Source organism: Streptomyces roseirectus (assembly GCF_014489635.1).
Classification (GTDB): Bacteria; Actinomycetota; Actinomycetes; order Streptomycetales; family Streptomycetaceae; genus Streptomyces; species Streptomyces roseirectus.
On record NZ_CP060828.1, the window covers coordinates 4,241,555 to 4,299,225 of the forward strand.

Below are 57,671 nucleotides of genomic sequence, written 5' to 3' on the forward strand. Positions count from 1 at the left end.
CGCTCGACGACGTCGTCCGCGGCGGACGAGCCGAGCACCTGGAACTCGCCCCGGTTCGCGGCGGGCCAGTCGGCGTTGAAGTACCAGGTCTGGGTGACGAGTTTGTCCGTGCGGTCGGTGTGCGGGTCGATCCAGGCGCCCGCCGAGTAGCGGACGGCCCTGACCTCCATGCGGGCCCGGGAGACGTCCCTGCCGATCAGCTCGCCGACGGTCCTGCGGTACCCGGCGGACATCAGCGTCCGCACGAGGTCCCGCCACAGCGGCGTGAGCTGCCTGAACCCCGCCTCGACGGCCTCGTCGTCGGCCACCAGGGCGAGGTTGTCCGTGCGGTACCCCTTCTCCCCCGGCCGGCCGCTGGGGCGCTCCGTCCGGGTGAAGCCGGCGCCGGGGAACTCCTCGACGAGGCGGCCGAGTGCGGGTTCCCGCAGGGTGCCGCGCACGGCGCCCCAGACGAAGGGCGAGGTGTGAAGGGTGGCGCCGCGCAGGGCGTCCAGGTCGAGGGGGGTGGTGAGGGTGTTCAGGGTGTTCATGGGGGGGGTCCTTTCGGTTCCGTGAGGGGCTGCGCGGCGTCGGGTTCCGTGGGGGGAGCTACGCGGCCCGGGTTCCGCAGGGGGCTGCGCGGAGCCGGGTTCCGCAGGGGGGCTGCGTGAAGCCTGGTCCCGCAGGGGGGCTGCGTGAAGCCTGGTCCCGCAGGGGGGCTGCGTGAAGCCTGATCCCGCGAGGGGCCACGCGAAGCCTGATCCCGCGAGGGGCCACGCGAAGCCTGATCCCGCAGGGGGCTGCATGAAGCCTGATCCCGCGAGGAGCCGCGCGAAGCCTGATCCCGCAGGGGGCCACGCGAAGCCTGATCCCGTGAGGGGCCGCGCGGCCCGGTTCCGTGGGGAGCTACGCGGCGCCGCTGACGCCCGTCGGCGCGGCGTGGAAGTCCGGCAGCGCCGCCAGCCGTGCGCCCAACTCCTGCGCGACACGGTGCAGTTCACGGGCGAGCGCGGCCCGGTTCTCCTTGCCGGCGACGCTCACCGCGGACAGCGCCAGCACGACGCCCGTACCGGGCAGCCGCACGGGGCAGGCGAGGACGGTGCAGGCGTGCACGGCGTCGTCCAGCCGCACGACGGGGCCGCCTGTGGGGGCGAGGGCCCGGAGGGCGGGGTTTTCAGGGCCGGAGCCGGGGCCGGCGGTGGAGCCGTGATCGGCACCGGCGCCGGGTCCACGCCCGCGTCCGCGCCCGGGGCCGGAAGCGGGGCCCCGGCTGGGACCCGACCCGGCGCCGGAGCCGGAGCCGTGCCCCGGACCGGAACCGGCACGGTGCCCGAGACCATGGCCGGGACCGGCACTTGAGCCGACGCCCTGACCGGCACCGGCACCGGCACCCGCGCCCGCGCCCGGCCCATGACCGGAACCAGGGGCGATGCCAGGCCCGAAGCCGGCGCCCGTGCCCTGCGGCACCTGGGCCAGTACCCTCCGCGCCCCCAGGTCGACGATCTTCTCCCGCTCGTCGGACACCCTGGACGTGCCCACCCGCAGGAGATGGACGACGTCGCGCCCCCGGGCGACGGAGAGGCAGACCAGCGACGTGCCGGTGACCCGGCGCAGATGCTGGAGGTGGGGCTGGGCCAGGACGCGGATCTTCTGGTCGCGCTGGAGCCGGCCCCCGAGGACGAACATCTGCCGGCCGAGCACCAGCCCCCGCTGGCCGCGTTCGAGGAACCCGGAGTCCAGCAGTTCGGCGATGAGCCGGTGGGCGGTGGGCTTGGGCAGGTCGACGCGGCGGGCGAGTTCCGCGAGCGTGAGTTCCACGTCGTCCGTGCGGAACGCGCTGAGGATCGCGAGCCCCCGCGTCAGCATGGAGTCACGCTTGCGGCGGCCCCGCAGTTCGTCCGTCCGGTCGAGCCGTACGGTCCGCTCGGACTCGGAGCCGGTCACCGCACGCCCGCCTCTCGCCGCACCCGGGCAACAAGTGACACACAGGGATCGAACGGGATATCCACTGACGCGATGGTGACGTTTTTCGGCATGGGGGGACTCCTGGAATTTCGGCGGAGTTGAGGGGGGAACGCGAGCACCGGTGCGGGCGGCGAGCGAGACGTCCGGTTTGCCCGTGGCGTCTCCTTCTCTCACGAGTCTGCCGCCGCCCCACCCCCACCCGGAAGCCCGACGGAACGCCAGAACCGGCCAGGCCGTTTCCGTCCAGAACCACGAAAAACGGCCCCTCCCCCGGTGTGCCGGGAAGGGACCGCGGAGAAGGCGGGGCCGTCAGTTCACTCCGAGTGCCGGACGCTGGGCGCAGGTGAGTTGGAGGAGGAATTGGGAGACGGCGTTGGTGGCGTAGGCGCCGGAGGGGAGGATGAAGGAGACGGTGCATTTCCAGAGGTCGGGGAACATGTCGTCGGGGGCGACGTCGCGGATGGTGATGATGGTCTGGAGGGTGGTGGGGCGGCGGGAAGTGGTGCGGCGCAGGGTGCTGTTCGTCCAGCGCCATTTGTCGTACTCCAGCTCGGGGAGTTCGCCGAGGAGGCCGAGGAGGGGGCGGGTGGTGGTGGGGTAGGTGTAGCCGAGACCTTCGCGTTCGGTCTGGAGGACGTCGGGGCCGTGCTGTTCGAGGAGGCGGCCGAGGCGGTGGTTCCAGAGGTAGGAGGAGTGGGCGGTCCGGTAGAAGGCGGTGACGCGCTGGTCGAGGCCGGCGAAGAACTCGTCGGCGGGGCCGGTGTGCTGGAGGGCGAGGCCGCCTTCGTGGGAGCCGGAGGTGCGCAGGAGGGCGAAGGCCAGGTCGAGGTCGTCGTCCAGGAGGGCCTGGCCTATGAGGTGGGTGACCTTGGGGCCGCCCGCGACGCCGAAGCGCTGGGTGTCGTAGTAGTTGGCGAACAGGACGGGCGCCTCGCCGCGCGGCACCGACCTGAGCCGGTCCGCCTCGTCGGCCTCCAGGCCGCGCAGCGTCAACAGGAAGGCGTTGCCGAGGAGTTCGCCGATGCCCAGACGCCGGGGGCCCGAGCCCGCGCGGTCCAGGGCGAGCCAGCGGCCGGTGCCGGGGGTCCAGCGCCGGTTGAAGGCGTCGAGGAGGGCGGACGGCACCTCGGCGGCGACGGACAGGGTCTGCTCGGTGACGCCGTCCTCGTCCTTGAGGCCGGCGGCGGAGACCGCGTCGGCGGGGAGGGCGAGGTGGCGGGCGATCAGGTCCATCGCCTCGAAAGTGGTGAACCCCTTTTTACGGAGGTTCAGATAGGTGTGGCCGGGGTCTGCCGAGGGCCGCTGCGGAAGGGCCATGACCTCCCGTACGACGAAATCCTCGGGCACTGCTTTCACAACAGGGTTTCCCATGACGATTCCTCGTGGTCGGGCGGAAAGTCGACCGGCGAGACCGGTAAGCCGCGGAACCTGGGCGCGCAGCGTTCCCGCGCTCTTGTCGAGGGCTGGGAATAAGGGGTGTTCACGCCGATTCCAGGCGGCTTTCCGATCTCGCCGGTGTCTTTGACACTACCGTCGCCGTATACGGTCCGGCAGTGGCGATTCCGTGCGGTGAAACGGGGATCACTCGGGGCGGTGGAAAATCACCTGGGCCGAGAGCCGGACGGCGCCGGGATTTTCCGGGCGCGCGCTTTCCACGGCGTGCCAGGACGTCTCGCCGCGCACCAGGACGACGCTGGAGTTGTGGACCGGGGTGACGCGCCGGACCACGTCGTCCGGGTCCTGCGAGCCGAGGAGCAGCAGGTTGCCGCCCCAGGACTCCGACCAGGGCTCGTTGAAGTAGAAGACGTGGGTGACGAGCTTGCCCGGCTTGTCGACGTGCGGGTCGAGCCAGCAGTCCGGCGGGTAGCGCCAGAGGTTGACCTCGACGGGGCAGGGGTCCAGGGGCAGACCGGTCAGCGCGGCGAGGGCGGTGCGGTAGCGGGCGCCGGTCACCTCGCGGACGAACTCCTGCCACGGCGTGGGGAGTTCACCCACAGACTCGGCGGGCGCCGGGTGCAGCGGGCGCGTCCACATCGTGTACGTCTTCTCCGGATCCGCCCCGGTGACCTTCGTGAACCCGGACTCCGGGAACGTCTCGCGCAGCCGCGCGGCGGTCTGAGCCGGGAACGTCTCGGACAGGTGGTGGTAGGCGAACGGCACGGTCTCGCTGCGGGCGTCGGCCAGCAGCACCGGATCGTGGGTCAGCGGTGTCAACGGTCCTCCAGGGAAAGCGGGACGACGGCCCCGTCCGGGCCGCCGCAGGTGCACGGGGTCTGCTCCGGCGGCGGGCCGACGGCGCCGGCGCGGGCCCGCAGCAGCGCCGTCAGCTCACGCTGCGCCCGGCGTGCCGCGCGCCGCGACCGGCAGACGACGATCCGGCCGTCGTACCCGGCCAACAGCCGCCGCAGCTCGACGAGTTCACGGCGCCGGAAGCCGAGGACCTTGCGCAGCAGCGCAGTCAGGTCGCGCACGGGCGGGTCGCCGGCGCGCAGACGCCGGGGCAGGTACTCGCCGCCGCCACCGCCCCTGCCGCCGCCGCGCCGCAACCGGCGACTGCGCCGGACGACCTGCCAGGCGCAGACGAGGACCGGCAGGTCGAGCAGGACGACGATCTCGGCCCTGGCGAGGCGTTCGGGGACGGTGTCGAGGTGGTTGCCGTCCACGATCCACCGGTCCCCGTCCGCCAGTTCGGCGACCGTGCGCCGCCATTCGTCGGGCGGGGTGCGGCGCCAGCCGGGGTGCCAGTAGAGGTCGTCGAGGTGGAAGAGGGGGATCCCGGCGCCGGCGAGGCCGTGGCAGAACGTCGACTTGCCGCTGCCGGGGCTGCCGAGGACGGCGACCCGGCCGGCGAGCGGCGTCACGACCGGCTCCCCTCGGCGCGGGCCCCCTCGACGCAGGCCCTCTCGGCGAGCATGCGGCGTCATGACCGACTCCCCTCGACGCGCGGGCCCCCTCGGCAAGCACACGGCGTCATGACCGGCCCCCTTCGGCGCGGGCCCCCTCGGCGAGCACGTCGACGACCCGGCGCATGACGGGCCGGTCGGCCAGCGAGATCCGCAGGCACTCCCCCAGTCCCGGCACGCCGGTCAGCGCGCGCGTCCTGAACCCGGCGTCCAGCAGGGCCCGTTCGGCGCGCGCGGGCTCGTCCCGGGAGCCGGTGTGGAAGGTGACGAAGTTCCCGCCGGGCGGGAGCCGCCGCCAGCCGGGGCGGACCTCCTCGACGGCGTCGGCGAACTCGTCCCGGATGGCCCGCACGTCGTCCCACACCTCGGCGAACTCCGCCGTGCGCTCCAGGAGTTCGGACAGCAGCGCGAGGGCGGGGCCGGAGACGGTGCTGTCCGGGCGGTACGCGGCGAGGTGGCCCGCGATGTCCTCGCCCGCGAAGACGGCGGCGATCCTGGCGCCGGCCAGGGCGTGCGACTTGGAGTGCGACCGGACGACGACCAGGCGCGGGTGGTCCACGAGCAGCGGGGTGTGCGTCACGCCCGCGTAGGCGCCGTAGCACTCGTCGACGACCAGCAGATGCCCGTACCGCTCGCACACGTCCGCCAGGAACCCGACCTCCTCGGCCGGCACCGGCAGCCCCGACAGCCCCGCCGGGCTGGTCAACGCGACGACGGACGGCGGATGCGCGCGCACGGCGTCGAACAACTCGGCGTTGTCCAACCGAGGCGGCTGCCCCCGCAATTGCCGCACCGAAGTCACCGGCACCCCCCGCAACCGCGCGTAGTACTCCCACGCCTCGAACGCCGGCTCCGGCACGATCAACCGCCCCGCCGGCACCGCGAACGCGTCGACCAGCATCCCGATCGCACTGTCCGACCCCGCCGTGACCAAAACCCCCTCAACACCCACCCCATACCGAGCCCCCAACTTCCCCCGCACCTCGGCAAGCACCGGATACGACCGCGTATCAACCACCCCAACCGCCCGCAACGCCTCAGCCACCAGCCGATCAGCCAACGGATGCTGCAACTCACAACTCTTCAGATTGACCCCGGCGAACCGCCGCCGAGGCGGATGCGCGACGGCGAGCGCGGAGGCCCGCAGGGGAAAGCGAGGAACGAGCGGGGAGCCGACAGAGCCCAAGGCGGCACCGGACGAGGGCCCCCCGGCATCCGGCGCGGGCACCAGGAGACCGCGCCCGGCCGGCAAGGCACCGAGCGGGGCCGGCCCGGCACCAAGCGCGAGCGTCACGCTGCCGGGCGCGGCCGACGCGGTGCCGGACACGGGCGGCGCGGTGCCGGGCGCGGCCGACGCGGTGCCGGGCGCGGCCGGCGCGGTGCCGGGCGCGGCCGACGCGGTGCCGGGCGCGGCCGGCGCGGTGCCGGACACGGGCATCACGCTGCCGGACACGGGCATCACGCTGCCGGGCGCAGGCATCACGCTGCCAGACACGGCCGGCGCAGTGCCGGACACGGACGTCACGCTGCCGGGCGCAGGCATCACGCTGCCGGACACGGACGGTACGACATCCGGCGCGGGCATCACGGCACCCCGCGCGGGCGGCGCAGTACCGGGCGGGGCCGACGCAGCGGCCGGTACGGCGCCCTGTGCGGGGATCGCCGGATGCGGCGAGGCGGTCACGGTGTCCGGCGCGGCCGCCATCTGGTCCGGCGCGGACGCCATCGAGGCCGGCACTGCGCCACCCGCGCCAGGCACAGTCGTCACCTGGACCAGCGCGGACGCCATCGGGCCCGGCACGGGCGTCATCGGGGCCAGCGTGGGCGCCATCGGGCCCGGCGCGGATGTTATCGGGCCCGGCGCGGATGTTATCGGGACCGGCGCGGATGTTATCGGGACCGGCACTGCGCCACCCGCGCCCGGCACAGTCGTCACCTGGGCCAGCACGGGCGCCATCGGGCCCGGCGCGGATGTTATCGGGACCGGCACTGCGCCACCCGCGCCCGGCACAGTCGTCACCTGGGCCAGCACGGGCGCCATCGGGCCCGGCGTGGGCGTCATCGGGGCCAGCGTGGGCGCCATCGGGCCCGGCGCGGATGTTATCGGGACCGGCACTGCGCCACCCGCGCCCGGCACAGTCGTCGCCTGGGCCAGCACGGACGTCATCGGGCCCGGCGCGGCCGCCATCGAGGCCGGCACTGCGCCACCCGCGCCCGGCACGGTCGTCACCTGGGCCGGCACGGGCGCCATCGGGCCCGGCACGGCCGCCATCGAGGCCGGCGCGGCCGCCATCGGGCCCGGTACCGCTCCCGTCGTCGTCACCGACACCGGCGTCCCCGCCCGCCCCGCGCCCGTCTCACGCCGCGTCATGGGTCGCGTACTGCGGGATCGCCTCGTAGACCGTCGTGAGTCGGTCCTCGGGGCCGAACATGAAGCGGTACCACTCGGGGGCGAGGGGGTCGCCGGGGGTGGAGAGGAGTTGGCGGTTGTAGCGGCTGATCTGGAGGGGGGTGAGGTCGGCGGGGATGCCGTGGTAGGGGGTGTACATGGTGGGGCGGACGCGCGCGCCGGTGCTGCGGGCGACGTCGAGGGTGCGGGCGACGCCGGCGGGGGTGGTGCCGGGGAGGCCGACGATGACGAAGGCGTTCAGCTCGATGCCCGCGCGCTCGCACCAGCGGGCCAGCGTGCGGAACTTCTCGTCCTCGATCTGCTTGGCCCGCGGCAGGGTGCCCTGGCTGTCGGGTTCGAGGGTTTCGAGGCCGACGGAGATACGGACGCAGCCCGAGGCGCCCATCAGCGTGACGAGTTCTTCACTGAGGTGGTGAATGGTGGTCGCGCATTTCCAGCGCGGTTTCAGCTCGCTCCGCTGGAAGCGCACGCACAGTTCCTGCACCCAGCGCCGGTTGAGCGTGAAGGTCGGCGCGTAGAAGGCGACGTATTCGAAAGGCTGCCGGGAAAAAGCGTCCTCGATGTATTGGACGGTTCGGTCCACCGAGAGCCGGCGTTCCTTGAGCCCGAATATCGACGGCACTTCGCAGAAGTCGCAGCCGACGGGGCAGCCGCGCGCGGCCGGCACGACGAGTTCGCGGCGGAAGGGGATCCCGCAGAACTTGTGGTCGTCGCGCGCGTAGAGCCGGTCGTAGGCGGCGTAGGGGATCTCGTCGACGTCGGGCAGGCTCCACTCGTCGGCGCTCAGCGTGCCCCCGGGCTCGCTCGGGTCGTGCCACTCCCCCGCCGCCCGCACGGCGACCCCGGGCAGCGCGCCCTCGGGCCAGCGCCCCTCGGCGACGGCGTCGACGACGTGCGCGACCCCGCACTCGTAGTCCCCGGACCGGACGATCGCGTCCAGGTCGTAGCGCTGGAAGTACCCGGGGTTCATGCTGCTCAGCCGGCCGAACGTGACCAGCCGGCTGCGCGGCGACAGCTCCCTGGCGTAGGCGATGAACCGCTCCAGACCGTCCACGGCGTCGAAGTCGTTCATCACGGCGACGACGTCGTAGTCACCCTGGAACAGCAGATCGCCGACCGCCTTCCAGTTCATGTTGAGCACCCCGGCGTCGCGCACGTCGACCCGGGTCACCCGGGGGTCGCGCCGGAGGTGTCCCGCCGTCATGAACGCGGGCGTGTGATGGCCGGCGTTGAAGTAACTGGGGACATGAGGCGGCCAGATGACCAGTACCTTCATGGATTCACTCCTGCCTCGAACCTTTCCCTGGATGCTGAGGCGGATCGGGGCCGCGCGGAATCCGGGGTTTCTCCCGGCGGAACGCGTTTTACCGACCTTTCACTGAGCAGCTTTCGCGAAGAAGAGCGTTCCGCCGGGTGAAACCCTTTCCGGCCGTAAATGCGTATTCGCCCTAGGGTGCCCAGGACTCTGTGATTCCCGCAGCAGGAAAGGACCCCCTCATGCGCAGTGCAGCGTCTGTGATCACGGCCCCGCGCGAGGCCGAGGCGGCGACCGACAGCTGGGAGCTCTCCCGGACGCGGACGCCGTCGCCGGTGCGCGTGGGCGTCTCCGGGTTCAAGCACCTCCTCGTCCCGGCGCTGGCCGCCGCGTGCCTCGCGGACCGGCCCTGGGTGATCTCCAACGTGCCGGACATCGCCGACACCCGGGTGCTGACCGCGCTGCTCGGCGGGGCCGGGGCCGCCGTCATGCACGACCACCGCGCGGGCACGCTCCGCGTCCTCGCCGGGGAGCTGCGGCAGCACCGGATCCCGGACGAGCTGTCGGCGCAGGTGCACGGCGGTGTCTACCTGCTGCCGGCGCTGCTCGCCGCGACCGGCCGGGTCGTGTCGGGGCGGCACGGCGGCTGCCGGATCGGCGGGGGCTCGGCGGGCGAGCGCCCGCTGTCCCACGTCGCCGCCGTGATGGAGCGCTTCGGCGCCCGCACCGACCTCTCGGACGGCGGTTTCAGCGCGTCCGCGCCGCTGTCGGGGCTGCGCGGCGCCGTCGTCGACCTCGCCGACTTCGCCGTCCGGGAGCCGTTGACCGGCACCCTCACCGGGCCCTACTACTCCGGGGCGACGAAGACGGCGCTGCTGCTCGGCGCGGTCGCGCGCGGCACGACCGTGCTGCGCGAGCCGTACCCGAAGGCGGACGTGGTGGAGCTGGCGCGCGCGCTCGGCTCGGCCGGGGTGCCGGTGCGGTTCGGGGACGGCGAGATCGAGATCGAGGGGCGCGGCGGGCCGGTCGGCGGCACCGAGCTGCGGCTGCCGTCCGACCTGATGGAGGTGGTCACGATGATCGCCCTGTCGGTGTGCCTCGACACGGAGTCGCGGGTGCGGGTGGACCGGCCGGACGCGGTGCGGGCGGGGCTGGTGCCGGAGCTGGCGGTGCTGAACGCGATGGGGGTCCCGCTGGACTGGGAGGGGGACACGCTGCGGGTCGGGCGGGTGTCGCGGCTGACGCCCGTGGACGTCGTCGCCGCCTCCCACCTCGTCTACAGCGACGCCCTCGCGCTGCTGGTGCCGATGCTGCTGCGGGCGTCGGGGCCGTCCGTGGTGACCGACCTGGTGTGGGGGTCGCGGTTCGGGTACGCGCCGGGGCTGCGGGCGCTGGGCGCCGACCTCACCGTCACCGGGTCCCGGATGACCGTGCGGCCGAGCACGCTGGGCCGCGCGGCCGGGGAGCTGCACGGGGGTGACCTGCGGGCCGTGATGTCGCTGGTGATCGGGGCGCTGACGGCCGGCGGGCGGCACGTCGTGCACGGGGTGGGGCATCTGGCGCGCGGGTACGAGAACCTGCCGGCGAAGCTGCGGGCGTTCGGCGCGGACGTGCGGGGGTGAGCGCAGGACGTGTTCCGGGCCGTGGAACGGCCCCTGGCCGCACGGGAGTTGGTCCGCAGGATGAAACGTGGCCGCTTCGGGCCGGGCGGCGGGCGCCGGGCCGTGTGGGAACCGCGAAAGGAAGGCCCCTGTGACGGGAGAACCGCGTACGAACCTGCTCGACGATCCGGTGGTGCCGGTGGTGTCCCCGCCCGGTGAGGTGTTCACGCTGTCGCGGTGGTTCGCGCGGCTGTCCGTCGAGAGCGCGCTGCCGGAGCTGAACGCGTTCCTCACGGCGCTGCTCGGGCCGTACTTCGTGCCGGCCGCCGGCGCGGATCCCGACGCGGTGACCGTGTCCGTGCGGTGCGTGCCGGAGCTGCCCGGCACCCGGGGTGACCTGGAGGCCGTGCCGCGCAGTCCGCAGCTGTGGCTCGACGAGGACGGGCCCCGGATGGTCGTCCTGGAGCATCTGAGCGACACGATGGTGACGCTGCGGGACATGGAGGAGGACAGCGATCCCGTCCTGATCAGCGTGCACCGCGGTGAGCGGGCCGTGCGGCTGGACATCGCCGAGGACACGCCCCGGGCGCGGCGCGGGGTCGTGCGGCTGGTGGCGTTCCTGCTCAGCGCGCAGCTGCACTCCGGCGGGGTGCCGGTGCTGCACGGGTCCGCCGTCGCCCGTGACGGCAAGGCCGTCGCCGTCTTCGGGGCCAGCAGTTCGGGGAAGTCGACGCTCGCGTTCCTCGCGTCCACGCTGGCCGGCTGGGACTTCGTCTCCGACGACACGCTGCTCGCCTGGGAGACGTCGCCCGGCGGGCCGCTCGCGCTCAGCGGGGCGCCTCGGCGGCTCGGGATCGGGGTCGGGGCGCTCGTCGGGCATCCCGCGCGGGAGCGGTTCGAGACGCATCCGCTGCGCCGCTACGGCGACTCCCCCCTCGGCTCCCTGCCGACGCCGTCCACCCACTCCTGGTCGCGGGAGGGGCGGGTGCGGATCTACTGCGACATCGACGAGTTCACCGCGATCACCGGAACGCGGTGCGCCCAGCACGCCGAACCGGCCGGGATCGTCCTCCCCGTCGCCGATCCCCACATGTCCGGGTGGACGGTGGAGGCCGACACCTCCGGCACGGCGGCGCCCGAACTTGAGCCGACCAGTGGGCGGGGCCTGCGGTACTTCGTCGACTACCTCGGGATCCTCGCGCCCCGCCCCTTCGACGCGCAGGCGCGGGCGCGGGTCCTGGAAGGCGTACGCCAACTGCCCCGCGTCCGCGTGCGCTACGGCCCCGACGTCAACAAGGACTTCCCCCGCTTCTGGGACGAGGTCACGGGGGCGCTGGGGCTGGGCGCCGGCGTGGGAGAGGGGGCGTCGTGTTGATCTGGAACGTGGAGTCCGAGGCCGTCGGGGTCAACTTCCGGGAGGTGCGGGCGCAGGGGCTGCGCGGTGGACGGCTGTTCCGCTGCGGGCATGTGACCTCGTGCACGGAACAGGACGCGGCCGTCCTGCGCGACCGGTACGGCATCCGGACGGTCGTCGACCTGCGCAGCGCGCGGGAGGTCGCGGCGTACGGTCCGCCCCAGGCCCTCCTCGACGCCGGTCTGCGCTGGGTCCAGGCACCGCTGACCGGCTACTCCGGCGCCGCCGTCGCCGCGCCCCGGCCCACCAGCGCGGACGTCGTCCGCTACTACCACGGCATCCTCACGGACGCGTACGACGCGTGCTGGCCGGGCCTCTTCGACGCCCTCGCCTCAGCCTGTGCCGAACCCTTCCTGATCTGCTGCCACTTCGGCAAGGACCGCACCGGCCTCGCCGTCGCCTCCCTCCTCGACCTCCTCGGCTGCCCACCCGACGACATCGCCCTCGACTACGCCGAAAGCGCCCGCGACCTCGTCGCCCAGGTCGACCGCTTCCAGGACAAGTGGCTCCGCCGTGGTCACACCCGCGACGACTATCTCCACCGCGTCCAGGTCCGCGCCGAAACCATGCGCACCCTCCTGTCGGAAGTCCGCGACCGCCACGGCGGCCTCCAGCCGTTCCTCAGCCGGCGGGGGGTCTCCCCTACGGCGCTGGCAACGCTGCGGACGGAACTTTCGGTGCCGGAGGTGTGAATGGGGGGTGAGGTATGAACGGGGGCTGAGGGGCGGCCGCGATCAGCCGACCCGCGCGAGGAGTTCGGCCGTGACCGGCCGGTCGGAGCGGGGCAGCCTCCGGGAGCGGATGGTCGCCGAAGACGGGCGGCCGCCCGGGGTGGGTGGTCCGGGGTGGGCGGTCGGTCGGCGGGCGGGTGCCCGGTGGGCCGGGGTGCGGGGCCGCTGGGGATCCTGGGGCGCTCTGCCGGGACTGGGGTTGCGCGGGCCGGGGCACCGGGCGGCGTGGGGTGGTCGCCGGTCGGCGTGGGGTGGTCGCCGGGCCGGGCGGTAGCCGGAGGCGGATGGTCGCCGGAGACGGGCAGCCTCCCGGAGGCAGGGCTCGCCGGAGCGGGCAGTCGCCTGGGGGCGGACGGTCTCCGGGAGCGGGCGAGCGCCGGAGCCAGGCGGGCGCCGAAGGCGGGCAGGCACCGGGAGTGGGCGCCGGAGCCAGACGGGCACCAAAAGCGAGCAGACACCGGGAGTGGGCGCCGGAGCCAGACGGGCACCAAAAGCGGGCCGGGCAGCCTCCCGGAGGCAGGGCTCACCGGAACGGGCAGTCGCCCGGGGGCGGACGGTCTCCGGGAGCGGGCGAGCGCCGGAACCAGGCGGGCACCGAAGACGGGCAGACACCGGGAGTGGGCGCCGGAGCCAAGCGGGCACCAAAAGCGGGCCGGGCAGCCTCCCGGAGGCAGGGCTCACCGGAACGGGCAGTCGCCCGGGGGCGGACGGTCTCCGGGAGCGGGCGAGCGCCGGAACCAGGCGGGCACCGAAGGCGGGCAGACACCGGGGCGGATGGTCGCCGAAGGCGGGCAGTCTCCCGAGGCGGGCGGTCGCCCGGGGGCGGATGGTTCGGGCTGAGCGATCGGTCGACAGGGTGGTACCAGGTGGGCCGGGGTGCGGGGCCGCTGGGGATCCTGGGGTGCTCTGCCGGGACTGGGGTTGTGCGGGCCGGGGCACCGGGCGGCGTGGGCCGTTGGGGCGGGCCCGGCCGGGCCGGTGGGGCTGTTCGGTGAGGGTGGGCGCGGTGGGCCTGGCGGTGGGGAGGCCGGCCGTGTGTGGGTGGCCACGCCGCGGGGCTCGCGGGCCGGGACGCCGGTCCGTGGGGGTTGGTCGCGGCGGGCGCCGTGGGGTGGTGGGCCGTTGGGTCGGCCTCGGCCGGATCGGTGGGGCTGTTCTGTGAGGGTGGGGGCGGGGCTGGGGAGGCCGGGTGTGTGGGGCTGGCCGTGCCGTGGGGGCTCGGGGGCCGGTGTTTGGGTCTGTGGGGGTGGGGCGTCGGTGGGGGGTGGGCGCGGGCAGGGGGTCAGCGGAGGGGGCCCGTGGGTTGGGTTGTTCGGGTGGGGAGGGGGCGTTTGAGGAGGGGGGGTAATGGGGGGAGGGGGTCCAGGGGGGAGCGGTGGGGCGGGGAGGGGTGGAGGAGGAGGTGGATGAGGCCGACCAGGCGGTAGGACTCCGGTGCGCTGGGGGCGGGGAGGACGTCCACCAGGCCGGCCACCACCAGGTCGTCCAGGACTTCCATGCCGGCGCCCGGCGGGCAGCCCAGGAGGGCGTCGACCACCGTGGGGGAGAAGGGGCGGTCGCCCCAGCGGGCCAGGCGTTGGAGCAGCACGCGGGCGGTGGGGCGCAGGTCGTCGTAGTCGGCCTGGAGCGCGGCCCGGACGTCGGGTTCGGCGGTGGAGAGCTGGTCCAGGAGGGTCGCGTCGTCCTTGAGGGACTTCAGGTGCAGGGACAGGGGCCACTGGGAACGCCGGTTCAGCCGGCAGGCCAGCGCGGTCAGGGCCAGCGGCAGCCCCGCGCAGCGCTCCGCGAGCCGGCGGGCCGCCTCCGGTTCCGCGGCGATCCGGGCCGCGCCCACCAGCCGCGCGAGGTAGCTGACGGAGGCGTCCGTGTCGAGGTGGCCCAGCCTGATCCGGCGGGCCACCGGCTGCGCGCCCCACGGTTCCCTGCTGACCAGGATGACCGCGCTGTCGGTGCCGTCCGTCAGCAGCGGGGACACCTGCCGGAAGTCCTGCGCGTCGTCGAGGACCACCAGCACCCGGCGTTCCCGCAGCAACTCCCGGTACCGCGCCGAGCGTTCCTCCGCCGTCGGCGGCACCTCGGCCGACGGGACACCGAGGGCCCGCAGGAACGTCGCGAGGACGGTGTGGGGGTCCACCGGCGTACCGTCCGCACGGCGCATGTCGTGGTACAGCCGGCCGTCCGGATAGTCGGCGGCGAGCCTGGCCGCCGCGGCGACAACGAACGCCGTCTTCCCGATACCACGCGGCCCGGAGACAGAGACGAGCACGGGACCGGGCCGGACGCCGGGCTCGGCGAGGTCGGCGAGGTCAGAGAGGTCGGGATGGACGGGGGCCGCGAACGCGGGGCCCGGACCAGCGGGGGCCGGGTAGGCAGAGGCCGGACCAGCGGGGGCCGGATACGCGGAAGCCGTGAACGCCGGGCCCGGACCAGCGGGGTTCGGGTAGGCGGAAGCCGGACCAGCGGGGGCCGGGTAGGCAGAGGCCGGACCAGCGGGGATCGGATACGCGGAAGCCGTGAACGCCGGGCCCGGACCAGCGGGGTTCGGGTAGGCGGAAGCCGGACCAGCGGGGGCCGGATACGCGGAAGCCGGACCAGCGGAGGCCGGGTAGGCGGAAGCCGGACCAGCGGAGGCCGGGTAGGCGGAGGCCGGACCAGCGGGGGGTGCGGACGTCGGGCCCGGAGCGGTGGGGTTCGCGTACGTGGGGGCCGCGCCCGGCGTGCCCGCGCGCGAGGTGCCCTCGCCCGGAGCCGTCGTCCCCGGCGCGCCCGCAGGCGACATTCCCGTCGTCCCCGGCGCACCCGCAGGCGACGTCCCTACCCCCGGCACGCCCGTACGCGACACCCCCGTCCCGCCCGAACCCGCAGGACTCGTCCCCGGCGTGCCCGCGCGCGACATCCCCGCCCCGCCCAAGCCCCCCGGACTCGTCCCCGGCACGCCCGCGCGCGGCGCCCCCGGCATGCCCGTCCCCACCGGACCCGTCCCGCCCGTACCCGTCGTCTCCGCCCCCGGCGCCCCCGTCCGCGCCTCGCGCAGGACCCTTCGCAGCGCGCGGAATTCCTCCGTGCGGCCGTCGAGGTGGCAGGTACCCGGTGCGGGGAGGAGTTCGCGGCCGAGGGTGGGGGGGCGCAGGGTGCCGTGGGTGTCGGAGGAGGAAGGGGAGTCGAGGGGGCGGGGTTCTTCCGGCCCGCGGCCTTCGCCCGCCGGGTAACTCATGTCTTGCAGAATCGTTTCATGCAGGTGTCTCAACTCGGGGTCGGGCTCCAGCCCGAGCCGGTCGCGGTATTCGCGCAGCGCCTCCCGGTAGACGGCGAGCGCGTCGGCCCGCCGCCCCAGCCGCTGGAGCGCCTTCATGTTGAGCGCCACGAGCCGCCCGTGCAGCGGGTGTTCGGCGACGAGCGCGGCGATCTCGTCGACGACGTCCGCCGCCTGCCCGAGGTCGAGCTGCGCGTCGAGACAGACCTCGAGGACGTGCAGCCGGCGCTGCGCGAGCTGGCGCGCGACGGACTGGACGACCTCGCTGCCGACGTCCGCCAGCGGCTCGCCGGTGAAGAGGCCGAGCGCGCGGCGCGCACGGGCGACCCCCTCGGCGGTCGCGTCGGGCGTCGCGCGGCGGCGGATCGCGCGCAGGGCCTCGGAGACCTCGCGTTCGAAGACGGGCAGGTCCACCTCGTCCGGTTCGGTGACGAGCTGGTAGCCGGGGCGTGAGGTGACGATCCGTCCGGAGAGCCCCGCCGCGTCGAACGCCCGGCGCAGGCGCGAGATGCAGATCTGGATCTGGGTCCGCGCGGTGGACGGCGCGTCGTAGTCCCAGACCGCGTCCGCCAGCCGCTCCACGGAGAGCACCTTGTTGGCGTTGAGGATCAGCTGCGCGGCGACGACGCGCTCGCGCCCGGCGGGGAGCCGGATCGGTCCTGCCGGACCGGTCAGCCGGAGCGGTCCGAGAACTCGAAAGACAGGTTCCAACGCTCCGCCTCTGTCCGACGGCAGCTCCGTCAAGGCCCTTGACCCATTCTCAACTCGCCCTGGCCGCAGTCTACTCCCACCACACAGGTGCTTGAAATGTTCAGTATTCCCAAGCAAATCCCGGATGTCACGGTCGAGTTGCGCTATCCGGAAAACCCGGGTCCGCTCCCGGTTTGTGGACGCGCCGGGGTGAGCCCGCACGGCGTCACCCCGGCGTATCCGGTCATCACCCGCTACAGCCAGCCCAGTTGGGCGGCCTTGACCCCCGCCTCGAACCGGCTGCGGGCACCCAGGCGCTCCATGATCGCGGCCATCGTCCGCCGGGCCGTGCGCGCCGAGATGAAGAGTTTCGAGGCGGCCGACTCGTCGGTGTGCCCCTGTGCGATGAGCACCAGCAAAGCCTTCTCCTGCGCGGAGAGGCCGTCACCGTCGGGCCTGCGGTCGCTGCCGAACGGCGTGGCGACGTCCCAGACCTGTTCGAAGAGGGCGACCAGCGAGGCGACCATGCCCGGCTCGGTCAGGTACATCGCCCCCTTGCGGCTGTCCTCGGGGTCGATCGGCACCAGCGCGGCGCCGCGGTCCACCAGCACCATCCGGGGCGGCAGCGCGTCGACCGTGCGGAACTCACTGCCCCGGTCGGTCAGCCAGCGGGCGTACGCCAGCGTCCCCTCGTGCCCGCGCACGGAGTCCAGTCCGACGGTGCGTATCGTGACCCCGCGGGCCATGACCCGGGCGTCGTTCTCCCGCGCGGCCTCCAGCGCCGCCACGGACTGGGCACCGCCCGGCATGAACGTCTCCACGGTCCACCTGGCCTCCTGCGAGAACCGCTCCAGGCGCTGCTGGACGGCGTCGATCCCGTCCAGGCGCTGCACGCCCTCGGTCGCGGCGGAGGCGACGCTGGTGTCACGGTCGGCGAGCATCCTCAGCACCATCGACTGGCTCGCCGAGATCTGCTGCTGCCGTGCGAGCAGTTGCTCGTGCTCGCGCGCCAGGAGGTTCTGCAGCCCGACCACGGGGTCCACGGCGACGAGGCGGTCCGGCTCGGCGTGCGAGCGGCGCACCATGCGCAGGTCGAGCAGGACCTCCAGCGCGTCGCGGACCTGGGCGACGGGGAGCTGCAGGTGTTCCGCCAGCTCCGGGGCGTCCAGGGCGGGCGCCTCCAGCGCCGCGCTGTAGACGATCTCCTGCACCTGATCGAGCCCGGCCAGCCCGAACACGGCCTTCATACCCGCTCCACCTCTGCCTCCGCCCGCCGAGAGAACCGTCCCGTGCGCGCCCCGGGTCCGGGGCGTCGGGTTAATAAGCCTGCCGATGCGGAAAACGGCACATCGGCGAACGCCAATGGCTCGCCTCCGTGCCGCACGTCGCGCGGGAAACACATCATCGAACACGACCTCCATCCCCCGTCCAGGGCGGTATCCCAAGGGTCCGCCACACCGTCGGGGCGAAGGAAACACCTCGCCCGCCCTTCACACAAAGGGGCCGGACTTTCGGTCCGCTATCGCTTCCCTATCCCCCCTCTGGTCCGGACTGCCACGCGCCCGCGCGAGGGAGTGCGAGGCAGTGCACCTTCCCTCGGCTTTACCTTCTTGACCATCCCTTGACCAAGGGGTGCCGCCGGGCGCCGGGCCGACCGGACCCCGGACCAGGCATCCGAGGCGTGCGGCCGCCCGGCGCCGACGGCGGGCGGGGTGGCTGGATTTGACCGTACCCGGCCGCCCGTGGCCGTTCGCGGCCACCGCTGGCCCAAAGCGGCCGGGCCGCTTTTCCCGCTTCTGCCGGGTGGTGCGGATCCCCAGAATCGAAAACGAAGCGAGGGACGCGGCGACGCGGACAGCGAAAAGGCGAAACGGCGCCCCTCACTTCCGCCGGGTAATAACGCGGGCCGCTCTTTCCGGGCCGCCGATCAATCCGGTGAGCAAATGAATTCCCCCCACCATTTCACCGCAATTCTTCTGGAGGTCCCCCCATGTCTCGTACCCTTCGTTTCCACGGAATTCTCGTCGCCGCCGTTCTCTCCCTGACCGGCTTCGCCCTGCACGCCGAGCAGCCGGCCGCGCAGCAGGCGTCGACCGTCCAGGCCGCGGGCGGCGACGGCCTCATCTGGGACTGACCCCGGCCCCTCACCCCTCCAGCGACGCCTGAACCGTCCGTCACGCCCGTGCCGGACGGTTCAGGCGTCGCTGGGGCCCGGTTCCCAGCCGGTCTCCTGGGCCCAGACGGCGGCCTCGCGCAGCGTCGCCCAGATGAACGGGCTCTTGCCCTCGGTGTACGCCTCGGCGTCGTGGCGGTGGCGGGCCGCCAGCTCGCGTTTCGCCTCCGCGTAGCGCCGGGCCGTCTCGGGACGGGCGCGCAGGAAGTCCCGGAAGACCAGGTTGAGTTGTTCGTCGAGGCTGCCCGCGCGGCGTACGTGGATGTGGATGCGGCGGGTGTCTTCCGGCTCGCGGAAATACCGTTTCGACCGGTCGGGATTGTCCCTGCGGTAACGGAAGCCGAGCGCTTCCAGCGGGGTGCGGAAGTCGTCGTCCGGGGTGAGGGCGGGGACCGAGATCTGTACGTCGATCACCGGTTTCGCGGCGAGGCCCGGGACCGAGGTGGAGCCGATGTGGTCGATACGGAGGGCGTCGGGGAGGGCGGGGCGCAGGCGGGCGGCGAGAGCGGTGAACTCCGTTGGCCAGGCGGGGTCGTAGGGGACGATCTCGATGACGCGGGGTGCTGCGGCGGACGCGTTCCGGACACCCGGCGCTTGCGGTGCCTCTTCCGTCACGCCACCCTGCCCAGCTCGCGCTTGTAGCGCGGCGTGAACTCCACCTGCGTCGAGTAGACGCTGCGGACCCCGCCCCACTCGTGCCACAGGAAGTTGAGGTCGACGGAGGCGACGAGGCGCAGGCCGAGGTCGAGTTCGTCCCGGCGGTGGAGTTCGACGTACGCGAGGTCCGGGTGGTCCGGGCCGGCCGGCCAGACGAGGTCGATGCCGTCGACGCGCTTGAGGTGGTCGCCGAGGGTCACCTCGCGGCCGTCGTCCCAGATCTCCCAGTACCCCTGGTACTTCTCCGGCGCGTCCTTCTCGTCGAAGTGCAGGGACGGGTTGATGCGGGCCACCCCGCCGGGCGCGAGCAGCCGGTTGCACTCCTTCAGGAACGCCGCCTTGTCGTCGTACAGGTACATCGACGCCTGGCTGTAGACGAAGTCGAAGGAGCCGTCCGGGAACGGGAGCGGCTTCGAGGCGTCGCAGAAGGTGATCCGCGGCAGGGTGACGTCCGCCAGGCCGGCCTCCGTGAAGATGCCCCGCTCCACCGCCTCCGTCCGCATCCGCCGTTCGTCGCCGTCGATCGGCGAGTAGTTGAAGCCGTGCACCTCGACGGCGTCGCCGAACGCGCGGACGAGTTCCATCATCGCGACGCCGTAGCCGCAGCCCGCCTCCAGCAGCCGGGCCTTCCCCCGCTGCTCGATCCGCTCGGCGACGGCCGTCTCGAAGTCGCCGAGATACTTCTGGGCGTGGGCCAGGCCCCGGTCCCTCGTCATCTGCTGGTCCCCTCTCGGGCGTGGGTGTGTCGGCCGTCCGGCTCTCTCCGGCGACCTTAGCGGGGGGCTCCGCCGGTGTGACCGGGACATTTCGCCGCGCGGAACAGAGGGTTCTGCGAGGCCGTGGCCGACGGCAGGATCGGGACCTCGATACTGGCCGACGGCGATATTCGGAGGGCCGATGCGGACCCGTTGGAACCCACTCCCGCGCTTCGCCCTCCCCACCCGCTGCGACCTCTCCCCCTCCACCCACGCCCTCGTCAAACCCGACGGCGTCGCCCGCGGGCTCTCCCTCGTCGTGTTCTCCGCCCTGCGGGACGCCGGCCTGGACGTCGAGCCCGTCGGCTCCTTCCGGCTCCGTCCTCCCGACGCCGAACGCTGGCTCCCCGAGAAGACCGACGAACCCGACGGGGCGCTGACCCTCGCGTACCTCTGCGAGGGGCCCGTCGAGCTGCTGGCGGTCCGGGGGGACGACGCGATCCGGCGGACGCTGGCCGTGAAGCGGTGGCTGCGGGCCGAGTTGGGGTGCGGGGAGCGGCGGAACGTCGTGCACTGCCCGGAGACGGTGGGGGAACGGGATCATGAGCGGGTGGTGTTCGGGGGGTTGTTGGGGTGAGGGTGTTCAGGCCGCCGTCACGATCGTCACGGCCAGCATGACCGTCTGAGCCTGGGTGAGGGTCATCCCCGGGACGGTCCACACCGCCACCGACGTCAGCAGGAGCGCCGCCGGCAGCGGGAGTCTGCCCGGCACCGTGCGGATCGCCGTCCGGGTCGTCGCCGTCGCCACCGTGCCCGCGTGGCGGTCGTGGTGCGTCACCAGCAGGGGCATCAGGCGCCAGGCGGCCAGTTCCGGCCAGCCCTTCGGCTCCACGGCCGTGCGGACGATCCTTCTGATCGCGCGGGCGGCGTCGGCGGCGTCACCGGTCAGGGGCGGGCGGGTCGTCGGGGGGCGGTGCGGGAGGCAGAGGGGGAGCAGGGCCAGGGCGAGGACGGGGTGGACGGTCAGGACCGCCACGAGACGGACGGTCCTGTCCACGGCGAAGCCCGCCAGGCCCGCGCGCCAGGCGCTGCCCAGGCAGCAGAGGGCCAGGGCCAGCGCGAGGACGCCCACCGGATCGCCCGGCGAGGCATGCGACGTCCACCAGCCGAGGGAGGCGCCGGCGGCGGTCGTGACATAGGGGACGGCGGGGTGCGTCATGTGGGCTCCGGGGTGGCGGGGATCAGGCGCAGCACACACGCCCCCCTCGCACGGGCGTGGTCAAGTGCCGTCGCCAGCGCGGGAGTCGGGGGCGCGGCGAGGCAGATCAGGACGGGGGTGTCGGGGAGGTGCGCGGTGAGCCGGGCGGCGGTGACGGTCGACCAGGTGGCCTCGTCCAAGTCCGCGCCGTCGGTGTACTCGGCGGACAGGAAGGCATACGGGAGGGCGTCCGCCAGGGGGGCGAGGTCCGGGGGCAACGGGCGGGCGCCCAAGGTGACATTGTCGACCAGGCCGGCGAAGCCGAGGCGCAGCGGATCAGGCGGAACCAACAACACCGGGCCCGTGGTCGACGTCATGAGCCTGCGCAGGACGTCCGTGGCGGCACGGTACGTGACGAGACACACGGAGGCACCGGGCGCGACACGCACCTCCCTGACGGGGAACCCCGGCTGGACCAGGCGGATACGGAGGCCGCCGCCGGGGAGCGGGCGGACGGTCAGGTGCTCGCCGGGGGTGTGGGGGGTGCCGGGGGTACGGGGTTCGCCGGGGGCGCCGGGCTCTCGGGGGGCGCCGGGGTCGCGGGGTTCACCGGAGGCGCGGGGTACGCCGAGGGCGCCGGGGTCACGGGGCTCGCCGGGGTTACGGGGTTCACCGGAGGCGCGGGGCTCACCGGAGGCGCGGGGTTCACCGAGGGCGCCGGGGGTGCGGGGTGCGCCGGGTGCGCCGGGGGTGCGGGGTGCGCCGGGGGCGCCGGGGTCATGGGGCTCGCCGGGGTTACGGGGCTCACCGGAGGCGCGGGGTTCACCGAGGGCGCCGGGGGTGCGGGGTGCGCCGGGGGCGCCGGGGTCATGGGGCTCGCCGGGGTTACGGGGCTCACCGGAGGCGCGGGGTACGCCGAGGGCGCCGGGGGTGCGGGGTGCGCCGGGGGCGCCGGGGTCATGGGGGGCGCCGGGCTCTCTGGGGGTACCGGGGTCGCGGGGGGCGCCGGGGTTACAGGGCTCGCGGGGGTCGCGGGGGTCGCGGGGTTCGCCAGGCGTGCGGGGCGCGGGCGTCCCTGTGGGGGTCCCTGCCGCCGTCAGCACCAGCGCCCGCACCCGGCGCAGCGCGGTGACGCCGTGCCGCACCGCCGTGAGATCCCTCGGGCCGACGGCGGCCCGATACAGCAGAACGGCGGCCAGCACCGCCCCCGCCTCCAACCCCGGCCGAGAGCCCGCCACGAGAAACGCCGTCAGCGCGAGACCGAGCGCGGACCCCCGCGCGACGAGGGGCCGCCACCGGGCACGCCGAGCGAGGGCCAGCCATTGCGCACGCCCGAACTCGGCGTCGGTGTGGGCGGGTTGTCGGGGCTGGGCGGCGTTGGTGCGGGCATGCTGCCCGGCCTGGACAGCGTCGGTGCGGGCGGGTTGCTGAAGCTGGACGGCGTCGGCGCAGGCATGGCGTCGGCCCCGTACAGCGTTGGTGCGGGCAAGTTGCCCGACCTGGACGACGTCGGCGCGGACGAGTTGCTGAAGCTGGACAGCGCCGACGCGGGCGGATCGCTGAGGCTGGACGGCATCGGTGCGGGCGGATCGCTGGACCTGGACAGCGTCGGCGCGGGCATGCTGCCTGACCTGGACGGCGTCGCCTGAGGCGGATCGCCGGACCCCCATGACGATGTCGCGGACATGTCGCCGGGCCCTTATGCCGACGCCGAAGGCGAGTTGCCGGACCCTCATGGCGGCGTCGAAAACGTGTCGCCGCACCCGCACGCCCCCGCCGAGCACCGCCACCCCGGCGCACGCCCACCCCGCCGGGGCGTATGCCGCGCCGAGCGCCCCGCACACTCCGCCCACGACCACGACGTCCCGCACGAGCCGCGCCCCCGGCCCCACCAACGTCCCCGGCTTCGGCTCCCACCGCACCGCGACCCCCGCCGCCGCGTGCACGGCGTCCCCCAACTCCCGGTCCCCCGCGTCCAGTCGCCCGTCCTCCGCCGCCCCCGCGATGACCCCCAGCACAGTCCGCCGGGCCGCGTGATCAACCGCGCGGGCCGCGCGGGGCACGAGAACCGCGTCCAGCGTCCCGGCCACCCACCACACCACACCACACCCGACGAGCCCGTACCCGAGACCCCCCTGCCCGCCGCCCCGCAGAAGCACCAGAACCGCCCCGACCTGCGCCACCGCGCCGCACAGGGTGACCACGAGAAGCCCCCAGAGAACGGAGAGAGAGGGCGGACGCCGAGCGAGGAACTGCCGGCGGACTCTCACGACACACGACTCCTGGCTCAACGACAGACACGACCGGAACAGCCACCGGCCCCACCGCCACCCTCACAACTCCCCCGGCCCCGCTGAAAGGCCCGTTCCTCGGGACGAAACACGGGTGGGACGACCCACGTTGTGGACGCCGCCGTGTCAGTGTTCGGTCGTGCTGGGAGTAAGTACGCATACTCAGTGCCGATTTGAGTGATCCCACGGGCGTCGCACAGCACCCCCACCCGTAATCTTTGTCATGGCAGCCTCACCAGACACGAGCAGAAGCGAAACGGGGCTCGGGACATGGGGAGGGTGACCGCCGATGGCATGGGACGAGTGGGAACAGCTCAAGGCACAGGCCGCCGAGCGGCATACCTCTCATACCCGGCTCAACAGCGCCTCGGCTGACGGCTCGGGCGGCACCGGCACGCTCAAGCACAAAGGCGGCCCTTGGACAAAAGCGGCCGGTACGGCGGACGAACTACAGACCAGCACCGTAACCTCCGGTGTCGACCTCCGCGCCGCGCACGACGGGATCAGCGGCAGCCTCGAAGGGCTGGTCAGCCTCAGCACGCTGAAGACCGTTCTCACCTCCTGGGACGAACGCCTCAGTGCTGTCCGTGACGAGTGCGGCGACCTGGAGCCCAAACTGCGGCAGGTCGCCAAGGACATGGGCGAAGTCGACGCGGCGGCGGCCGACAAGACCAAGAGCGTCCAGGTGCCCGACACGAGGAAAGCGGAGTGACGATCACTTCCGGACTGACCTGGCCACAGCTTCGAGACCTCAAGCTGTCCGAGCTGACCGACGCGGCCGACGGGTGGAACGCCGCGTCGAAGCATGCCGGATCGGCACGCGAACGGGTGGACGGCGACATGAGCGGCAGCCTCGCCAAGACCCAGGAGAGCGAGTCGGCGACGGCCGCAGTCAAACGGTTGAAACGGCTCAGCGAGAACTACCACTACATCCACACCGAGTGCGCTCTCGTGCGGGCCTCGGTCGAAGCGCTGGGGATCGAACTCGCCGCTCCGCAGAAGCAGTTGCGGGACGCGCTGGAGGATGCGGCGGCCAACTGCTACACCGTCCACGCGGACGGGCGGATCGACTACCCGGCCGGTGGCAAGAACGCGATGACCGGCGAGCTGGTTCCCGGGGGAACCGTGGTGGGCAACAACGGCCTGATCGGCTCCGGCAACAGCGGCCTCCGCCGCGACGGCAACGGTATGTACTCTCCCGGCATGGGGCCTGGCGCACCGGCGTTGAAGAGCCCCAACCCCCATCTCGCGAAAGCTCAGGAGATCGCCGACCGCATCGCCCGCGCCCTGCGCGAGGCACGTGAGATCGATGACCGCTACAACTCCGCGCTGGGGAAACTGAAGGCCGCTCCGGGCCTCACGGTCGACACCAGGACCTGGGCCGACGTGGCCGCCGACGTCAACGCGGTGAGCGGCGCGGCGCAGAACTACCTCGCCGATCACCTGCCGTTCGACAAGTCGCCGGCCGACCGCAAGGAATGGTGGGACCACCTCAGCGAGGAACAGCGCGAGGAGTACCTCACGTCTTTCCCAGACGTCATCGGAAACCTCGACGGAATCCCTTCCGCCGTCCGCGACGAAGCGAACAGGGAGAATCTGACGCTCCTTATCGCGAAGCTGGACGGGCAGCCCGAGTCGAAAGACATGCTGGCGGGGCTGAAGGGGATACAGACGAAGCTCCAGGAAACCGTCGACCCTCCCATGTATCTGCTGGGCATCGGCGACCGGGGGAACGGCCGCGCCATTGTCAGCTACGGGGATCCTGACACGTCGAAGAACGTCGCCGCTTATGTCCCGGGGCTGGGCACCAAGCTTGACAAGGACTTTGCCAATGGCACCTTGGATCGGGCGCTTTACACGAAAATGGGCGCTGACCGGCACGACAGTGATTCAACTGCTTCCATAGTCTGGCTCGGGTACGACGCACCCCAGTCCATCGATGTCGCGTCCACCACCTCCGCAGAACACGGGGCCCCCGACTACAACAGCTTCATGGACGGAATCACCGCGACCAACGGCCAGAAGGACCTCCACCTCACAGCGATCGGGCACTCGTACGGGTCCCGCATGGTCGGGGAAGCGGCCATGCGGCCAGGGGGCATCCCCGGGGCGGATGACATCATCCTGCTCGGCAGCCCCGGCACCGGAGCCGACAATGCGTCCCAACTGAACGTCGGCGCCGATCATGTGTTCGTCGGATCCGCCCAGAATGACCCCGTCACCTGGCTGCCCTCGAAAGCGGGAGTACTCACCGGTCCGGTCCTCAGCACTCTGCTCATGCCCGAGCACGACCAGAACTGGTTCGGGACGGACCCTGCGAGCGAGGCTTTCGGCGGCAGGCGATTCAAGGTGGCTGACGGCCCACTTCCCATCGTGGCAGGCCAGGGACCAACACCCGCCCACTCCAACTACTTCAACCCCGCCATCGATCCAGCCTCGGCAGACAACATCGCTAGGATCGTAGCCGGTAAATCCGACTCCATCACGACTGAGGCACCTCGATGAAATTCCGACTGAAATTGGCTTGCAGTATCGTATTCACTCTCGCCGTTTCTGGCTGCACGGGAAACTCTGCCGATTCCGGAAAAGCTGGAGGAATTTCCAAGGTGAATATGCAGCAGGCTGCCGAGTCGGCCGACCAAATCGTTCAGAGGACGCTTTCATCGGTTGTCCCGCCCTTGCAGTGGACCCATCAGACTTCGACCGACACGCTCTGCCTCGATGCCACCTCGGACAGCCACGAACTTGGAGCGGTCACGCGGAGGGCCGTGGTCATGACGAAGGTCTCGGCTGAGCGAAGGGGCGGGCTGCTCGGGGTGGTGGAGCGGAACTGGAAGAAGAGCGGCTACAAGATCACCAGTGTCAACTCGGACAAGGAGTCTCCGGCGATCTTCGCAGAAACCCCTGACGGGTATCGCCTCGGTCTCATTGTCGGCAGCGCGGGCCAGTTCTTCCTCGAAGTGGCGACCCCGTGCGCAAAGAAATCCGACGTCGCCAGGCCCAAGACCAAGGCCGCCGGGCAGGACTACTACGAGCGGAAAGTACCTGGCCCCAACGTCGACGACGCTTTCTGGTCGGCCAAGGAACCTCTCCCCTCGACTTCGCCCACGTCACCGAGCGGCAACTCGTGAAGTAGCCGAAGGACGGGTGGAGAGGGGGACGTCGTTCGGGAACAACCCCGTGCTCGTGCGCCCCACGCCCTGCTTGAGGAGCCGGCGATCAGCGTGCTGTTCGGGAGCGCGAACTCCTGTGTCCTGCCCGCCCTGACGCGGTGAGTACGGCGTCGAGTTGCCGTCTCTGCTCACCGCTCAGGCAGGAGCGCGCAACGGGGTGGTCCAGGATGTCGCGGGCGGCGTAGGCGTCGAGGCTCGCCACATCGGCGACGGCTTGCGGTAAGAGGGCGTCGTGGCAGCTACCGAGCCGGCGCCCGCCACACACCTCGCACGCCGCGGTGCGGGAGTTCCTACAGGTCGGTTAGGCCAAGCACCTCACGCAGACGCCTCGCCACCACTTTCTCGTCCAGCGCCAGGAGCGGCGTGATGCCGAGCCTGTGGGCGGCCGCAAGGTTCTCTTCGCTGTCGTCGACGAACAGGCACCGCCCGGCCGGCACCCCGAGCTTGTCGAGCACCAGGCGGAAGACGGCGGGATCGGGCTTCCGTACTCCGTGCTCTGCGGAGAGCACGACTTCGTCGAAGGTGCCGTGCAAGTCGAACCCGGCGTAGGGGTCGTACGGCTCCCGCCCGAGGCTGTTGGACAACACCGCGGTCCTGATCCCGGCAGCCCGTGCTTGCCGGGCCACGTTGAGCACCTGGTGCGCAGGGAAGGCGTCGTGAAGGTACCGGGCCATCAGGTTGTCGGGCGCGACGCCCATCAGGGCAGCGAACCCTCTGTTCCAGTCGGGCTGCGTGATCTCGCCGAGTTCGAGCTGCCGGAACAGTTCCTGCCCTCGTGGGTCGGCCCAGGCGCGGAGAAACGTCCCTCGGGCGATCCTCTCCCGGTCCTCGAAGTAGGAGATCACCTCGACCATGTTGAAGGTCAGGACACCGAAGAAGTCGAAGATCAGGCCCGTGTACTTGGGCTCTGCTGTCGTCGCCATTCCCAAAGCGTACGGGCCGTCCTGCGGGCGCCGCCGCCCCAGCCCATCAGGGAGAAAGCTCTGTGCATCGCGCGTGACTTCCTCCCGCAAGGGGTTAAAGATCTCCCACGAGTGCTCGCGCGGGTGGCTCGCGACCAGATAGCACGCCTCGGGGTCGTCGCCGTCCGATACCGCCTCGCACGCGGGCGCGGAGACGAACTCCCCTGCCCCGTCAGCCCACCAGCGCCACCACAGATTTCCGGTTCCGTCGTCCCACTCCTTCACATACACGCAGTGCGCGCCGTCCATCTCGTGTTCCACGGCGAGTTCACAGCGCACGGGAACGGCGCACTGGGCGTACTCCTTGACGGGGACGGTTTCGCCGTGGGCCTCTGCTGCGGCGACGAGATCCGGCAGGGGCAGGACGGAAATCGATCCGCACGCCCGCACTGTCATCGTCATGGGGCGATCCTTTCTGTTGAAGGCGTTTACGACATCACCCCGGCGACGATCCATGCGATGGTCACGGCCCACATGACCGCCGCCATGACGACGACGATGGTGCACAGGGTCCTCACACGGGCTCCAGAGCATCCGGGGGCGCGTCCCATTCGATGCCACCGCCTTCGGGACGCACGTACGCGTACAGCTTGGATTCGCGGTACTCGGAATTGGGGTTCGTGTGCTCGCGCTCGATCAGGTCCATGAGGACGCCCGTGCGCTGTCCGTCCGTGACCAACTTCCCGATGTGCTCAGCGGTGACCATTGCTCGCCTCCTCCGCGCACTCGGTGCAGTCGGGGTAGGGGCAGGGGGCGAACGTCTGAGTGGGGAGTTCGATCTCGCCGGTTCGGGGGTTGAGGACGCCGCCGTACTCGGTCCGCCAGTCCGTCAGGGATGCCGCGTCAGTTTCTTCTTCCGTGCCGTCCATGAGCTGGACGAGCTGAGGCTTGCCGAGGGCGCTGGCGCGGGTGTTGGGCCAGTTCACCGGGTGGCCTCCTTGGCGGGCCTGCCGGGTCCCTTCGGGTAGTAGCAGAAGTAGTGCCGGTAGTCGGGGAGCGCTTGCCCGTTCGTGGTGTGGTCGGCGGCGAGGCGTACGACCCGCGCTCCCATGCCGATCAAGGACTTGCAGTCGGCGCAGGTGTGTCCCCGGGGCGCATAGGTCGAGTAGGCGACCGGGGTGGCCGGCACGGCTCGAACAACTCTTCTACGCCGCCCGCTCGGGCTTGTACTGTTGCCCATCGTCATCAACCTCCACGTGGTTGGTGGCCAGGCCCCCGGACGCTCGAACGTCGCGGGGGTTCCTTTCAGCAGGCCAGCAAACCGGTGGAGAGGGGAGGTCGGGCAGGGACGTAGCGCCCTAGTTTTGGGTCCTTAACTCACCACGCCAAGGAACTCGGCCAGTTTCCGCAGGCCAGGGGGTCGGTACGAGCCCGCCCAGAGGTCCGTGACGATGGCGACCGCGAGGGTGTGGTGTCGCATCCACCCTGGAGCGATCTTCCTGAGACTTTCAAGTGCCTTGACGGCGCCTTCTGGATTGTCCAGGTCCGTGTGCGCCCGTGCCACGTCCAGCAAGAGCCATGTGCGCCACGAGGGTGGAGTGTCAGAGCTGAGCCGCATGGACTTCGCCAACGAAAGCGCTTCTGCGGGCTTTTCGTGCTGCACCGCGAGGCGAACCCGTTCGATTCGGACGGATGAACGGCTGAATACGGAAACCATCTTTCCGTTGGAGGAGGTCGGAAAATCCTTGAGCCGTTTCGTCGCCTCCTCCGCCTTGGTCATCATGTCGTTCGCTGTTTCATAGTCCCCGGAACGGGCGAAGGAGGTGGCTGCGGACATGATGAGCCCTCCCCAGACCTTCAATCCGTCGGCACCCTTTTCGCTCTCTTTCTCGATGGAGTCAGCGGCGTGAATTGCTAGATTTCCTGCGTCATCCAGCCGGTTCTGTCGCTGGTAGTTCCATGCGACGCTGTTGCTGATCATCGAAGAAAGCAGGGGATCGGATGAGTCGGAGGCGGCGTTCATCGCGCGCTCAAGGGCGCTCAGAGCCAGATCCGTTTTCCCCAGCCTGATAGCGAGATGCCCGGCCAGTTGGAGCGACTTGCCGAGTGCCGCTTGTCCCTCTCCCCGCTCGTCCACGCTGCCTACGGAGGCGGCGAAGCGAGCGTCATTGATGATCCCGGGCAACACATCCATGAGAGCGCCGAATTGGGCGTTGTGATACAGCGTCCACCCCTCGGAAATCTCCCGACGGAGCAGCGGCAGAGAAAGGCGCTCGACGTCGGTCGGTTCAGGGAGAGGGGAAAACAGTGGAGGTGCGATGGCACGGCGGATCGCGACCAGTTGAGGCGGGTCGGCATCACCGGTGGAGGGAGCGCCCGGCGGGTCCCCGAGAAGGGCGGTCAACTCAACACCCAACCCGCGAGCCAGGTCGTGCAGGGTGGGGAGGCGCGCGCTGTGCTTCCGCTTCTGCTCAAGCCGTGCGATCACATCAAGGGACACCCCGGAGCTTTCCGACAGCTCCAGTTGCGTGAGGTCTGCGAGTCGGCGGAGACGCTTGAGGCGGTCTCCCAGGTGCTCAGCCATGCAATCAGGCTACGCCGACACGCAACGGACGCTCAGGTGCTTCGTGACCCCTCTCCGACAGCCCCGCGGTTGCCCCCGTTCAGAGGCGCGAACTCCTGTGTCCTGCCCGCTCCGACGGCTGGCCGCATCGGCGCACTCCTGGTCGAGAGCGCCGTTCGCTCATAACCGAACGGAAGATCACAGAACTCAACTTCCGGTCTGCAAAGGGTGAGTTGGGTGCTACGGTGCTGCGCACAACAACAAAAAGTGGCCCCACCAGGACTCGGAGTGTTGGAAGCACTCCGCTGATGGGGCCGTGACGACATCTCTGTCTTGGAAGGACTCTGTCGCCGTGCGCCACTCTATCGCGCGCGCCATTTCGGCGTGCCTGCACATCCTGCTCTCGTACCTCCTCCCCGCCACGGGCACCCGCCGCAAGCCCCTCGCCGCAGCGGCCCCCGTCCCGCCGGAGACGAGCCAGCCGTACGTCAGCCCCTGGACCCGTCCGTGGACCAGCCCCAGCAAGGAAGAAGCCGCCGCGATCTTCCGCCGCCAGGCAGAAGCGGACGCCACACGCGAACGCCTCCAGCAGGAACGCCGACGAGCAGCGGCCTACGCGACGCTGGGCATCGACTACCCCTACACCTACGACGGCGCCCCCTTCGGCCCCGCCGCGTTCACCGACGCGGGCCCCGGCCCGACCCATGGGCAACGGCTTTCCGCCTGATCAACGCGGCCGCCTGGAAGCACCGGGCACAGCTGGTGGCATCCCGGAGCACGACCGCTCCGGGATGCCACCAGGGGGCCGGACGCCGCGTGTGCGCCGCCTCCCGGAACAGCGCCCCGTCCCCCACCAACGTCAGCCCCGTTCCGAAGCCTCTGCCTCGTCCAGTACGCGTAGTGCGGTCTCGGCGGAGTGGGTGGTGGGGTTCCAGCGGAGGCGGAAGGTGGGGGCTGGGGGGCAGGGAGGGAGAAGGGGTGGTGGGGGCGGGGAGGGGTGCCACCACGGGGTGGGGGGTGGGAGGAGGTGGGGGTGGAGGAGGGGTGGGGTTTCGTTCGGGGGGATTCGGGTCGCTGTCGGGGATTTGGTGGTGGTGGGTTCGAGGAGGGCGATGCGGGTGAGGGGGGCGCCGGCTGAGGTGGGGGTGTGGAGGAGGCGGTGGAGTTCCGTCTGGGTGAGGAGGGCTTTGGAGGGCGGGGACGGGGCGGAGGGGGTGTCGCCCTCGCGCGGCAACTCGTCGCCGTGGCTCAGCAGCCCGCCGCCGTCGCGCAGCGGCCTCGCTCCGTCGCGCAGCAGCCTCTCGCCGTGGCCCAGCAGCCCATCGCCGTCGCACAGCGACCCGGCGCCGTGGCCCGGCAGCCTGCCGTCCTCGCGCAGTGGTTTCTCGGCGTGGCGTAGCAGTCGTGCTGTGTAGACGCGTTCGGCGTGGCCGGTGGCGTGGAGGGTGCCTGGGGCGAAGCGGGCGGCTACGGCGGCGCCGGCGATGTGCCAGTGGTTGTCGCCGGGGAGGAGGATGCTGCGGTCGCCCGCGATGAAGGCGCCGCCTCGGGCGGCGAGGGCCAGGGCGAGGGTGGTTTTGCCGGTGCCGGAGGCGCCTGCGAAGAGGGTGGCGTGGGGGGCGGTGGCGGCGGATGCGTGGATGGTTGTGCCGCCCAGCTCGGTGAGGGTCACGTTGAGGAGTTCGGCGGCCAGGGTCTCGGCGGGGCGGAAGCGGTTGGGGCCACGGTCGTCGCGCAGGACCAGCCAGTCGTTGCCGCCCCTGTGGACGTACGCGTAGGCGCCGTCCGCCGGGACCCATGCCGGGTAGCCCTCGATGGTCGTGCGGTGGTGGAGGACGTCGCGGATTCGGACGACGGGACCGTCCGCCGTCTGCCCCGTTCGCCCTGCCCGCCCCGTCCACCACTCGGCGGCCGTTCCCGTCCGCACCTCGATCCTGAACGTGCGCAGGGGTTCGGCGTACGGCAGGTGGTCCTCGGTGACCGACAAGTGCTCGGTGAACCAGCGGTGTTCGGCCGGGTCACCGCTCGTCAGCTCCCATCCGACCGGGCCCCAGGCCAGCCGGGTCCGGTTCGCCGCCGGGACGGAAGCGCCGGGGCGGGGCACGGGGCCGGTGGGTCGGGGGACGGGACCGCCGGGACGAGGCGCGGGACCGTCAGGTCGGGACACGGGACCGCCGGGCCGGGACACAGGACCGGTGGGTCGGAGCACGGGACCGCCGGGGCGAGGCGCGGGACCGTCAGGGCGGGGCACGGGCTGAAGCTCCACGGCATCGGCTCTTCGAGGCGGGCGCCGGGGCGGGCGCGGGGCGAGTACAGGACGAGTGCGGGGTGAGCGGGACGAGTGTGGGTGAGTACAGGGCGAGTGCGGGTGAGTACGGGACGGGCGGACGCGGGTCAACTCCCGGCGTGGCCCAACCCGCCGATCCGACAGAACCGCCCGACCCACGATGCCCGCACCCCCCGCCCACTACAGCCACCGGTTCCGCACCACGAAACGCCACCGCCACCCCCGCCCTCGACCACTCCAACCGCACCCACCCCGATCCCGGCCGCCCCGACCGCACTCACCCCAACCCCGGCCGCCCCGACCACCCCGGTCCCGGCCACTCCGGCCCCAACCACACCCACTCCGCTCACACCGAACCCGGTCACCCCAACCCCGGTTGCCCCCACCCCAACCATCCCGACGGCACCCGCCCCGGCTCCGGCCGCCCTGACCCCGGGGGCTCCGGCCCTGGCCGGAAATGCACAATCTCCCACCACCCCGGCCCCCCTCACACCGTCCGCCAAGCCCAGCCCCACCGCCCCACATGCCACCACCTCCACCTCCACCAACACCCCCGCCTCTGCCGACACTCCGCCCCCTCCCACTGCCGCCACCGCCACCGCCACCACTCCATCCCCACTCCCCCACCTCCGCTACCACCCCGCCCCCCACCCCCGTTCCACCCGAAGAAACCCCCCCTTACCCCACCCCCCACCACCCCCCAGGATGTCCCCCCATGACACCAACCGCCCCGCACCCCCCGGCCCGACCGGACACCCCCCGCGAAGGCGACCCACCGCTCCCCGGCGTCCGCATGGACACCCACATCCCCACCCCCCTCTGGGACGAACTCACCGCCGAGGCGGGTGACAGCGTGCTGCCGAGCCAGACCTCGGGCTGGCGGGACGCGGTGTGTGCGAACGGTTGGCAGGACGCGTCACGCGTGTACACGTGGCCGGACGGCACGAGGCTGCTCGTGCCGTTGGTGTGCTCGGCGGAGACGGGGACGTACGCGTCGTGGCCGGAGGGCTGGGGGGTGGGCGGGGTAGTGGGACGCCCGGGGGCGTTGACACCCGAGCGCGCGCGGACGGTCGTGGAGGACCTGGCCGCACTCCCCGCGAGGGAGGTGTACCTGCGCCCGGACACGGCGTCGACGGCGCTGTGGGAGCCGTTGATGCCGAAGGGCACCACCAGAAACCCCCGCATGACCCAGGTCCTCGACCTGACCGGCGGCTTCGAGAAGGTCTGGCGGGACAGCTTCACGAAGCGGGCGAGAGGCGCGGTACGGAGGGCGGAACGCTCGGGGTTGGACGTGGAACGGGACGGCACGGGCCGCCTCGTCCCGGAGTTCCAGCGCCTGTTCGAGCTGTCCGCGACGCGCTGGGCGAGGCAGGCGGACACCACCCCCAACGGCACCCCCGGCAACACCCTTGACGGCACCCCCGACGACGTCTTGCGCAGAGTGCGCGAGAAGAACCCGCCCACCAAGTTCGCGGCGGTCGCCCGCCACCTGGGCAACGCCTGCCAGATATGGCTGGCATCACGCGAGAACACCCCGATCGCCGCCCTGATGGCCCTGCACCACGGCCCCCAGACCGTGTACTGGGCCGCAGCGATGGACAAGGAGGCCGCCGGCCAGAGCCAGGCCCCCACGTACCTCGTCCACCTGATGATCGAGGACGCCTGCGCGCGCGGCGCCCGGACCCTGCACATGGGCGACACCTACCCCGGCACCTCGGTGACGAGGTTCAAGGCGGCCTTCGGGCCCGCGGAACACCACACGGCCGGCTTCCGGATCCCCGGCTCCGGCGCGACGCGAGAGGAAGGCACGACATGACCGACCGCCCGAAGAAGGACCGCCACTGGAGGACCCACTACCGGCTGGGCGACCTCACGGTGTGGGGCACGTCCCTGGACAGCGCGGAGCGCCGCCTGCACGCGCCGCACACCGAGCCCGCGGACCTCGGCCTCTACCTCGACGAACGCTGGCGCGACGAGGCCGACGCCCGACGCCCGCACTTCGTCTTCTGGCCCACGCTGGAGGCCCCCGTCGAGTCGGCGCTCCTCCTCACCCACGTCCGGGACCTCGCCGCCGAGCTCCGCGACGGCGCGACCCTCGAAGTCGCCTGCTTCGGCGGCCACGGCCGCACCGGCGCCGCGCTCGCCTGCCTCGACATGGCGGTCACCGGCGTGAACGCGCGCACGGCCGTGGACCGGGTCCGCCACGAGTACTGCCCCCACGCGGTGGGCTCCCCGGAACTGGAACGGTTCGTCCTGAGCGCGGAGAAGACACTGGTGCCGGGTGGCACGCGGACGACGGCTTGAGCATCGACGACGGCAACGGCGTGGGCGCCGGCGGGATGCAACCCGTCGGCGCCCACTCACACGTCCCCCGGCATCAGCCCAGACGCGTCAACCACTCATGAACCGCCTGCGCGGTGCTCTCCGCATGTTCCTCCAGCAGCGTGAAGTGGTTACCGGGAACCTCCAGCCGGGTGTGGTCCAGCGGCCAGTTCGGACCCCACTGCTGACGGGACGAGTCGCCCAGGACCTCCGCCAGGGCCTCCGGCGAGGCCGGCGCGACGAACAGCGTCGGCGTCGACACCGGACGCGGCTCCCAGCCTTCGAAGACCTCCGCGTACCTCGCCATCGCCGTGAGCTGTTCGTCGTCGGCGGGGAGTTGGGGGTAGCGGTCGGCGAGCCAGCGGGTGATCGTGATCATGCCGTCGCCCAGCGCGTCGCCGGGCCGCGCGGGGGTGTCCAGCAGGACGAGGGCGGCGGCGGGTGTGCCGTCGGCCTCCAGGCGCCGCGCGATCTCGTGGGCCGGCCAGCCGCCGGACGAGTAGGCGACGAGGGCGAAGCGGCGGTCGGCGAAGCGGTGGCGCAACGCGGTGACCTGGCGGTCGATCGCCGCGTCGAGGGACTGCGGGAGGGGGGTGCCGGTCGCGTATCCCGGCATGCCGGTCGCCCAGACCGAGCGCCGGCCGCGCAGGGCCATCGCCAGGCGCAGGTACTGGTGCGCGCCGGTGGGGGCGATCAGGGACGGCAGGCAGACGAGGCCCACCTCGTCCGTGCCCTCCGCCAGGTACAGCGTCTCCGGGTCCGGGCTGTCCGCGCCCGTCCCGAACGCCGGGCGCAGGCGCGCGGCGCTCTTCAGGAGGGCGGCGCCGACCGCCGACGGCGCGGAGCGGACGGCCGCGTGGAACAAGGTTCCCAGGACCGGTTCCGTCACGTCCACCGCGCCCTCGTCCCTCGTCGGCTCCGGGTGCAGGGCGGCCACCAGCGCGCGTACCTCGTCGGCGCGGTGCGCCATCAGATACGCGGTGAGCTTGCCGACCGAGTCCTCCTCGAACAGCACGGTCGACGACAACTCGCCCAGGTCCTGGCGGAGTTCGTTGGTGAACTGGAGGACCAGGATGGAGTCCATGCCGTACTCGATGAACGAGGTGTCAGGGGTGATCTTGTCGGCCGGGACTCGGAGGGTTTCGGCGGCCTTGTCGGTGAGGTAGGCGGTGAGGACGGATTGAGCATGTCCGGCCAGGGCCGGAGCCCCCGGGGTCTGGGCGGCCGGAGCCGGGGCGGGTGCGGTCGGGATGGTCAGGGTCGGGGCTACCGGGGTTACGGCAACCGGGTTCGGCGTGAACGGAGTTGATGCGGCCGGGACCGGGGTCGTCGCGGCGGCCGGGGTCTGGGCAACCAAGGCCGGGGTCGCGGGAGCCTGCGTGGTCCGCTGGGTTCCTCCCGTGGCCGGGCTCACCCTCTGCCTCCCGATCCCGTCGCCCTCGGCCGCGATGATCTGCTGGCCCAGGTCCGCCGCCGACGGCAGCAGTGACACCACCGACGTGAACCCCTCCCCGTGCAGGACCTCGCGCCACGCCTCCGGCGAGAGCGCCGGGGAGCCGGGGACGCGGAGGGGGACGTCCTCGGAGAGCCACCAGCCTTCGAGGAGGCCGAACGTGAGGTGGCTGAAGACGTCGAAGGCGGTGAGTTCGTTGAGGAGGAGCCAGCCCCGGTCCCGCATGGCGGCCTTCGCGTTGCGCAGCGTGTTGCGCATGTCGCGGGTCGCGTGGAGGACGTTCGCCGCGATGACGAGGTCGTAGCTGCCGGCCTCGATGCCCTGCCCGGCGAGGGGCTGTTCGACGTCGAGGCGGCGGCAGTCGAGGTAGGGGGCGTCGGGGGTGTAGTTGGCCTGGGCGCGGTTGAGGAACGCCTTGGAGAGGTCGGTGTACGTGTACCGGTCGATGTTGTCGGCGTAGGGGCGCAGCGCGGCGAACATGCCGACGCTCGTGCCGCCCGTGCCGGCGCCGATCTCCAGGATGCGGAGCTTGGCGTCCGGGTTCTGGCGCAGCAGGTCGGCGACGATGCCGGCGGCCGCCGCCGACATCGTCCGGTTGAACGTGTCGGCGACCCTGTTGTTGCGGTAGCAGCCCTCGACGAGTTCGACGGAGCCGCGCGGGAACATGATGTCGGTCGCGGGGACGCGGCCGGTGAGGATCGCGGGCAGGGACTTCAACGTCGCGTCGACGAGGGCGAGTTCGGCCGCCTTGTCGGGGTCGGCAGACCAGCGCGCGCACTCCTGCGCCCACTGCCGTTCCAGGACGTCGAGCGGCGGCGCCGAGGCCGGCATGACCCGCAGGGAGTGGGCCAGCCAGGCGGTGTACCGCTCGTGGATGCCGCCGCGTGCGCGCAGGGCGGTGAGGTCGGCGGGCGTCGGTTCGCCCACGCCTCCGTGCGCGAGCCCGCCGGTGCCGCCCGGCATCGACTCCCCGGCCCGGACGACGCCCAGCGTTTCGAGGTGGGCCCGGATCAACTGCGCGAGCAGCGGGTCGCGTTCGTCTCGGCGCCACGCGGCGACGCCGCGCAGCAGGTCCTCGTCCGCCTGCCCGGTGTGGGCGGCGACCGTCTCCGGCGCGACGCCGGACGTGGCCCGCGCGTACACCGTCGTCCGCAGCGTGGGGTCGATGGGCTCGATGGCCCGGGGGTCGGTCAGCTTGACGTAGCCGACCTGGGGCTGGGGGCCGGACAGGAGGGTGCCGAGGGCGGCCATGCCCTCCGGGGGCTCGATGGACTTGAGGCCCCAGCGGGCCATGCTCTGCTCGTGGAACGCGGAGGCGACGCTGCCGATGGAGCCCCACCAGCCCCAGTTCATGACGCGGACGGGGCAGGCGAGTTCACGGCCCAGCAGGTGGGCGTAGGCGTCGGCGAAGGCGCAGCCGGACGCGTAGTTGGACTGCCCGGCGGCCGTCACGAAGGACTGGAGCGAGGAGAAGAAGAGGACGAAGTCGAGGGGTTCGCGGCCGAAGACCTGGGCCATCGCGACGCTGGTGTCGACCTTCGCCGAAAGCGCCGCACGGAAGTCGCCCTCCGCCATGTTGGCCAGCCCCCGGTCACGCAGCACGAGCGCCGAGTGGACGACGCCGTCGACGCGCCCGTACCGGCCCTTGACCTCCTCGTACGCGGCGCGCAGCGCGGCCGGGTCGGTGGCGTCGGCGGCGAGGTAGCGGACCTCGCCGCGCCCGCGCGCCGCGTGCAGGCGTGCCTCGATGCCGGCGTCCTGGGCACGGCGTCCGAGCCAGACGACGCGGGCGCCGTGCCGCTCGGTGACGTGCCGGGTCCACGCCTCCCCGAGCCCGCCCGCGCCGCCGATGACGACGTACACGCCGCCCTCGCGGTAGGGCACGGTCTCCAGGCGGGCGGAGGCCGCCGGGACGAGGCGGCGGCGCAGCCACTGGCCCGCGCGCCGGGCCCAGGTGCCGCCCGGGGTGCGGGTGGGCAGTCCGGCGAGCCCACCGGCCTCGTCGAGGTCGACGCGGCGGACGGTCCAGTGCCCGTACTCGTTCTCCAGCGAGCCGAACAGGCCATGCAGGGCGGCGTGCGCGGGCCGGGTCGCCTCACCGGCGTGGGTGGCGAGGGCGCCGCGCGTGACCAGGGTGACGCCGAGCGGGCGGGCGTCGGCGCCGGTGTTCAGCAGCGCCTTGACCATGCGGAACGCGGCGATGACGCCGTCCTCCTGCGCGGCGACGAAACCGGCCGCGTCCGTCGCGTGGGGCGCGGTGTCCGGGGCCAGCCACAGGAGGTGGTCGATGCCGCCCGTCGCCGTCAGCGCGGCGGTGACCTCCTCGACCGGCGCGCCCGGTGCGAGGCGCCAGGCTCGGGCCTGCGGGAAGGTGCGCAGGACGTCGGCGAACCGCTCGTCCGAGGCGCCCACGACGAGCACCCGCCCCTGGGCGGACGCGGGGCCCCACTCCTCGGCCGACACCGGCTCCCACGCCGGGCTGAACAGCGCGGGCGCGGAGTCGGGGACGGCGCGCGAGGTGTAGCCGGTCAGCCGGACGCGGACCGCGCCCGCCTCGTCGACGAGGTCGATGTCGAGCCGGCTCGGGTCCACCACGCGGACCACCGACCACATCACCCCCTCGCAGGGGCCGAACAGGTCCAGCGTCTCCAGCGCGAACGGCACCCTGACCTCGTCCGCGTCGCCGTCGAGCGCGAGCGCGGCGGACGCCTGGATCGCCGAGTCGGTCAGCGCCGGGTGCAGCACGTACGGGTGCTCTCCGGGCGCGGCCAACCGGACGACGACCGTGCCCTCGCCGACGTACGCCTCGTCGATCGCCCGCAGCGACGGGCCGTGGCTGATGCCGGCCGCGACCAGCGACTCCGTGATCCGGGTGCCGGGCACGCGGGTGGGGCAGGCGGCGCGCAGGGCGGACAGGTCGAGGGGCGCGGGGGCGGGGGCCGCGGGCGGCTGGACCCTGGCCTCGCTGTACGGGGGCTCGCCGGGTGCGCCGATCGTGACGGTGACGCCCTCGGCGTCCGGACGCACCGTCACCGTCGCGTCCAGCGGGCCGTCCACGGCCAGCGGGCGCACCCAGGTGACGTTCCGCATCCGCAGCCCGGACGCCGGGTCCGTCCCCAGCACGCGGACGGCGGCCTCGCGGGCGAGTTCCAGGTGCACGACACCGGGGAGGACCCGGCCGCCGCGCACGAGGTGGTCGTGCAGGAGGCGTTCGTCACCGGTGAGGCGGACGGTGCCTCGGAGGGTGCCGGGGGTGGCGGGGTCGGGGGTGAGGTCGGTGAGGAAGGGGTGGGCGGAGGAGACAGGAGTGAGGACGGGGGCTGCGGGGGCCTGCGTCGATACGGCCGACGGTGTCGATGCGACCGGCGGTGTCCCTGTCGCCCAGTGGCTCTCGCGGGCGAACGGGTACGTCGGCAGCGGGACCCGGCGCGAGCCGCCGGGGAGGACGCGCGTGAAGTCCAACTCGGCGCCCCGGACGTACAGTTCCGCGAGCGCGCCGAGGTCCGCCGGGAGCGTGGCCGGCGTCGCGGACGGCTTCGCCTCGCCCGTCAGGGCGCGCGGCCCGCCGAGCCCCTGCTCCAGGACCCGGAGCAGGTCATCCCGGTCGCGGACGACGCAGGCGTACCGGTGCGTGAAGTGCGCGCGGCCGACCGCGAGGGTCCAGGCGACGTCCCCGGCGTCCAGCTCGGTCCGGGCGCGGCAGTGCGCGGCCAGGCGGGCGACCTGCTCGGCCAGTTGCTCGCGCGAGCGCGCCGACAGGACGACCAGGTGGGCCGTTGCGGTACTGCGGGTCGCGGGGCGGGCCGGGGGTTCCTCCAGGACGACGTGCGCGTTCGTGCCGCTCGCGCCGAAGGAGCTGACGACGCCCCGGCGCGGGCCGTGCGCGGGGGCGGGCCACGGCTCGGTGCGGGTGTTCACGTAGAAGGGGCTGCCGTCGAGGCGGACGGCCTCGTTGTTCCGCTCGAAGTGCAGGGAGGCCGGGATGCGCTCGTTGCGCATCGCGAGGAGCACCCGGAAGATGCCGGCGACGCCCGCCGCGTACTGCGTGTGCCCGAGGTTCGTCTTGATCGAACCCAGCGCGCAGTAGCCCTCCTTGTCGGTGTCCTTCCTGAACGCGCGGGTCAGCGCCTGGAACTCGATCGGGTCGCCCAGCTTCGTGCCGGTGCCGTGCGCCTCGACGAGCTGGATCGTCTCGACGTCCACGCCGAACCTGTCGTACACCTCGCTCAGCAGGCGCTCCTGCGAGACCGAGCTGGGGGCGGTGATGCCGTTCGTCGCGCCGTCGTGGTTCGTGCCGGACGCGCGGATCACGCCGTGCACGTGGTCGCCGTCCGCGAGGGCGTCGTCGAGCCGCTTCAGGACGAGGACGCCGACGCCCTCGCCGGGGACGAAGCCGTCCGCGCGGTGGTCGAAGGCGCGGCAACTCCCTGTCGGCGACAGCATGTTGGCGCGGCCCGCCAGCTCGAACAGGCGCGGGGTGGACTGCACGTAGACGCCGCCCGCCAGGGCCATGTCCGTCTCGCCGGACCACAGGTCCTTGCAGGCCAGGTCCAAGGCGACGAGGGAACTTGAGCAGGACGTGTCGACCGCGATCGCCGGGCCCTTCAGGTCCAGGAAGTACGCGATCCTCCCCGGCACGATCGACCCGAGGTTCCCCCAGAACGCCTGCGCCGGCGCGTCCTCCCCGACGAGGTTCCGGTAATCCCCCTCCCAGCAGCCGACATACACCCCACAATCCCGCTCATTCACTGCCGTCCCGGCATACCCCGCGTCCTCCAACGCCTTCCACGACTCCTCCAGCAGCAGCCGCTGCTGAGGATCCATCACCGCGGCTTCCACCCCGGAGATGTTGAAGAACAACGGGTCGAACTGATCGATCCGCTCCAGGAACCCACCCCTGTTGCAACGGGGGTTCCCCGCCTCGTCCACAGCGGGCAGTGGCCACCGGCTCGCCTCGCTAGTGAGGTCGCGCCCCTCGGCCAGGTGCTGCCACAGCTCATCAAGGGAATCGGACCCCGCGAAACGGCCGCTCATACCGACGATGGCGATGGGGGGCCGGGGGTTGGCGGGGGCCGCCGGGTGAGCGGGGGCGGGGGCGGGGGCGGCGACGAACGCGCTGGCCGCCGGAGCAGCCGGAGCCGGGAACGCGTGAGCGGGCTCAGGTGTGGCGGCGAGCCCTCCGACCGCCGGGGCCGGGAACGTCGGGGCGGCCGGGGCCGGTTCCGGTGTTGCCGCGAAGGTGATGGCCGCCCGGTGGTCGTCCAGGAGGTGGGTGATCAGACGGTCCGCCGAACTGTGGTCGTAGATGACGCTCGTCGTCAGGTCGAGGCCCAGCGTCTCGTTCAGCTCGTGCACGAAGCGCACCCCGAGGATGGAGTCGAGCCCGTACTCGGCGAAGGCCCGCCGACTGTCGATCTCCCGCTCGTCCATGGCGAGGGCGATCGCGAGCTTGGCGTGCACGGTGTCGCGGACGCGGTCTTCGAGCGGGGGGACGGACTCGGCGGAGCCGGGAGCGGGGTGGGTGGGAGCGGCATAGGCGGCTGGCGCCGTGCTGGCCTCGGGAGTCCCGTACCCGGCCCCTGTCCCGGCGATCGCCGAAGCGGCGGGCACCGCAGCGGGCTCGGGAGCCCGGTACCCGGCAGCCACCCGCCCGACCTCGGAGGCGGCGTACGCCCCGGCGGCGCCGGAAGCCTCGTACCCGGCGCTCGCCGAAGCGGCGGAGACCACAGCGGGCTCGGGAGCCCGGTACCCGGTACCCAACCCGCCGGCCTCAGGGGCGGCGTGGGCGGCGGGCGCCGCGCCGGTCCCGGGAGCCCCGTGCCCGGCGGAGGCGATGCCGGTCCAGGTCGCCCCGTGCCCGGCGCTCACCGAAGCGGCGGGCACCGCAGCGGGCTCGGGAGCCCGGTACCCGGCAGCCACCCGCCCGACCTCGGAGGCGGCGGGCGCCGCGCCGATTCCGGGAGCCTCGTGCCCGGCGGAGGCGATGCCGGTCCAGGTCGCCCCGTGCCCGGCGCTCACCCCGGCGGCGCCGGAAGCGGCGTAGGCAGCGGGCGCCGCGCCGGTCCCGGGAGCCCCGTGCCCGGTGGAGGCGATGCCGGTCCAGGTCGCCCCGTGCCCAGCGCTCACCCCGGCGGCGCCGGAAGCGGCGTAGGCAGCGGGCGCCGCGCCGGTCCCGGGAGCCCCGTGCCCGGTGGAGGCGATGCCGGTTCCGGGAGTCTCGTGCCCGGCGCTCACCCCGGCGGCGCCGGGAGCGGCGTAGGTGGCGGGCGTCGTGCCGGTTTCGGGAGTCTCGTATCCGGCGGACGTTCCGGCGGGTGTCGAGGTGGCGGCGTACGCCGTATTCGGCCTCGTGCGCGCGCTCGGTGTCTCGTACGTGGGGCTCGTTCCAGCGGTCTCCGGTGCTGTGTAGCCCGCGCCCGCGCCGTCCGCCACGGCCTCCAGGTCGCCTGCCCAGTAGCGGTCGCGGGCGAAGGGGTAGGTCGGGAGGGAGATGCGGCGGGGGGTGGTGGGGGCGTGGAGGGCGGGCCAGTTCAAGGGGACGCCCTCGGTCCAGAGCGCGGCTAGTTTCGTCAGCTTGCGGGATTGCGTCCAGCGGGTGATGAGGAGGTCGCGGAGGTCGTCGTCCTCCGTCAGTTCCGCGACTGTGCCGGTGGGGTGGCCGGCGGTGCCTCGGAAGACGCCGGGGGCGGTGGGGTCGCCCGCGACATAAGACCGTAGGGAGTCGTGGAGGGCCCGTACCGATCCAGTGACCACGGCCAGGCGTTCGTCGAGGGCGACGCGCCCGGTCTGGAGCGTGAACGCGAGGTCCGCGAGGTCGGCCGCCGCGCCGGGACCGGCGAGGTGGTCCGCCAAGTGCTCGGCGTGGGCGCGGAGTTGGTCGGACGTACGGGCGGACAGGACGACGAGCTGTTCGGCTCCTGCGTGCGCCGGCGCCCGGCCGGAGGCGGACTGGGACACGTGTTCCTCCAAGATGACGTGGGCGTTCGAGCCGCCCGCACCGAACGACGAGACCGAGGCCAGCCTCGGCCGGTCGCCGGGCCAGTCGGCGAGTTCGCGTTGGACGAAGAACGGGCTGCGTTCGAGGTCGAGGTTGGGATTGAGTTCGTCGGCGTGCAGGCTGGGCGCGAACTGCCGGTGCCGCAGTTGCAGCACGGCCTTGGTCAGCCCGGCGACACCGGCCGCCGCTTCGAGGTGTCCGATGGACGACTTCACGGACCCGAGCGCGCAGAACTGCCGCTCGTCCGTGTCCTGTTGGAACGCGAGGGTCAGCCCGGTCACCTCGATGGGGTCACCGAGTTCCGTACCGGTGCCGTGCGCCTCGACGTACCCGATGTCGCGGGCGGAGACGCCGGCCCGCTTCAGCGCGTCCCGGATCAGCTCGGCCTGCGCGACCGGGTTGGGCACGGTGTAACCGTGGGTGCGGCCACCGTGGTTGACGCTCGTGCCCCGGATCACCGCGAGCACCTGGTCGCCGTCGGCCTCGGCCCGCGAGAGCGGCTTGAGCAGCACCGCGCCGACGCCCTCACCGGGTACGAAGCCGTCGCCGCCCTTGCCGAAGCTGCGCAGCTTCCCCTCCGCCGAGAGCATGTTGGAGCGGCACAGCTCCACGTAGTCCAGCGGGTGCAGGTACAGGTTGACGCCACCGGCGATGGCCGCCTCGCACGTGCCCTGGTACAGGTGCTCGCACGCCTCGTGGATCGCCGTGAGCGACGCCGAGCACATCGTGTCGATGGTCATGCTCGGGCCCCGCAGATCGAGGAGGTGCGAGGTCCGCGCGCTGAGCGAGGCGAACGACAGCGCCGGGACGACCGTCTCCCCGGACGGCAGCCGCCGCGTCCCGTACCGGGCGTGGCCCGACTTGGTGACACCGGCGAAGACGCCGACCCGGTGGCCGTGCCGGGCGCCCAGCTCCTCCGGCGTGTAGCCGGCGTCCTCCAGGACCTCCCACGCGGCCTGGAGGAACAGGCGTTCCTGCGGGTCCATCGCGTAGGCGTCGCGGGGTGCGATCCGGAAGAACAGCGGGTCGAACCCGGCGAAGTCGTCCAGGAAACCGCCCCACTTGCTGTAGCTGCGGCCGTTGGCGATGGCCGTCTTGCGGGCGGGCTCGTAGAAGCCGTCCAGGGGCCAGCGGTCGGCGGGGACTTCACGGATGGCGTCCCGCCCGGCCTTGAGGTTCGCCCAGAACCGGGTGAGGTCCGGGGCACCGGGGTAGCGGCCGGTCATCCCGATGACGGCGATGGGCTCGCGGGTGGCGGGGGCGGCGGAGGGCCGGGGGGCGGAAGTCTGCGGCACGGGTTCCGCCACACGGAGTTCCGTCACACGGGGTTCCGCCGCCGGAGTGGCCGACTCCCCCTTCGGCGCCAGGTGTTCCGCCAACGCCCGCAGCGTCGGGAACTCGTAGAACACCGTCTTCGAGACCTCGCCGTACACCAGCGCCAGTTCCCTGTTGAGCTGCACGATCATGATGGAGTCCAACCCCATCTCGTGCAGCGGGGCGTCCGCGTCCACAGCTGTGGACGGAACCTTGGTGACCTCCGCGAAGATCTCGACGAGCCGACGGAGGGCGTCACCGACGGGGACAGGGGCAACGGCGGCCGGAGCAGCCGGGGCAACCGCAGCCGCCGCCGGCACCCGGCTCACCCCGCCCACCGGAACCCGGTTCACATCCCCGTGATGGATCCAGACGTGCCCCTCCTCCCCCAGCCCCCAGGCCCGCACCAGCGCCTCGACCCCGGCGGCGTTCTCCATCGGCGCCAGCCCCCGGCCCGTCCAGAGCCGGGCGCGCACGGCCTCGTCGACCCGCATCCCGGCGTCCCGCCACAGCGGCCAGCCGAGCGACAGGGTCCGCCCGGACCGCTCGCCGGCGGCGACGCGCGCGTTGCGCAGTCCGGCGAAGGCGTCCAGGAAGGCGTTGGCGGTGGCGTAGTCGGCCTGGCCGGGGTTGCCGGTGATGGCGGAGCCGGAGGAGCACAGGAGGAGGAAGTCGAGCGGGGCGTCGCCCACGGCCCGGTCGAGGTGGACGACCGCGTCGGCCTTCGGCGCGAGGACGTCCCGCCACTCCTCCTCCGTCTTGTGGACGAGCGCCGCGTCGCGGACGACCCCGGCGCAGTGGACGATGCCGTGCACCGGCCCGGTCTCGCGGAGGAGGTGGCGCACCTCCTCCCACCGGGAGACGTCGGCCCGCGCGTACCGGGCGACGGCGCCGGCGTCCCGCAGCTCACCGAGGAGCGCGTCGACGCGGGCGTCACGCGGTGACCGTCCGGTGAGGACGAGGGTGGGCCGCTCGACGTCCCGCGCGATGGCACGGGCGACGACGGCACCGACGCCCCCGGCGCCTCCTGTGATCAGGTAGACGCCGCCGTCCCGCCACGGCACCCGCGCGGAGCCCGTGCCGGTGACGTCCCGCCAGGCGAGCACGGAGCGTTCGCCGCCCCGGTGGAGGACGACGTCGTCCTCGGCGGGGGCGTTGTGCGCGACGAGACCGGCGACGGTCCGGCCGTCGAACTCCCCGTCCAGGCAGATGAGTTGCGTGGTGAGCGAGGGGTCCTCGGCGGCGGCGGTGCGCAGCAGTCCGGAGAGCGCGAGGTGGACGGTGTCGGCGCCGGAGACAGGCGCCACGACCTGGACGAGCGTGCGGCCGGGCGTCACCTCGGCGACGACGTCCCGCAGGGCCGCGAACACCTGCCGTGAGACGTCACCGAACCGGCTGCCGAGCCGCTGCTTGAGGCTCACGACGGTGACGCAGTGCACCCCCGGCTCGATGAACTCCCGTGCCGAGGCGGCGAGTTCACCGCACAGGAGCACGACCCGCCGGGACGGCATCTCACCGGACCCGGTGACGGCCTTGGGCTCCCAGCGCGGCACGAGCAGCGCGGTCCCGATCTCAGCCCCGGCGGCATCACACGCCGCCGCCCCCGGGATCCAGTACCGGTCCCGCGCGAACGGGTACACCGGCAGATGGGCCCGCCGAGGCGTCGAACTCCCGTACAGCGCACGCCAGTCGACCGCGTCCCCCGCGATCCAGCGGGCGAGCAGCCGGGCGGGGTCGCCGTCCGTCACGAGGGTGTCGCCGGCGGGGCGGGTGACCGTGCCGAGGAGCCCGGTGTGGGGGCCGTCCTCCGCGAACGCCCGGAGTTCGGCGGCGAGTTCGCGCCGCGAGCCGACCACCCAGCCGACGCGTTCGCGCAGCGCCTCACGCCCGGCCTGGAGGGTCCAGGCGAGGGAGGACAGCGGAACGTCGGCGCGCTCCAGGTGGGCCAGCAAGTCGCGGGCCACCTGGCGCAGTTGGTCAGGGGTGCGGGCCGACAGCGGGACGGCGACCGGGGTGGACCCGGCGGCCGGAGCCGCGCCGGGCACGTACTCCTCGACCACCACGTGGCAGTTCACCCCGCCGAACCCGAAGCTGCTGACGCCCGCCCGCCGGGGCGAACTCCCGCGCCGCCAGGGCTCGTTCTCGCGCACGACCCGGAAGGGTCCCTTGTCGAGTTCGAGGTAGGGGTTGAGGTCGCCGGAGTGGAGGGAGGCCGGGATGGTGTCGTGCTTCATGGCGAGCAGCACCTTCAGCAGGCTCGCCACCCCGGCCGCCGCCTCCAGGTGGCCGATGTTCGTCTTCACCGAGCCCAGCGCGATGTCCGCGTCCGGTCCCGCGCCCAGCCTGCGGTAGGCGGTGCGCAGCGCGCGCACCTCGACGGGGTCGCCGAGGACCGTGCCGGTGCCGTGGGTCTCGATGTAGCCGACGGTGTGCGGGTCGATGCCGCGCATCGCGGCGGCGACGAGGTCGGCCTGGGCGTCCGCGTTGGGCGCCGTCAGGGAGTTGGCGCGCCCGCCGTGGTTCTCCGCGCTGCCGACGAGGACGCCGAGGATGGCGTCGCCGTCGCGCTCGGCGGCGTCGAGCGGCTTCAGGACGAGGGCGCCGACGCCCTCGCCGCGCACGTACCCGTCCGCGTCCCGCCCGAAGGTGCGGCACCGGCCGGTCGGGCTGAGCATGCCGGCCCGGTTCGCGCTGACGAACGTGTCCACGCTGAGCAGCAGGTTGACGCCGCCCGCGATCGCGAGTTCGCACGCGCCGGAGCGGATCGCCTCCATCGCCCGGTGCACGGCGACCAGCGAGCTGGAGCAGGCCGTGTCGATGGGCTCGCTCGGGCCCCGGATGTCGAGGACGTACGAGATCCGGTTGACGAGGATGGAGTGCGCGTTGCCGGTGGAGGTGAACGCGTCCGGCTCGACCCCGTACGTCGTCAGCAGCGTCGCGTAGTCCGTGCCGGAGACACCGAGGTAGAGGCCGGTGTCGCGCGGCAGGGCCCCGGGCGCGTACCCGCTGTCCTCGACGGCGTGCCACACCGTCTGGAGAGCCAGCCGGTGCTGGGGGTCCATCAGCTCGGCCTCACGCGGGTAGATCTGGAAGAACCCGGCGTCGAACGCGTCGACGTCGTCCACGACCCCCGCGTGCTTCGGGAACTCCGCCCCCTCGACGACCTTCGCGTACGCGGCGTCGTAGCGGTGCGCGGGGAACCCGGTGACGCAGTCGCGGTTCTCCGCGAGGTTGGTCCAGTAGGCGTCCAGGTCGGGCGAGCCGGGGAAGCGTCCGGCGACACCGATGATGGCGATGGGCATCGGCCGGCCGGGGTCGACAGGGGCGACAGTGTCCTCAACGGGCTTGCTCTGCACAGGAGTTGCCTCAACAGACGCGACCTGCACCGGAGTTGCCTCGACAGGCGTCACCTCCCCCCGAGCCGCCCGCACCGACTCCCCGTACTCCTCGACCACGTACCGCCCCAGCGCGGCCAGCGTGTTGACGTCGAAGAACACGGCGGGCGTCAGCTCGACCCCCAGCTCCTCCTTGATCAGCCTGCTGAACGCGACCAGCGAGATCGAGTCGAACCCGAACGCGTCGAACCCGGTGTGCGCGTCCAGCTCCTCGGCGTCGAACTTGAGGATGTCCGAGGCGAGCAGCCGCAGCCGGTCGACGGCGAAGGCGACGAGGGAGTCGTCGTCGCGCTGAGCGACAGGGACAGGGGCCGGCACGGGAACAGGAGCCGGAGCCGGAGCCGGAACGACAACCGCAGGCTCGGTCCGCACAGGCGCCACCGCCACCGGTATCTCCCGCCGCGCCACCTCCTCGTACGAGGGCCCGGCCTCCGCCTCTCCCCACCGCATCCCGGTGAGTTCGGCCAGCACAGCCCCGTCCGCGTCGGTCAGTTGGACCCTGCCGACAGCGGTGTCGAGCACGACATGCGCGACCTCATCGGCACTCCGCGCCTCATCGAAGACCCGCACGTCCTCGAACCCGCGAGGCACCTGCCGGGCCCAGTCGACGACCCCGTCCCGCTTGGCGGCGAGCTGCACCCCGTGCGAGAGCGCGGCCAGCACGTGCGGAGCGATCCGCACGTTCCGCAGCACCACGTCCTGCCGCACCTGAGGCACCCCGACGGCGAGCACGAGCCGCCCGTCCGCCAGCCAGGACGCCCCGGACACCCCGAACCGCACGGCCTCGGGCACGACACCCCCCTCGGCGAGTTCGGCCAGCACCTGCGCCCGGTCGAGCACGCGCACGGCGTCCCGGTACGACCCTCCGGCGGGAGCCCCCCGCCCGTCCCCGTGCCGCACCACGAACTCGGCGACAACACTGCGCACCCCGTTCCGGTCCTCCCGGACCACGACCCCGACGCCCGTATCCCGGCCGTCCGGCGTGAAGGTGGTCACCAGCCGCGCCGTCTCCCCCCAGTTCACGGGCCCGTACATCCGCAGCCCGCTCACCCGGGGCCGCTCCGCGAACCCGGTCGCCCGCCCGACAGCCAGCGCGAGATCGACGGCGAACGCCGGAACGATCCCGCGCACCTTGTCCTGGGCGTACCCGTAGTCGGCGAGGTCGTCGAGGTGGACGTCGAGGACGTACCGCAGCCCGCCGACGTCGGACCGGTTGGCCCCGAGGAACGGGTGCGCCTTGTCGCGCACCGCGAGCGGCGTGACGACGCTCGGCGCGCCGGGCTCGGGCTCCGTCCAGCAGCGCACCCGCTCGAACGGGTAGGCCGGCAGCGAGATCCGCCGGGGCGGACGTTCGCCCGTGAGGGGCGTCCAGTCGACGCTGCCGCCGCCGGTCCAGTCGAGGGCGAGGTCGCGGACGGCCGGGTCGGCGCCGGTCAGCGCGGCGTCCTGGTCACGCCCGCCGGCCAGGTAACGGTCGACGGACGCGACGGCTTCGGTGAGGTCCCGCGCCAGGAAGGCCCAGCGGCGCGGCAGTTCGTTCTTGCCGACGCGCAGGGTGTGGGCGATGGACGGCAGGTCGGCCTCGTCGGCCGCCGCGAGGTAGTCGCGGAACCGGGAGAGGGAGGTCTCCAGCGCGGCGTCGGTCATCGCGGAGAACACGAACAGCTCGGCGCCACGCGGCCGTTCGGCGAGCGGGCGGGCCTCAGGAACGTACTCCTCGACGATGATGTGCGAGTTCATGCCGCCCGCGCCGATGGACGTGATGCCCGCGCGCCGGGGATGAACGGTCGTCACCCCGCCCTCATCGGTCACCGCCGGTTTCCACTCGGTGAGTTCGCGCTGCACGTGGAACGGCGTGTTCTCGAAGGCGATGTCGGGGTTCAGCTCCCCGCTGTGCAGGGACGGCACAAGGGTGCGCTTCCTGAGCTGGAGCAGCACCTTCGCGAAGCCGATCATCCCGGCCGCGTGCAGCAGGTGGCCCATGTTCGACTTGACCGAGCCCAGCGCGCAGAACTGTTTGTCGGCCGTGTACTTGCCGAACGCCGAGGTCAGCGCCCGTACCTCGATCGGGTCGCCGAGCGAGGTGCCGGAGCCGTGCCCCTCGACGTAGGTGATCGTGCGCGGGTCGACGCCGGAGTCGTCGATGGCCTTCTCGATCGCGCGGGCCTGCATGCGGGGGTTGGGGACGGTGAACCCGTTGCGTATGCCCGCGTTGGACAGCGCGGTCCCCTTGATGACGGCGTACACCTGGTCGCCGTCCCGCTCCGCCTCCACCAGCGGCTTCAGCACGACCGCGCCGACGCCCTCGCCGAGGATCGTGCCGTCCGCGCCGAGCCCGAAGCTGCGGATCACGTCGGAGGTGGCGGTGGTGAAGTGCTCGTGCGAGGAGGTGATCAGGTTGTAGGGGTGCAGGAGGAGGTTGACGCCACCGGCGACGACCATCTTGCACTCGCGGGCCCGCAGCATCTGCACGGCCTGGTGGACGCAGGTCGAGGAGCCCGAGCACATCGTGTCCAGGAAGATCGACGGTCCCGTGAAGCCGTAGAAGTACGACAGGGTGTTCGGGATCGTCGCCGTGTAGCTCCCGGTCGCCGGGGCGCCTCTGGTCAGGCTGTTCTGGAACCCGTACAGGTTGTAGTGGTTGCTCATCGTCCCGACGAGCACGCCGACGTCACCGTCGTACCGGCGCTGCAACGTCTCCCGCGAGTAACCCGCGTCCTCCAGCGCCTCCACGCCGACCTGGAGGAAGAGCCGCACCTCAGGCGACATGCGCTCCGCGTCCCGCTTCGAGATGCGGAAGTAGCGGGGGTCGAAGGTGTCGATCTCCCTCAGGAACGTGCCCGTCTTGATGGCGCTCTTGCCGGGCACGGCCCGCTCGGGGCTGTAGATCGCGTCGTGGTCCCAACGGTCCCGTGGCACCTCCTGGAAGAGATGCCGCCCCTCTTCGAGCACACTCCACAGCTCATCGAGGGTGTCCGCACCGGGGTAACGGCCGGAGACGCCGACGATGGCGATGTCGTGGTAGTCGTCGGGAAGGGGTTCACGAACGACGACGGAGGCGGGAGCAGGGTCCGGAGCCGGAGCCGGAGTCTCCTCAACGACGATGCTCTCAGGCTCGGTCGACACCTCGGCGTCACCCCCGAAGCGCGCCTCCAGCGTCGCCCGGTGCTCCTCGATCAGGTAACCGGTGACACCCGCGATGTCGACGTACTCGAAGAACAGCGTCTTGGGCAGCGGCCCGAAGATCTCGCCGAGCCGTTCCGTCGCCTCCAGCACGCCGATCGAGTCGATGCCGTACTCGATGAGGCCGACGTTCGGCTTCAGGTGCGCGGGATCGTGGTGCAGGACCTCGCCGAGGAGGTCCTTCAACAGGTCCGTCGTCCGGGCGAGGAGGTCGGCCTCGGTGAGCGTGCCCGTCGGGGCGGCCGGCGCGGCGACGGGACGGGGTGCCTGCTCGACGCGCGGCGCGATCGCGAGGGACGCCTCGGCGCCGTACGCGACGACGACGTGCTCCGGCGTGTCGAGCAAGGCCGCGCCCAGCACGCGCAGCCCGGCCTCCGTCGGCAGGGGCTCCCAGCCTCGCTGACGGCGCATCGACGCGAGCGTCACGTCGTCGACCGTCATGCCGCCGTCCGCCCACAACGGCCAACTCAGGGCCACCGTACGGCCGTTGCGCTCACCGGCGTCCACGAGGGCCTGCCGGTCGTGCGCGAAGGCGTCGAGGAAGGCGTTGGCCGCCGCGTAGTCGCCCTGGCCGGGGTTGCCGTAGACGCCGGCGACGGAGGAGAACAGGACGAGGAAGTCGAGCGGAACGCCCCGGGTCGCGGCGTCGATGTGCAGCACGCCGCTCACCTTGGGCCGCAGCACCTCGGCGACGTCGCCGGGCTCCTTGGTCAGCAGGTACCCGTCCCGCAGCGTCCCGGCCGCGTGGACGATCCCGTCCAGCGAGCCGTGCGCGCGCAGGATCCCCTGGACGACGCGCTCGACGTCCGCCGCGCTGCCGACGTCGGCGGCGACGTAGTGCGCGTCGACGCCGGCCGCCCGCAACTCCTCGACGGCGGCGCTGGTTTCGCCCCCCTCACTCCGGCCGCTGAGCACGACGGTGACGCCGGTGTGACGCGCGAAGTACCGGGCAACACTCCGCCCGATCCCCCCGAGCCCACCGGTCACCCAGTACACGCCGCCGTCCTTGAGCGCCGGTACCCGCGTGTCGAGGGCGAGTTCGACGGCGTCCGGCCGCCACACCTGCCGCACCCCGTCGGCCCCGTGCCGCACCTCGGCGTCATGAACGACCGGATCCCCGGCCTCCAGCCGCACCAACTCGGCAACCCGCCCGGCCGAGGCATTCCCCAACCCGGCGACGCGCACAACACGCCCCGAGACGGCGGGGTTCTCCAGGTTCAGCGTGCGGAAGAGCCCGGTGAGCGGCGCATGGAACCGACGAGGAACACGCTCGTCCACGACCACGACGAACCGATGCGCCCCCTTGGGCCTGTCCCGCAGCAACTCCCGGACCCGCCCGATGACGAGATCCAGCACAGCCCCGACCCCGTCCGCGACCGCGTCGGGCGTGACGGCGGGCAGCACGACGAACGGCACACCGCTCGCGGCGGACACCTCGGCGGCGTACGCGTCACTCCGCCCGGCGAGGAACCCGTGCACGGTGACACCGTCGACGGCCCCATCGACGGACGCGGCGACCCAACGGGAACTGGCGGCAACGAGCCGCGTCCCGTCGAAGTCGGCCGCTTCCACCCCGCCCCCGCCCGACGCCCCCCGAGCCCCACCGGACCCCGCCGCCTCACAACCGACCTGGCCCGGCCCGACCCAAGCCCCACCGGGGCTTGATGCTCCAATCTCTGAGCCACGCGCCCCACCAACACCGCCCGCCTCAACAACCGTCCGCTGCGCCAACCCACGCAACCGCACGCGGACCACACCCTCGTCGTCGCACAGATCGACGTCGAACGTGGCGAGCCCCTTCCCGCCGCCCCGGTGCCGGACCCACGCCCACATCGTGTCGGCGCAGGCCGCGTGGACGTCGAGCCGATCGAGGGCGAACGGCATGGAAAGGCTGCGGCCCGCCTCAGGAAACAGAGCCGCCTGGAGAAGCACCGACGCCTGGAGCGCGGCGTCCAGAACGCTGGGCGGCAGGGCGACGGCGGGATCGGCGACGTCGGCGGCGGGCCGCTGGAGCCGCGCCAGCAACTCCCCCTCCCCCAGCCGGATCTCGGTGAGCCCGCGCATCGCGGGGCCGTACTCAAGCCCGGCCGCATGAAGCGCCGCATACGCCTCACCGGGATCACGGGAGCCCGCGCAGGACGCCCGCAGCGCGGCGAGATCCAGCCGCTCGGACTCGTCCCCCGCCCCCACCGACGCCGTGCCCCGGCTGTGGACGACCGACTTGCCGCCGTCCACCGTGCGGAGTTCGTACGCGAGCGTGCCGTCGGACCGGCCGGTGACCACGACATGCGCCTCGACCGGATCGCCGTCGACGACCAGCGGGCGCAGCCAGGCGGTGTCGGTCAGCCGCACGGACGTGCCCGTGCCGCCGGGCGCGGCGTTCGCGACGGACGCGCGGGCCAGCTCCAGTTGCGCGGCGGCGGGGACGACCCGGCTGCCGTGGACGCGGTGGGCGTCGAGGAAGGGCTCGGCGCCGGTGAGGACGGCGGTGTGACGGTGCTCGTCGAGGGTGGAGGTGTTGCGGGGGACGAGGGGGTGGGGGGCGGCGTTCCCGGCAGCGGGCGCGCCCTGGTCCTCGGCCGGCCGGGTGCGGAACCAGTGCCGGTCCCGTGCGAACGGGTACGTGGGCAGCCGGACCCGGCGCGCCTCGGCGTACCCGGGCAGCGCGGTCCAGTCGGCGTCGCCGCCCTCGGCCCAGCGCGCGGCGAGGTCGTCGGGGTCTCCGTGCGCGGCGCCCTCGGACAGCGCACCGTCCACGAACTCGGCGAGCAGGCCAAGCAGTTGAGGAACATCCGCCACCACGAAGGCAACCCGGGACGCCATCGGCTCGCGCCCGCGCTGGAGGGTGTGCGCGAGGTCGCGCAGGGCCGTCGACCCGTCCGTCTCCAGGAACTCCCGCAGCCGCCGCGCCATCTCCTTCAGCCGCTCGGGGTTGCGCGCGGACAGCGGCACGACGTACGGCCCGGCGTCCTCGGCGAGGTCCGTTTCGGCCCGCTCGGCGGGGACGTACTCCTCCAGCACGACGTGCGCGTTGGTCCCGCCGAACCCGAACGAGCTGACGCCGGCCCGGCGGGGGGCGGGCGCGTCCCAGGGCTGGGTCTCGCGGACGATGCGGAACGGGCTGCCGTCGAGGTCGATGAGCCGGTTCTGCTCCTCGAAGCCGACGGTCGCCGGCAGCACCTTGCCCGCGAGGGCGGCGACGACCTTGGCGATGCCGGCGACCCCGGCCGCGCCTTCGAGGTGGCCGATGTTGGTCTTGACGGAGCCGATGCCGACGGAGTCCGGCGCGGGCTCGGTGCCCTGCGCCTCGTGGAGGTTGCGGAAGGCGCGCTTGAGGGCGATGACCTCGATGGGGTCGCCGACGGGCGTGCCGGGGCCGTGGGCCTCGATGTAGGAGACGGTCTCGGGGCGGATGCCGGCGCGGGTGTACAGGCCCTCGACGAGGTCGGACTGCGCGGCGGGGTTGGTGACGGTGAGGGAGCTGGTGCGCCCGCCGTGGTTGGTGGCGGCGCCCCGGATGACGGCGTGCACGGGGTCGCCGTCGGCGATCGCCTGGGCGAGCGGCTTGAGCAGCAGGACCGCGCCGCCCTCGCCGCGCACGTATCCGTCGGCGCCCTTGTCGAAGGCGCGGCAGCGTCCGGTGGGCGAGAGCATGCTGGCCTGGCTGAAGGCGACGAAGTGCTTGGGCGACCAGCAGAGGTTGACGCCACCGGCGAGGGCGAGCGCGCAGTCGCCGTTGCGCAGCGCGGTGACGGCCTCGTACACGGAGACCAGCGAGCTGGAGCAGGCCGTGTCGTTGGTGATGCTGGGGCCTTGCAGGTCGAAGTAGTAGGAGACCCGGTTGGAGATGATCGAGTAGGCGGTGCCGGTGGGGAAGTAGGCGTCGGTCTTGGCGCCGTCGCGCTCCATCAGCTCGGCGTAGTCGGCGTGGCAGACGCCCATGAAGACGCCGGTGCGGCTGCCCGCGAGTGATCCTGCGCGCAGGCCGGCGTCCTCGATGGCGTGCCAGGCGAGTTCGAGGGCGAAGCGCTGCTGGGGGTCCATGCTCTCCGCTTCGCGCGGGGAGATGCTGAAGAACGCGGCGTCGAAGCGGTCGGCGTGCTCGATGAAGCCGCCCCAGACGCTGTTGGTCTTCTCGGCGCCGCGCTTGGGGCTGCCGAACCAGCGCTCCTTGGACCAGCGTTCGGGCGCGACCTCGGAGATGAGGGAGCGGCCGTCGGTGAGGTGGCGGGCGAACTCGGTGAGGGTGTCGGCGCCGGGGAGGCGGAGGGCGAGGCCGATGATCGCGACGGCGTCGTCTGCGTTGTCAGCTTCTGCGGAAACGTTCCGCCGCTGATCCGGGCTCATCGCTGCCCCCCTGCCAGGAGCGGGCTGCCGTGCCGGCGGTCGATCACGGTCGTCAGGTTCATCTCGGCGGCCTGTGGGATCCGCATCTCATCTCCCCGGTCCATCACGAACTGTCGGTTGAGCACGGCGGTCGAGAGCAGGTGGATGAAGGCGTGGTCCTCCTTCGTGCTGACCTCGGCGCCCCCGTCGGCCAGCACCTTGTCGACGAGCCGCTTCGCGAACCTGGGGTCGATGCCGTCGATCTGGGCCAACTCGTGCTCGGAGCGGACCAGTTCGAGGTAGTCGGGCCGGTGCTCGCGGAACGCGGTGCTGCCCGGCGCGCGGTAGGGCTGCTTGCGCCGGGTGAGGGGTTCGGCCGGCAGGACGTCCCGGAACGCCTCCTTGAGGACGGCCTTCTCCTCCCAGCCGTCGTCGTAGCGCAGGTTGACGAGCGCGGCGGCGCGGACCACGGCCGGGTCGAGGAACGGGCACCGGTTCTCGACGCCGTGCGCGAGCCCCATCCGCTCGCCCTGGCTGGAGAGCAGGTAGCCGGCGAGGAGGGTCTTGAACTCCAGCCACTGCGCCTTCTGCGTCGGCGACAGGGCGGCGTAGCCGGGGGTGTCGCGGACGAGGGCGAGGAGGTCGGCGAACGGATCCTCGCGGTCCTTGAGCAGCCGCTGCACGAACCGGCCGTTCTGGTAGCGCAGTTCGTGGGAGAACAGGCCGTCGAGGCGTTCCTCGGCGAACTGGCTGAGCAGCCCGCTCACATGGACCTGGTGCTCGGGCCCGAAGTGGGCGAGTTCGGGGTGCAGGACGGCGATCCGCTCCCGGCGCTCCTCGGCGGTGAGCCGGTGCCAGTCGGCGCGCAGCATCGTCTCGCGGAACAGGGAGTAGCCGAGGAACGCCTCGTCGGCGCCCTCGCCGCTGAGGATCGTCTTGATGCCGGCGTCCCGCACGTGCCGCGACAGCAGGTACATGGGGACCAACGCGGTGCGGAACACGGGGACTTCGGCGTGGTGGACGGCCGCCGGGAAGTTCTCGACGACGTCGGCCGTGGAGATGGCGATGGACGAGTGCCGGGTGCCGAGGTAGCGGGCGACCTCGTGCTGGGCGCTCGACTCGTCGAGGGCGCGGTCCTCGAACTCCACGGAGAACGTGCGGACCTCGTGGGAGGAGAGGTCGGTGGCGAGGCGGGCGACGATCGACGAGTCGAGTCCGCCGCTCAGGTAGACGCCGACCTCGACGTCGCTGCGCAGCCGCACCTCGACGCTGGTGCGCAGGGTGTCGCGGACCAGGGCCGCCGCCTCGGCGGGCGTGCCGGTGAACGGGGGCGCGTCGACGGCGAGTTCTTCGTACGTGTGCAGTTCGACGCGGCCGCCGCGCAGGGTGAGGAGGCTGCCGGGGGGCAGCTGGCGGACGCCCTTGAAGGGGGTGCGGTCCGGGAGGGGGGTCCAGATGCCGTAGATGGACTTCAGCTCGTGCGGGTCGAGTGCGAAGGAGAAGCCCGGGAAGGCGCGGAACGCCTTCATCTCCGAGGCGAACAGGAAACCGTCGGGGCGGTCCGCGTAGAACAGGGGGCGCTTGCCGTAGCGGTCGCGGGCGATGAAGAGGTCGCCGGCGACGGCGTCCCGCACGGCGAAGGCGAACGCCCCGTTGAAGCGGCTCAGGCACGCCTGGCCCCACTGGATCCACGCCTGGAGGACGACCTCCGTGTCCGAGCGGGTCCTGAACTGGCGGCCGAGCGCGGTCAGTTCCTCACGCAGCTCGATGTGGTTGTACAGCTCGCCGTTGAAGCAGATCCAGTAGCGCTCGGTGGAGTCCGACATCGGCTGCGCGCCGGACGCGAGGTCCACGATCGCCAGCCGTACGGTGCCCATCGCCATGCCGTCGTCGAGGTAGTACCCGGCTTCGTCGGGGCCCCGGTGCCGGATCCGGGAGAGCATGCCGGTGATGACGGCCGGCTGGGTGCCCGGCGTCAGCGCCGGGGCGGCGAAACCCGCTATCCCGCACACGTCAGACCCCCTGCTTCCGCGCCACGAACGCGTCGAGCGCGTCCAGCGTCGCCGGCACGTCCATCAGGAACTCCTCCGCCGCGATCTCCAGCGAGAACTCCTCCTCAAGGAACGACATCAGCTGGATGTAGCCGTAGGAGTCGATGACTCCGTCCTTGAACAGGTCGCTCTGCGGCGTCACTTCGTCGCCGAACTCGATCAGGAACTGCTCTTCGATGAACCGGACGATCTTTTCCGTTCTGGTCATTGCTCATTCCTTGGCAGCGCGAAGGGGCGGTCGGTTCACAGGGGATTCGCGAAGGGGTGCGGTGCGAGGGGGTCGCTTCGCGAGGGGAGCGCTCGCCGCGCTCCGTGTTCGGCTGCGAAGATCTCGCCGAGCCGTCGATGACCCAGTAGAGCCGGACGGACACGGCCGGTGAAACACCTGCCGGAGCGAATTTCCGCCCGCGTGCCGGTCCCCCGGTCGCAACCGCCGGGGCCGTGCTGCCGGCGGTCCGGACACGGCCCCGGACGCACTGCCGGGGGTGCG

Annotated in this window: 33 protein-coding genes (1 of these 33 cut by a window edge); 11 read left to right on the forward strand and 22 right to left on the reverse strand. The window is 72.6% G+C overall.

The genetic code is table 11. The annotated features are described in order from the left end of the window. The 7 genes from IAG44_RS17630 to IAG44_RS17660 all read right to left on the reverse strand — a co-directional run. Positions 1–530 carry the 5' portion of a 2OG-Fe(II) oxygenase gene (locus IAG44_RS17630; RefSeq protein WP_187748052.1) on the reverse strand. The gene continues 130 nt to the left of window position 1, outside the view, so only the first 530 of its 660 coding nucleotides appear in the window; its start codon is at positions 528–530; its stop codon lies beyond the left edge, outside the window. Between the two features lie 355 nt (positions 531–885). After that, positions 886–1,923, reverse strand: a complete 1,038-nt coding sequence (locus IAG44_RS44280) for a helix-turn-helix domain-containing protein (RefSeq protein ID WP_187748053.1) — start codon at positions 1,921–1,923, stop codon at positions 886–888. A 330-nt stretch (positions 1,924–2,253) separates the two neighbouring features. Beyond that, on the reverse strand, positions 2,254–3,315 hold the full coding sequence (gene truD, locus IAG44_RS17640) for a tRNA pseudouridine(13) synthase TruD (RefSeq protein ID WP_187748054.1): 1,062 nt from the start codon (positions 3,313–3,315) through the stop codon (positions 2,254–2,256). A gap of 210 nt (positions 3,316–3,525) precedes the next feature. Beyond that, the gene (locus tag IAG44_RS17645; RefSeq protein ID WP_187748055.1) at positions 3,526–4,158 is read right to left on the reverse strand and encodes a 2OG-Fe(II) oxygenase family protein; all 633 of its coding nucleotides are present in this window, start codon (positions 4,156–4,158) and stop codon (positions 3,526–3,528) included. After that, positions 4,155–4,805 carry a P-loop NTPase family protein gene (locus tag IAG44_RS17650; protein WP_187748056.1) on the reverse strand — a complete coding sequence of 217 codons (651 nt, stop codon included), beginning with the start codon at positions 4,803–4,805 and terminating at the stop codon, positions 4,155–4,157. The genes IAG44_RS17645 and IAG44_RS17650 overlap by 4 nt, the downstream gene beginning before the upstream one ends. Positions 4,806–4,914: 109 nt before the next feature. After that, complete coding sequence (locus IAG44_RS17655) at positions 4,915–7,218, reverse strand: aminotransferase class I/II-fold pyridoxal phosphate-dependent enzyme (protein WP_187748057.1); 2,304 nt, start codon at positions 7,216–7,218, stop codon at positions 4,915–4,917. Further along, positions 7,205–8,533, reverse strand: coding sequence for a B12-binding domain-containing radical SAM protein (locus IAG44_RS17660; RefSeq protein ID WP_187748058.1), 1,329 nt, complete (start codon positions 8,531–8,533; stop codon positions 7,205–7,207). The genes IAG44_RS17655 and IAG44_RS17660 overlap by 14 nt, the downstream gene beginning before the upstream one ends. 221 nt (positions 8,534–8,754) lie before the next feature. On the opposite strand from IAG44_RS17660, the gene IAG44_RS17665 reads away from it, so the two are divergent. From IAG44_RS17665 to IAG44_RS17675, 3 genes are all read left to right on the forward strand, one after another. Then, positions 8,755–10,134, forward strand: a complete 1,380-nt coding sequence (locus tag IAG44_RS17665; RefSeq protein WP_187748059.1) for a hypothetical protein — start codon at positions 8,755–8,757, stop codon at positions 10,132–10,134. Between the two features lie 130 nt (positions 10,135–10,264). Beyond that, positions 10,265–11,488: a phosphoenolpyruvate carboxykinase (ATP) gene (locus IAG44_RS17670; protein WP_187748060.1), complete on the forward strand. Its 1,224-nt coding sequence runs from the start codon at positions 10,265–10,267 to the stop codon at positions 11,486–11,488. Continuing rightward, a complete protein-coding gene (locus tag IAG44_RS17675; protein ID WP_187748061.1) occupies positions 11,482–12,219 on the forward strand; it encodes a tyrosine-protein phosphatase in 738 nt (245 codons plus the stop codon). Before IAG44_RS17670 ends, IAG44_RS17675 begins: the two co-directional genes overlap by 7 nt. 1,321 nt (positions 12,220–13,540) lie before the next feature. On the opposite strand, the gene IAG44_RS17680 is transcribed toward IAG44_RS17675, so the two are convergent. Together IAG44_RS17680 and IAG44_RS17685 are read right to left on the reverse strand one after the other, a co-directional pair. Continuing rightward, on the reverse strand, positions 13,541–16,222 hold the full coding sequence (locus IAG44_RS17680) for an AfsR/SARP family transcriptional regulator (RefSeq protein WP_187748062.1): 2,682 nt from the start codon (positions 16,220–16,222) through the stop codon (positions 13,541–13,543). Positions 16,223–16,455: 233 nt separating this feature from the next. Next, a complete protein-coding gene (locus IAG44_RS17685) occupies positions 16,456–17,448 on the reverse strand; it encodes a helix-turn-helix transcriptional regulator (RefSeq protein ID WP_187748063.1) in 993 nt (330 codons plus the stop codon). Positions 17,449–18,191: 743 nt separating this feature from the next. Between IAG44_RS17685 and IAG44_RS17690 the strand changes: the two genes are divergently transcribed. After that, positions 18,192–18,335 carry a hypothetical protein gene (locus IAG44_RS17690; RefSeq protein WP_187748064.1) on the forward strand — a complete coding sequence of 48 codons (144 nt, stop codon included), beginning with the start codon at positions 18,192–18,194 and terminating at the stop codon, positions 18,333–18,335. 60 nt (positions 18,336–18,395) lie between these two features. Here IAG44_RS17690 and IAG44_RS17695 read toward each other — a convergent pair whose 3' ends face one another. Both IAG44_RS17695 and IAG44_RS17700 read right to left on the reverse strand, forming a co-directional pair. Beyond that, positions 18,396–18,989: a GrpB family protein gene (locus IAG44_RS17695; RefSeq protein ID WP_223006795.1), complete on the reverse strand. Its 594-nt coding sequence runs from the start codon at positions 18,987–18,989 to the stop codon at positions 18,396–18,398. Continuing rightward, complete coding sequence (locus IAG44_RS17700) at positions 18,986–19,747, reverse strand: class I SAM-dependent methyltransferase (protein WP_187748065.1); 762 nt, start codon at positions 19,745–19,747, stop codon at positions 18,986–18,988. Before IAG44_RS17700 ends, IAG44_RS17695 begins: the two co-directional genes overlap by 4 nt. 181 nt (positions 19,748–19,928) lie before the next feature. On the opposite strand from IAG44_RS17700, the gene IAG44_RS17705 reads away from it, so the two are divergent. After that, entirely contained in the window at positions 19,929–20,363 is a 435-nt protein-coding gene (locus IAG44_RS17705) for a nucleoside-diphosphate kinase (protein WP_187748066.1), read from the forward strand. Between the two features lie 6 nt (positions 20,364–20,369). Here IAG44_RS17705 and IAG44_RS17710 read toward each other — a convergent pair whose 3' ends face one another. Further along, positions 20,370–20,945, reverse strand: coding sequence for a hypothetical protein (locus IAG44_RS17710; protein WP_187748067.1), 576 nt, complete (start codon positions 20,943–20,945; stop codon positions 20,370–20,372). Continuing rightward, positions 20,942–23,194 carry a hypothetical protein gene (locus tag IAG44_RS42955; RefSeq protein ID WP_223006796.1) on the reverse strand — a complete coding sequence of 751 codons (2,253 nt, stop codon included), beginning with the start codon at positions 23,192–23,194 and terminating at the stop codon, positions 20,942–20,944. The genes IAG44_RS17710 and IAG44_RS42955 overlap by 4 nt, the downstream gene beginning before the upstream one ends. 310 nt (positions 23,195–23,504) lie before the next feature. Here IAG44_RS42955 and IAG44_RS17730 point away from each other — a divergent pair, with 310 nt between their 5' ends. The 3 genes from IAG44_RS17730 to IAG44_RS17740 all read left to right on the forward strand — a co-directional run bounded on the left by IAG44_RS17730 (position 23,505) and on the right by IAG44_RS17740 (position 26,346). Further along, positions 23,505–23,927 (forward strand): amino acid ABC transporter permease, encoded by a 423-nt coding sequence (locus IAG44_RS17730; RefSeq protein WP_187748071.1) that lies wholly within the window; start codon positions 23,505–23,507, stop codon positions 23,925–23,927. Beyond that, positions 23,924–25,720, forward strand: coding sequence for an alpha/beta hydrolase (locus IAG44_RS17735; RefSeq protein WP_343075742.1), 1,797 nt, complete (start codon positions 23,924–23,926; stop codon positions 25,718–25,720). The genes IAG44_RS17730 and IAG44_RS17735 overlap by 4 nt, the downstream gene beginning before the upstream one ends. Positions 25,721–25,827: 107 nt before the next feature. After that, positions 25,828–26,346 carry a hypothetical protein gene (locus IAG44_RS17740; RefSeq protein ID WP_246564099.1) on the forward strand — a complete coding sequence of 173 codons (519 nt, stop codon included), beginning with the start codon at positions 25,828–25,830 and terminating at the stop codon, positions 26,344–26,346. Between the two features lie 332 nt (positions 26,347–26,678). Here the strand turns inward: IAG44_RS17740 and IAG44_RS17745 are convergent, their stop codons facing one another. From IAG44_RS17745 to IAG44_RS17765, 5 genes are all read right to left on the reverse strand, one after another. Beyond that, positions 26,679–27,752: an HAD family hydrolase gene (locus IAG44_RS17745; protein ID WP_187748073.1), complete on the reverse strand. Its 1,074-nt coding sequence runs from the start codon at positions 27,750–27,752 to the stop codon at positions 26,679–26,681. Between the two features lie 112 nt (positions 27,753–27,864). Beyond that, positions 27,865–28,056 (reverse strand): hypothetical protein, encoded by a 192-nt coding sequence (locus IAG44_RS17750; RefSeq protein WP_187748074.1) that lies wholly within the window; start codon positions 28,054–28,056, stop codon positions 27,865–27,867. Further along, entirely contained in the window at positions 28,043–28,276 is a 234-nt protein-coding gene (locus IAG44_RS17755; RefSeq protein WP_187748075.1) for a hypothetical protein, read from the reverse strand. The genes IAG44_RS17750 and IAG44_RS17755 overlap by 14 nt, the downstream gene beginning before the upstream one ends. After that, positions 28,273–28,479: a hypothetical protein gene (locus IAG44_RS17760; protein WP_187748076.1), complete on the reverse strand. Its 207-nt coding sequence runs from the start codon at positions 28,477–28,479 to the stop codon at positions 28,273–28,275. Before IAG44_RS17760 ends, IAG44_RS17755 begins: the two co-directional genes overlap by 4 nt. A gap of 183 nt (positions 28,480–28,662) precedes the next feature. Further along, positions 28,663–29,874, reverse strand: coding sequence for a helix-turn-helix domain-containing protein (locus IAG44_RS17765; protein WP_187748077.1), 1,212 nt, complete (start codon positions 29,872–29,874; stop codon positions 28,663–28,665). Between the two features lie 331 nt (positions 29,875–30,205). Between IAG44_RS17765 and IAG44_RS17770 the strand changes: the two genes are divergently transcribed. Next, the gene (locus IAG44_RS17770) at positions 30,206–30,580 is read left to right on the forward strand and encodes a hypothetical protein (protein ID WP_187748078.1); all 375 of its coding nucleotides are present in this window, start codon (positions 30,206–30,208) and stop codon (positions 30,578–30,580) included. A 132-nt stretch (positions 30,581–30,712) separates the two neighbouring features. Here the strand turns inward: IAG44_RS17770 and IAG44_RS17775 are convergent, their stop codons facing one another. After that, complete coding sequence (locus IAG44_RS17775) at positions 30,713–31,957, reverse strand: hypothetical protein (RefSeq protein WP_187748079.1); 1,245 nt, start codon at positions 31,955–31,957, stop codon at positions 30,713–30,715. An 898-nt stretch (positions 31,958–32,855) separates the two neighbouring features. Here IAG44_RS17775 and IAG44_RS17780 point away from each other — a divergent pair. Further along, complete coding sequence (locus tag IAG44_RS17780; protein ID WP_187748080.1) at positions 32,856–33,956, forward strand: GNAT family N-acetyltransferase; 1,101 nt, start codon at positions 32,856–32,858, stop codon at positions 33,954–33,956. Then, a complete protein-coding gene (locus IAG44_RS17785; protein WP_187748081.1) occupies positions 33,953–34,444 on the forward strand; it encodes a hypothetical protein in 492 nt (163 codons plus the stop codon). Before IAG44_RS17780 ends, IAG44_RS17785 begins: the two co-directional genes overlap by 4 nt. Positions 34,445–34,517: 73 nt before the next feature. On the opposite strand, the gene IAG44_RS17790 is transcribed toward IAG44_RS17785, so the two are convergent. From IAG44_RS17790 to IAG44_RS17800, 3 genes are read right to left on the reverse strand one after another with little or no spacing between them, the layout of a single operon-like run. Further along, complete coding sequence (locus tag IAG44_RS17790; protein ID WP_187748082.1) at positions 34,518–55,151, reverse strand: SDR family NAD(P)-dependent oxidoreductase; 20,634 nt, start codon at positions 55,149–55,151, stop codon at positions 34,518–34,520. Further along, on the reverse strand, positions 55,148–57,142 hold the full coding sequence (asnB, locus tag IAG44_RS17795) for an asparagine synthase (glutamine-hydrolyzing) (protein WP_187748083.1): 1,995 nt from the start codon (positions 57,140–57,142) through the stop codon (positions 55,148–55,150). The genes IAG44_RS17790 and asnB overlap by 4 nt, the downstream gene beginning before the upstream one ends. A 1-nt stretch (position 57,143) precedes the next feature. Beyond that, entirely contained in the window at positions 57,144–57,389 is a 246-nt protein-coding gene (locus tag IAG44_RS17800) for an acyl carrier protein (protein ID WP_187748084.1), read from the reverse strand. Positions 57,390–57,671 lie beyond the last annotated feature (282 nt).

Bases quoted from the DNA above. Each gene is read 5' to 3' on its own strand.
- IAG44_RS17660 (WP_187748058.1), bottom strand. From the start codon at position 8,533: ATGAAGGTACTGGTCATCTGGCCGCCTCATGTCCCCAGTTACTTCAAC.
- IAG44_RS17665 (WP_187748059.1), top strand. From the start codon at position 8,755: ATGCGCAGTGCAGCGTCTGTGATCACGGCCCCGCGCGAGGCCGAGGCG.
- IAG44_RS17800 (WP_187748084.1), bottom strand. From the start codon at position 57,389: ATGACCAGAACGGAAAAGATCGTCCGGTTCATCGAAGAGCAGTTCCTG.
- IAG44_RS17710 (WP_187748067.1), bottom strand. From the start codon at position 20,945: ATGACGCACCCCGCCGTCCCCTATGTCACGACCGCCGCCGGCGCCTCC.
- truD (WP_187748054.1), bottom strand. From the start codon at position 3,315: ATGGGAAACCCTGTTGTGAAAGCAGTGCCCGAGGATTTCGTCGTACGG.
- IAG44_RS17785 (WP_187748081.1), top strand. From the start codon at position 33,953: ATGACCGACCGCCCGAAGAAGGACCGCCACTGGAGGACCCACTACCGG.
- IAG44_RS17790 (WP_187748082.1), bottom strand. From the start codon at position 55,151: ATGAGCCCGGATCAGCGGCGGAACGTTTCCGCAGAAGCTGACAACGCA.
- IAG44_RS17780 (WP_187748080.1), top strand. From the start codon at position 32,856: ATGACACCAACCGCCCCGCACCCCCCGGCCCGACCGGACACCCCCCGC.
- IAG44_RS17740 (WP_246564099.1), top strand. From the start codon at position 25,828: ATGCAGCAGGCTGCCGAGTCGGCCGACCAAATCGTTCAGAGGACGCTT.
- IAG44_RS17690 (WP_187748064.1), top strand. From the start codon at position 18,192: ATGTCTCGTACCCTTCGTTTCCACGGAATTCTCGTCGCCGCCGTTCTC.
- IAG44_RS17700 (WP_187748065.1), bottom strand. From the start codon at position 19,747: ATGACGAGGGACCGGGGCCTGGCCCACGCCCAGAAGTATCTCGGCGAC.
- IAG44_RS17730 (WP_187748071.1), top strand. From the start codon at position 23,505: ATGGCATGGGACGAGTGGGAACAGCTCAAGGCACAGGCCGCCGAGCGG.
- IAG44_RS17655 (WP_187748057.1), bottom strand. From the start codon at position 7,218: ATGACGCGGCGTGAGACGGGCGCGGGGCGGGCGGGGACGCCGGTGTCG.
- IAG44_RS17685 (WP_187748063.1), bottom strand. From the start codon at position 17,448: ATGAAGGCCGTGTTCGGGCTGGCCGGGCTCGATCAGGTGCAGGAGATC.
- IAG44_RS17745 (WP_187748073.1), bottom strand. From the start codon at position 27,752: ATGACGATGACAGTGCGGGCGTGCGGATCGATTTCCGTCCTGCCCCTG.
- IAG44_RS17750 (WP_187748074.1), bottom strand. From the start codon at position 28,056: ATGGTCACCGCTGAGCACATCGGGAAGTTGGTCACGGACGGACAGCGC.
- IAG44_RS17705 (WP_187748066.1), top strand. From the start codon at position 19,929: ATGCGGACCCGTTGGAACCCACTCCCGCGCTTCGCCCTCCCCACCCGC.
- IAG44_RS17765 (WP_187748077.1), bottom strand. From the start codon at position 29,874: ATGGCTGAGCACCTGGGAGACCGCCTCAAGCGTCTCCGCCGACTCGCA.